This is a genomic window from Chitinimonas koreensis (assembly GCF_014353015.1).
Taxonomy (GTDB): Bacteria; Pseudomonadota; Gammaproteobacteria; order Burkholderiales; family Chitinimonadaceae; genus Chitinimonas; species Chitinimonas koreensis.
Window position 1 is genome coordinate 2170977 of sequence record NZ_CP060704.1, and the last position, 57671, is coordinate 2228647.

Below are 57671 nucleotides of genomic sequence, written 5' to 3' on the forward strand. Positions count from 1 at the left end.
CGACCTGCGCGGGCTGCCGTTGGGCGAGGTCAGGTCGTTCGGCCTCGAATACGATGCGGCGCGCCGGCGCTACCGCTTCCCGGTCGAGATCGCGCTCTACCCCGAGCGGCTGCACGCCCAGGCACGCGGCACGCTGCCCGGCGGCGAGGACGGCGCGGCCTTGCTCGACGACATGGTGGCCAAGGGCCTGCGCGCCCAGTTGCGCAGCGGCAACCTCTTGACCGGCCAGATGCACGTCGCGCTCGACTTCTTTCCCAAGGCGCCGGCCGCCGCGGTCGACCGCTCGGGCACGCCCTGGGTGCTGCCGTCGACGCCGGGCAGCCTGGGCCAGTTGCAGGATTCGGTCGCCAATATCGTCAAGAAGGTCGAGCGCATCCCGTTCGAGGAGCTGGCCGGCGAGCTGCGCCGCGCGCTGGGCGACCTCGACGGCGCGATCAAGGACGCCGGCGGCCTGATCCGCCGGCTCGACCGCGACCTGGCGCCGCCGGCCGCCGCCGCGCTGCAGCAGGCCGAGCGCACGCTGCAGTCGGCCGAGCGGGTGCTGGCGCAGGACGCGCCGCTGCAGCAGGACCTGCGCGGCACGCTGGGCGAGGTGAAGCGCGCCGCCGATTCGCTGCGCAACCTGACCGATTACCTCGAGCGCCATCCCGAATCGCTGCTGCGCGGCAAGCCGGAGGACCCGAAATGAAAGCCGCCGCCCTGGCCGCCTGCGGCCTGGCCCTCGTGCTGGCCGCCTGCGGCACGCCGCCGCGCGAGCGCTTCTACACCTTGATGCCGGACGACGCACCGGTGCCGGCGACGCAGGCGGCCGCGCCGCCGCTTCCCGCCGTGCCGCCGTCCGCCGGCCAGCCCCCGCGCCACGCCGCCCCGCTTTGCAGCCCCCCGCTTTGCAGCGGGTGGCGCTCGGGCCGCTGACGCTGCCCGAATCGCTGCGCCGGCCGCAGCTGGTGATGCGGCTGGGCGAGCGGCTCGAGGTCTACGAGCAGCGGCGCTGGATCCAGCCGCTCGACGCCGAGATCGCCGACGCGCTGGCCGAGCGGCTCGGCCGCCGGCTGGCGGCGCCGGTCGCCACCTTGCGCCAGGCGGCCGCTGCCGGCGCGACGCGGCGCATCGCGCTCGACGTGCGCCGCTTCGAATCGACGCCGGCGATGGCCTCGCTCGACGTGCTGTGGAGCATCGCCGACGGCCTGGGCAAGCGACTCGCCGATGGCCGCACCGAGGCGCGCCAGCCGTGCGCCGATGGCGGCGAGGCGGCGCTGATCGCGGCCCACGGCGCCAATCTCGACCGGCTGGCGGCCGAGCTGGCGCAGGCGCTGGCGACCCTGCCGGCCGAATGAGGTACGGCGTCCGCGCCGTTCCCCAGACCCGCCGAGCGCAGCGGAATCCGCCGGGCGCCGTTGCCGTGCGATCGCGCTTCGCCGCGCCCGACCTGCCCGCCGCGCACGAACCACGACCTTGATCCCGATCAAGGGCGCTCCCCGCCATGACGCGTACAAGGTGGACATCAACCCACCCGGAGGAAGCGATCATGGCTTACAAGAACATCCTGGTGCACGTCGGCAGCGACGCGCGCTCCATCGTCCGCATCGACCACGCCATCGCGCTGGCGCGCCGGTTCGATGCCCACCTGACCGGCCTGTTCGTCGCGCCGCGGCCGGCGCTGCCGTTCGGCCTCGACGGCGTGGCCAGCGTCGACATCTACCCGATGCTGGAGGAACACCTGCAGGGCCTGGCCGAGCGCGCCCGCGCGACGTTCGAGCGCCAGGTGCAGCGCCAGGACGCGGTCCAGTACGAATGGCGCAGCCAGATCGGCGATCCGGTCGACGCGATCAGCCTCAACGCGCGCTACCACGACCTGGTGGTGCTGGGCCAGGACGATCCGTCGCGACCGGTCGACGGCCTGCCGCCCGGCTTCGCCGGCTCGGTCGCGCTCGGCGCCGGCCGGCCGGTGCTGGTGCTGCCGCATTCGGGCGATTTCGCCAGCCTGGGCCAGCGCGTGCTGCTGGCCTGGAACGGCCGGCCCGAGGCGACGCGCGCGCTGACCGACGCGCTGCCGCTGCTGCAGCGCGCCAGCCGGGTGATCGTGCTGGTGGTCAATGCCGACAGCGAGCCGGGCAGCCACGGCCAGGCGCCGGGCTCCGACATCGCGCTCTACCTGGCCCGCCACGGCGTGCACGCCGAGGTGCTGAACCAGACCGTGTTCGGCGTCGACGCCGGCAGCGTGCTGCTGTCGAGCGCGGCCGACCTCGAGGTCGACCTGCTGGTGATGGGCGCCTATGGCCATTCGCGGCTGCTCGAACGCATCCTCGGCGGCACCACCCAGGTGCTGCTCGATTCGATGACGGTGCCGGTGCTGATGTCGCATTGAAATCGGCGGAGCTATTTCGGCAGAGACTTCGGAATCCGCCATAGTCTCTGCTTATACTTCGACAGGCACAGGCTCGGAATAGAGTTCCGGCTTGCTGCACCGGGTGGTAGTTTCCTATCAGGAAGTCGACGATTTGGCAGTGATGCGAGAACCCACTGAAGCTGGCTTAGCGGAACTGACCGAAAAATACTTGCTGGCCGAGATGGCCCAGGCATGGTCGCACTATCGACACCTCGAAGAGACTCGGACTAAATATCTATCCTTCTTCGCCACTGTGGTGCTTACCGCTGCAGGTTTTCTCGTAACTTTGATCAAAGATGCTGGAAGATTTGATCCAACGCATTTTATCGGCGCTACATCGGTTTTTTGTCTTCTGCTCTTTGGGTTTTCTTTCTTCATTTTGGCCAATATCGCCCGGATCGGATTCGTATTGGCGGCTTACGATGCCATTATTGGTGAAGCTAGGCAGTTCATGCTGGGTGCCGATAGCCCTGCCTGCCGCTTGTGGAGCGTGCGAGAGAGAATTCCCCCTTTAGTGAGCACAGGCATCTTCGGCATACAAGCTGCCGCAATCGCTATCGTACAGATAGTTTGCTTACTGCTAGCGGGCGTGGAGGGTTATATGGGCTGGCTGGTGCTATCCGGCCGGGTCAATGCGCCGCGGTGGCAGGGTTGGATCATGGTTGCGCTCGTTCTTGCCGCGCTCCTGCTAATGCTTGCTTTCTCTATGCGCTTGAATCGCGCACGGGCAATCGGGCTCAAAGGCGCGGTTCTACCCGCCTCTGCCGCTTCATCGGTTTCCAATACATCATGAGCCCGCACAAAGTCGACCGCGCCCACCTCGAAAACCTGACCGACCTGCCCAATATCGGTAAAGCCTCGGCCGAGGATTTGCGCCTGCTCGGCGTCGACCGGCCGGCCCAGCTGGCCGGCCGCGATCCGTTCGAACTCTACTGGCAGCTGTGCGACCTGACCGGCCAGCGCCACGACCCCTGCGTGATCGATGTCTTCATGTCGGTGACCTCCTTCATGGACGGCGGGCCGGCGCGGCCGTGGTGGGATTTCACCGACGAGCGCAAGCGGCGGCTGGCCGGCGACGGGCTGCCGTGATGCCCGCCGCTGTTCCGCGGAGCGGGCCTAACGGCGCGCGCCGGCCTGTGGTTAAATCGCCGCCATGAGCACGCTCTTCAAGAAAGTCGCGCTGGTCGCCCGGCGCAACAGCCCGAACATCGGCGATCCGCTGCGCCGCCTGGCTACGCTGCTGCGGGCGCTCGACTGCGCGATCATCCTCGATGCCGACACCGCCGGCGAACATCCGATCGCCGACGTGCAGATCGTGCCGCCCGAGCAGGTCGGCAAGGTCGCCGACCTGGTGATCGTGCTCGGCGGCGACGGCACCATGCTGTCGATCGCGCGGCTGGTGGCGCCGTACCGCATCCCGCTGGTCGGCATCAACCAGGGCCGGCTCGGCTTCATGACCGACATCGCCAACCACGACATCGAGACGGTGATCCCGCGCATCCTCGACGGCGATTTCGTGCCCGAGGAGCGCATGCTGCTGGCGGCCAAGGTGATCCGCGACGAGCGCGAGGTGCACGGCGCGCTGGCCTTCAACGACGTGGTGTTCAGCCGCGGCTCGCTCGGCTCGATGATCGAGTTCGAGATCTTCATCGACGACCAGTTCGTCTACAGCCAGCGCTCGGATGGCCTGATCGTCAGCACCCCGACCGGCTCGACCGCCTACTCGCTGGCCTCGGGCGGGCCGATCCTGCATCCCACCGTGCCGGCCATCGCGCTGGTGCCGATCTGCCCGCAGACCATGAGTGCGCGGCCGATCGCGGTGAACGACGCTTCCACGGTCGAGTTCATGCTCACCCGCGGCTCGGAGGTGAAGGTGCACTTCGACGGCCAGTCGCACTTCGACATCCGCGAGATGGACCGCGTCACCATCAAGCGCTACCGCAATTCGCTGCGCATCCTGCATCCGGTCGGGTACAACTACTACGACATGCTGCGGCACAAGCTCCACTGGGGGGAGCGCCTATTCTGACCTGATTGCCCTGGCGATCGCTCTGCGTTCGGTACAGGCCCCCGGCAAAGCCGGGGGCTTGCGTTTCGAGCGGGCTCGGGCAGCGGCGCCCCTTGATTCATTCCTACTCCCCCGCCGCCACCGGGCCTCGGTGAAGTCGACTTCACCGGGTGGTCCAGAGGGGGCTCGCTGGCGCTCGTCAGCACCCCGTAGGAGCGGCTTCAGCCGCGAATGCTGGATGTGATACGAACGACGATTCGCGGCTGAAGCCGCTCCTACGGGCATCTTTCGCGGTGGCGGATTGCCGACGGACCCGCCGCCATCCCGCACGCGCCATCCGTCATCCGCCGCGAATCCGGTAAAGTGCTGCGCTGATTTTCACCCTCCTTCCCAGGCCATGCTGCTGTCCCTCCACCTGCGCGATTTCGTCATCGTCGACGAGCTCGACCTGAGCTTCGGTCCCGGTTTCACTGTCCTCAGCGGCGAGACCGGCGCCGGCAAGTCCATCCTGATCGATGCGCTGTCGCTGCTGCTCGGCCAGCGGGCCGAGGCCGGCGTGGTGCGGCATGGCGCCGAGCGCACCGAGCTGTCGGCCGAGTTCGCGCTGGCCGGCCGCGACGCGCTGGCGCAGCGGCTGCGGGACTGGGCGCTTGATGGCGACGACGAGGTGCTGCTGCTGCGCCGCACGCTCGATGCCGGCGGCCGCTCGCGCGCCTTCGTCAACGGCCGGCCGGCCACGCTGGCGCAGCTGCGCGAGATCGGCGAGACGCTGGTCGACATCCACGGCCAGCATGCCCACCAGTCGCTGATGCGGGCCGAGGCGCAGCGCGAGCTGCTCGACGCCTACGCCGGCCAGGCCGAGCCGGCGCGGCGGGTCAGGGCGGCCTTCCAGGCCTGGAAGGCCGCCGAGGACAAGCTGGCCCAGGCCAGCCGCCATGCCGGCGAATACGCCGCCGAACGCGAGCGGCTGCAGTGGCAGATCGAGGAGCTGGCCGCGCTGCGGCCGGCGCCGGCCGAATGGGCCGAGCTGCAGAACGAGCACGGCCGGCTCAGCCACGCCGCCAGCCTGATCGAAGGCGGCCGCCAGGCGCTGGCGGCGCTCAGCGACGACGAGCCCAGCGCGCAGTCGGCGCTGGCCGCCGTGCAGTCGCGGCTGGCCGACCTGGCGCGCCACGACACCGGCCTGAACGAGGTGGTCGAACTGCTGGCCGCGGCCGACGCGAACCTGTCCGAAGCGGTGCACGCGCTGCGCCACTACGCCGACCGGGTCGAGCTCGATCCGGCCCGGCTCGGCGAGGTCGAGCGGCGCATGGACGACATCTACCGGCTGGCGCGCAAATACCGCATCGAACCCGATCAGCTGGCCGACAAGCTGGCCGGCTGGCAGGCGCGGCTGGACGAGCTCGGCGGCGACGAGGGCATCGAGTCGCTCGAGGCCGCGGTGAAGTCGGCCGAAGCGAGCTACCGCAAGCTCGCCGGCCAGCTCGGCCGCGCGCGCCGCAAGGCGGCCGAGGCGCTCGGCCGGGCGGTCAGCGGCGAGATGCAGGCGATGGCGATGGCCGGCAGCCGGTTCGAGATCGCGCTGCTGCCGCTCGACGCGCCGGCGGCTTTCGGTCTCGAGCAGGTCGAGTTCCAGGTGGCGCCGCACGCGTCGGCGCCGGCGCGCTCGCTGGCCCGCGTGGCGTCCGGCGGCGAACTGTCGCGCATCAGCCTGGCGCTGCAGGTGGTGACCAGCCAGGTGGCGGCGGTGCCCACGCTGATCTTCGACGAGGTCGACGTCGGCATCGGCGGCCGCGTCGCCGAGATCGTCGGCAAGCTCTTGAAGAAGCTCGGCGAACGCCACCAGGTGCTGTGCGTCACCCACCTGCCGCAGGTGGCGGCCAGCGGCGACCGCCAGTACCAGGTCAGCAAGGTGCAGACCGCCGAACGCATCGTCAGCAGCATCGCCGCGCTCGACGAGGCCGGCCGGGTCGAGGAGATCGCCCGCATGCTCGGCGGCGTCGACATCACCGATACCACGCGCCGCCATGCGCGCGAGATGCTGGGCTACGCATAGCCCTGATGGCGCTAGCCCCAATGGCGCGGCCGGCGCCGCTGCCGTTCAATGGCGGCGGTCCCGGGCCGCTCCCGGCCGGCGCAAGGCCTGGCCGGACCGGTATCGGGGCGCTTCATCATAAGTAACCGCTTATCCGTTTTGCCGTACCGGCGGGCGGGTGCAATATATTCTTGCGTTGGATAAATGCCGTCGGCCCGTCATCATGCGGCGATACGGTCGTGCTTGCGGCCCCGCTGGGAATGTCGCGAAAGCCGCACCGGGACTGGCGTTCAGGCGCCACAGCAGGCGCCGTGCGCTGGCCGGGCACGGGATGCCAATGTAATCTCCGCATAGCGGTCGCGGCCCGGCCGGCGCCTTGGCGCCGCCGATGGACGACCGGTCACGATAACGAGGCGAAGGGAGAAAACCACTATGCAGTGGAATGTGATTCGGCGTTGTATCGCAGTGGTCGCCATGCTGGCATGCGCTATCGGCCTGGCCGAGGCCAAGCCGATCCGGGTCGGCTACCTGCCCGACATCGGTTTTTCGCCGCTCGACGTGGCGCAGGCGCAGGGCTTCTGGAAGGAGCTGGGCATCGAGGTCCAGCTCACCCCGTTCAACGACAGCGCGGCTCAGGCCAAGGCGCTGACCGAGGGCGACATCGACCTGGCCGGCGACCTGACCGGCAATTTCGTCGGCTGGGCGATGGGCGGGGCGTCGATCAAGCTGACCGCCGAGACCCACGCCTCCAACGGCAGCGTCAAGATCGTCAGCCGCGCCGGCGATGTGCAGAAGGGCCAGGCGGTCGGCATCGGCGCCGAGCAAGTCGGCGCGCTGTTCCTGCTGGGCCGCTACCTCAACGCCAAGGGCATGCAGCTGTCCGACGTCAAGCTGCAGGAAGGCCCGGCCGACAAGCAGCTGGCCGGCTTCCGCAAGGGCCAGCCGACCATGGTGGTGCTGTCCGACCCCGCCGCCAACGCGGCGCGGCGCGAGGGCACCGTGGTGGCCGACAGCGCGACCTATCCGGGCATGGTCACGGTCGGCTTCGCCGCCAGCAAGAGCGCGCTGGCCGCCATCCCCGAGGACCAGTGGGTGAAGTTCTACAAGGGCTGGCTCAAGGCGGTGAGCTGGGTGCGCAGCGGCAACTTCAAGTGGGCCGACTACCGCGGCGCGCTCGATCCCAAGATCTACGCCGCCACGCTGGCCGACGGCGACGCGGCGGCGATGGACATGTTCAACAGCGTCAAATTCCCCAGCGTGGCCGAGGGCGTCAAGCGCCACGGCCAGCTCGGCGGGCTCGAGTACCATGTCCGCGCGGTACTGCGCTTCATGCGCGAGAGCGGGCTGGCCAAGGGCGAGCCGGAGGCGCGCACGCTGATCCAGTCGAGCGCCTTCGAGAAGGCGCTGGCCGCTTCGCGGTAGAGCCGGTATGGGCTTGGCCCCATTGCGATGAACGCAGTCCGCAGTTCAGGCACCCGGCAAAGCCGGGCGCTTGCCGACCGCGAAATCTCCGCCACCGGCTCGTCCGATCTCTTCCTGCTTCCCCCGCCCTCGCCGCCGCGAGGGGCCTCGCTGCGCTCGTAAGCGGCGGGCTCGACCATTGCATACAATCACGGCGGCTTCGCGACAGCCCCTGGTGATGAGTTATCTTCCAAACAATTGCACCCCATGTCTGATCACAGCGATTTCATGCGTCTTGCCCTGGCCGAAGCGGCGCGCGCCGGTGCGGCCGGCGAGGTGCCGGTCGGCGCGGTGCTGGTCCGCGAGGGCAGGGTGCTGGCCAGCGGCTTCAACCAGCCGATCGGCCTGTCGGACCCGTCGGCCCATGCCGAGATGCGCGCGCTGCGCGCGGCCGCGGCGGCGCTGGGCAACTACCGGCTGCCGGGCTGCGAGCTGTACGTGACGCTGGAGCCTTGCGCCATGTGCGCCGGCGCGATCCTGCACGCGCGGCTGGCGCGGGTGGTGTACGCCGCCGCCGATCCCAAGACCGGTGCGGCCGGCGGCGTGTTCGACCTGTTCGGCTACGGCCAGCTCAATCACCAGACCGAGGTGGTCGGCGGCGTGCTGGCCGACGAGGCCGGCCAGCTGCTGCGCGATTTCTTCGCCGAACGGCGCCGCGCGGCCAAGGCGGCGCGCGCGGCGGCGGGCGAGGGCGGCACGGTGGACTAGCCACGGCGCTGGCGATCGGCCCGGCCGGTTTCGGCCCGCATGGTTTTCGCAGGCGCGGCTTCGGCCGCGAATCGTCGAGCCGGCCACGATTGTCATTCGCGGCTGAAGCCGCCCCTGCAAAATGCCGTGGCCACGGCGATGGTTAGCCGCCGCCTATGGCGCTGCCGGGCGCGTCGGGGTAAGGTCGCCGGCCTTCCGCCGGGGCCGCCGTTCCCCGACGCTTCCAGGAGCCCGTCATGTCCCGCCGCATCGTCGTCGACCTCGCCAGCCAGACCCTCACCCTGTTCGACGGCGACGCCGTGCTGCAGCGCTGCCGCGTCTCCACCGGCGCGGCCGGCGCCGGCGAGCAGATGGGCAGCTACCGCACGCCGCGCGGCCGCCACGTGATCCGCGCCCGCATCGGCGCCGGCCTCCCGGCCGGCACGGTGCTGGTCGGCCGCCGGCCCAGCCGCGAGACCTGGAGCCCCGAAGCCCATGCGGCAGCGCCGGGCCGCGACTGGATCCTCAGCCGCATCCTCTGGCTGTGCGGCACCCAGCCGTACTACAACCGCTTCGGCGCGGTCGACACCATGCGCCGCTACGTCTACCTGCACGGCACCCATGCGCTGGCCGAGCTGGGCCGGCCGGCTCGCGCGGCTGCATCCGGCTGGCCGATGCCGACCTGCTCGAACTGTTCGACCGGGTCGAGGCCGGCTGCGAGGTCGTCATCGTCGAGGACGCCGCGGCACCGCCCTCGTCCGACGAGCTGGCGATCCGCCGCCTGCCGGCACGGCTGGCCCGCGACGCCTTCGCGCTGCGCGCCGAGGTATTCCAGCGCGAGCTCGGCGTGCCGGCCGAATTCGAGCGCGACGCGGCGGACGCGGATGCGCATCACCTGGTCGGCTGGGATCGCTGGGGCCGGCCGGTGGCGGCGGCGCGGCTCCTGCCGGCCGGCACGCTGGGCCGCGTGGCGGTGCGGTCCGACTGGCGCGGCCGCGGCGCCGGCGCGAAGCTGGTGGCGGCCTGCCTCGCCGAGGCGCGCGCGCTGGGCTGGCACGAGCTGCGGCTGGCGGCCGAGGCCAACGCGGTCGGCTTCTGGCGCAAGCAGGGTTTCCAGCCCGAGGGCGAGCCATTCGTCGAGGCCGGCATCGCCCACCAGCGCATGGCGAAGCGGTTCTCGTAGTCACATCGCTGCGGATTACATCGGGACAGGCTTGTAGAATTACTACACATAACCGGTATCAAGCCGGATACCCAGGCAGCCGAGTCCGCGGCACCGGCCTGCCTTACCCCACCCAAGCCGAGGAGTGCCCCGCCATGCAACGCAGCACCAAGATCGTCGCCACGCTCGGACCCGCCACCAGCGAACCCGAAGTGCTCACGCGGCTCATCGCCGCCGGCGTCAACGTCGTCCGTCTCAACTTCTCCCACGGCAAGGCCGACGACCATATCGGCCGTGCCCAGATGGTGCGCGAGGCGGCGGCCCGCCTCGGCCTGCCGGTCGCCATCATGGTCGACCTGCAGGGCCCCAAGATCCGCGTCGGCAAGTTCGAGAAGAACAAGGTCACGCTCGAGCCGGGCCAGCTGTTCATCCTCGACGCCGCCTGCGAGCTCGGCAACGACGAGCGCGTCGGCCTCGACTACAAGGAACTGCCGCGCGACGTGAACAGCGGCAACGTGCTGCTGCTCGACGACGGCCGCATCGTGCTCGACGTCGAGAGCGTGCAGGGCGCCGAGATCATCACCCGGGTGCGGGTAGGCGGCGTGCTGTCGAACAACAAGGGAATCAACCGCCAGGGCGGCGGCCTGTCGGCGCCGGCACTGACGGCCAAGGACATGGACGACATCAAGGTGGCGGCCAGGCTCGAGGCCGACTACGTGGCGGTCAGCTTCCCCAAGAGCAGCGCCGACATGTACATGGCGCGCACGCTGATCCAGGCGGCCGGCAGCCGTGCCCAGGTGGTGGCCAAGATCGAGCGCACCGAGGCGATCGCCAACCTGGAAGAACTGATCGAATCGTCCGACGTGATCATGGTGGCGCGCGGCGACCTGGCGGTCGAAGTCGGCGACGCGGCGGTGCCGGCCTTGCAGAAGCGGATGATTCGGCTCGCCCGCGAGAAGAACAAGCTGACCATCACCGCTACCCAGATGATGGAATCGATGATCACCAGCCCGGTGCCGACGCGCGCCGAGGTCAGCGACGTCGCCAACGCGGTGCTCGACGGCACCGACGCGGTGATGCTGTCGGCCGAGACCGCGGCCGGCAAATACCCGGTCGAGACGGTCGAGGCGATGGCGCGCGTCTGCCTCGAGGCGGAAAAGTCGTCGGACTACCAGCTCGACCGCGATTTCCTCAACCGCGAATTCACCCGCGTCGACCAGTCGATCGCCATGGCGGCGCTGTTCACCGCCATCCACCTCAAGGTGAAGGCCATCGTGGCGCTGACCCAGACCGGCGCGACCGCGCTGTGGACCAGCCGGATCAACTGCGGCGTGCCGATCTACGCGATGACGCCCGAAGTCGGCGCCTACCGCCGGCTCAGCCTGTTCCGCGACGTCTACCCGATGACGCTGGCGCACGACTGCGACCAGAAATCGCTGCTGGCCTCGGCCGAGCTCAAGCTGCTCGAACAGGGCCTGGTGGTGCCGGGCGACCTGATCGTGGTGACGGTGGGCGATACCGTGGGGAAGATGGGCGGCACCAACACCATGAAGATCATGCGGGTGGCGGCGCAGCGGAACTGAGCGGCGCCCATCGGCGCCCGACGCGCCGGACGTAACGACGACGCCCTCCGTATTCCTGCGGAGGGCGTTGTCTTTTGTCCGGCGGAATCGGTTGGCCGATGCGCCTGTAGGAGCGGCTTCAGCCGCGAATGGTCATGGTTGTCACGGCCGCCATTCGCGGCTGAAGCCGCTCCTACGCGAAACGCCTCATCCTGGCCGCGCCGTTCATACGACGCCGCTGTTGGCCTCGAGCGACACCGCGATGCTGTCCGGCCCCGACAGCCGCGCCTGGGTGAGCGCCGCCAGCGCGGCGGCCAGCAGGCTCTGCGCGCCGTCGATGCGGTTCAGGCCCATGGTCGCCACCCCGAATCGGGTCTGCAGCCGCGCCGCCAGGCCGGCCGGGCGGTGGGCGATGCGGCCGCGCATCACGTCCGCCAGCGTGACCGCGCCCTGGGTCGGCGTATTGGGCAGCAGCACGGCGAAGCGGTTGTCGGCCAACTGCCCCACCGTGTCGGTGCTGCGCAGCGATTGCTGCAGCAACTGGCCGATCCAGGCCAGCAGCGTGTCGTGCCGTGGCGCGGCGTCCGAAGCGGCGAGGTCTTGCATCTCGCCATTCGGGGCCGGGCCGCCGGACGTGGCGGCGCCTGGCGCCGATTCGCATGGCCCGGCGCCGGCCGCGCCGTCGCGGTCGATCTCCAGCACCACCAGCGTGAACGGCATGGCGAAGCGCAGTGCGCGCTGGCATTCGTCCTCGATGCGGGCCAGCGTGCCGGCGCGGCCGGCGCGGCCGGGCAGCTGGCTGCGGCTGTCCTGGCTGCCGGCGCGTTCGCGTGCCTGCAACGCCACTTCGAGCTCGCGCCGCCGCCGGCGCCATTCGGCCAGCGCCGAGGCCTGCCGGCCGAGCTGCTGCAGCCAGTCGCGCTGCTCGTCCCCGAGCAGCCGGCTGCGCGTATCGAGCACGCTCAGCACGCCGATCGGCTGGCCGTCCAGCGCCTGGATCGGCACCGCGGCATACATGCGGAAGCCGCAGCCGCCGAGCGTGGGCGGCCGCCGCGCGGTACGCGGGTCGGCCTGCAGGTCGGCGACGTTGACCAGCGCGTTGTGCTGCAGCACCAGCTCGCACAGCGCGCCGTGGCGCGGCATCTGGCGGAACGGCAGCCAGTCGGCGCTCGACTTGATCCACACCGTATCGCGATCGACGAAGGCGACGAAGGCCTGCGGCGCATCGCACAGCCGCGCGGCCGCGCGTGCGACCAGGTCGAAATCGCCATGCTCGTGATCGTCGAGCGAACCGCTCTGGTATAGCGCGCGCAGGCGCTGCTCTTCCTGCTGCGCATGGATATCCGCCTTCATGGGTCTCTTCCTTCCCTTGACGGGCCGGCCTCTTCGCTGCCGGGCGGCCTCATTGCTCTGGATAATATATAGGGCGATTAAATCAAGGCCGGCCGGGGCCATTGGGCGGATGCGACACATCCGGCAGGTAAATGGGAAGTAAACCGGACCAGGGCCAAACCCGATTTGCGGCAGGGATATTGAATCGGCGCGCTGTCGGGAATAAATCCCGACCTACGACAATACGCATAGCGTCGAAGTAGGTGCGACGAGCGTCAGCGAGGCTCCCTCGCGGCGGCGAGGGCGGGGGAGTAGGGGTGATCAGGGAGGCGTCCAGCGGTTCAGGGCCGCAAAAGGCAAGCGCCCGGCTTGGCCGGGCGCCTGATCTGCACGCAGTGAAGCGCCGAGGCCGATTACATCAAAGCCGAAATTTCGCGAACATCGCCCGAATCCCGCTGGCCAACTGGTCGAGCCCGCCCAGCGTCGCCGTCATCGACTGCAGCGCCTCGTCGCTCTGGTGGATCTGCGCGGTGACCCGCTCGGCGTTCTGCGCCATCAGCGTGGCGGCCTGGCGCTGCTCGTGGGTCGAGTGGGCGATCTCGCGCATATTGGTGACCACCTCGGCCATGCGCTGCTGGATCTGGGCGATGTTGACCGAGGTCTCGCGCGTCAGCGTCGCGCCGGCTTCGACCGAATCGAGCGTGCGCCGCATATTGCCGGCCGCGCCCTGGGTCGCCTCGCGCATTGCGCCGATCATGCCGGAGATCTCCTGCGTCGCCTGGCCGGTGCGCTCGGCCAGCTTGCGCACCTCGTCGGCCACCACCGCGAAGCCGCGGCCCTGCTCGCCGGCGCGCGCCGCCTCGATCGCGGCGTTGAGCGCCAGCAGGTTGGTCTGGTCGGCGATCTCCTTGATCACCTGGACGATGCCGCCGATGTCGTCGGCGCGGCGGCCGACCTCGCCGAACAGCGAAGACAGTTCGCGCACCGCGCCGGCCGAGTTGTCGATCTCGCCCGACACGCGCTCGATGCTGGCGCTGCCCTCGGCCGACAGCTGGCCGGTGCTGTCGACCAGCTTGTTGGCGTCGCCGGCGTAGTCGGCGATATGCGAGATGCTGACGGTGAGCTCCTCGATGGTGGCGGCGTTGGCCGCGCCGTGATCCGACAACTGGCGCGAATCCTCGGCCATGCGGCGGGTCAGGCCGGCGATGGCGTTGACGCCGTCGGTCAGCTTGCCGGCCTCGCCCTGCAGCTCGACGAACATCTGCCGCAGCTGCTCCTGGAACTGGTTGAAGGCCTGCGCCGTCTGGGCGATCTCGTCGTTGCCGGTGACCGTGATGCGGCGGGTCAGGTCGCCGCCACCGGAGGCGATCGCGCGCATGGCGTCCTTGATGCGCACCAGGCCGGCCAGCATGCGGTTGATGGTGACGGCGGCGAGCGGAACGATGATCACCAGCATCAGCACCAGGCCGCCGATCGAGAAGGCCAAGAGCTTGCCCAGCGCGGCCAGCGCGTCGGACTTGTCGATCACCACTGCCAGGTACCAGCCGGTGCTCGGGATGACGCGCACCTGGATGAACTTGGCCACGCCGCCGATCTCGACCTCGCCCATGCGGCCGCTGTCGGCCAGCGCCTTGAGCCGGTCGGCGCCGAGCGTCGGCGACAGCTCGCTGGCCGGCTTCATGCGGCGCGCCTCGTCGGCATGGATCAGCACCACGCCGCGGGCGTCGCTGGCGAAGGCATAGCCCTGGTGGGCGAGCTTGACGCCGAGCACGCCGGCCACCAGCGCGTCCATGAACACGTCGCCGGCCACCACGGCGCTGACGCTGCCGCCGTCCTTGACCGGGGTGGCCATGGTGATGACCAGCTTCTTGGTGGCGGCGTCGACATAGGGCTCGGTGATCACCGGCTTGCCGGCCTGGGCCGCCTGCTGGTACCACGGCCGCGCGGTAGGGTCGTAGCCCTCGGGCAGTTGCTGCGGGGTCGAGAACACCACGCGCTTGTCGGCGTAGCCGACGTAGGTGGTGTCGAAGCTGCCGGCGTTCTTGATCAGCTGCAGCGAAGGCACCACGTCGACCTGCGAGGCGATGGCGGTCAGCGCGCTGACCGAGGCCGACTTGCTGGTCAGCCAGTCGTCGGCCGACTTGGCGGCGGCGCCGGCGGCTTCGCCCGACTGCGATTCGAGCGCGTCGACGAGCTCGCCGCGCATGCGCTGGTAGGAGGCGCCGGTGAGCAGGATGGCGACCAGCGCCACCAGCAGGGCCATGGCCAGGGTCAGCTTGGTACGGAGAGATTGCATGGGTACTCCTGTGATGCTGTGAAACGTGAAAGGTGAAACGTGTAAGGTGGGGTGCCGCTGCGCGGCGGCCGGCGGCATCGCCGCGATGGGTGCGGCGACGCCGCATGGGCCTTGCTACCCGGCCTGCGGCGAGCGGTGCTTCAGATATGTTGTATATGCGAAATGCGAAAGGTGAAACATGAAGCGTGTTTCAAGGCACCGCCGCACCGGCTCGATGCGGCGTTTGCCCCACGTTTCACGTTCACGATGCCGCGTAGCGGCGAGTCACGTTTCGCGGCCGCGCCCTCGGCCACTCACAGCCGGAAACGCGCCACCGAGCCGCGCAGGTGCTCGGCCAGCGTCTCCAGCTGCTCGACCGTCTCGGCGCTGCGGCCGATCGCCAGGTTGGTCTGTTCGGTCATGCGCGCGATCGATTCGACGTGCTGGGCGATGCTCTGGCTGGCGCTGGCCTGCTCGCGGTAGATGCCGTCGAGCTCGAGCAGCTCGCTGCGCGAATGGTCGGCGCCTTCCTTCAGTTCGTTCAGCGAGGGCACCAGCGCGCGGATCACGTGCACGCCATTGTCGATCTGGCCGGCGCTGCCGCGCATGGCGCCGATCACTTCGGCCGTCTCGGTCTTGATCGAGCCGAGCGCGGCCATGATGTCGCTGGTGGCGGCGCCGGTCTTCTCGGCCAGCTTGCGCACCTCGTCGGCCACCACCGCGAAGCCGCGGCCGGCCTCGCCGGCGCGGGCCGCCTCGATGGCGGCGTTGAGCGCCAGCAGGTTGGTCTGGTCGGCGATTTCCTTGATGGTGGCGGCGATGCCCGAGATGCGCACCGAGTGCTCCTCCAGCCGTCCCATGGTCTGGGCCGCGCTGTTGACCGAGGCGGCGATGCGCTCGACCTCGCCGCTGGCGACGCCGACCTGGCGCGCGCCGTGCTCGCTCAGCCGGTGGGCGGTCTCGGCCTGCGCCAGCGCATTGCCGGCGCGGCTCGCCAGGTGGTCGAAGCCGACGCTCATCTGTTCGACCGCCGCGGCGATCGAGCTCGAGGCGTCGCTCTGCTGGATCGAGCCGTCGCGGATGCCGGTGTAGGCGCCGTGGATCTGGTGGGCGGCCTGGCTCAGGTCGGCGCTGGAGGCGCCGATGCCGCCGATCATTTCGCGCAGCTGGGCCTGCATGGTCGCCAGCGCGGCCAGCAACTGGCCGGTCTCGTCGCGGCTGCCGGCGCGGATGGCGGTGGTCAGGTCGCCGGCGGCGATCTTCTCGGCCAGCTTCACCGACTGCCGCAGCGGCGTGGTGATCGAGCGGATGATCCAGAACGACAGCGCAGCGGCGGTGAGCAGGCCGAACAGCGCGACCGCCATGCCGGCGCCGGACAGCTTGCCGACCAGCCGGTCGGCCTCCTCGTACTCGACGCTGGTCGACTCGGCCTGGCGCTTGAGCAGCGCGGTCACCGCGTCGGCGGCCGTCTCGAAGGCCGGCGTCAGGTTGGTGCGGAACTCGGTCAGCGCCTGGGCGCGGTCGCCGTCGTTGTAGAGCTTGACGATGGTGTCGCGGAACTTGAGGTAGTCGGCCCAGTTGGTCTTGAACTGCGCGACCTGCTGCTTGCCGGCCTCGTCGACGGCCAGCGCGAAGGCCGGCTCGAGGTGCTTCATCGCCGACTGGTCGAAGGTCGCCATCTTGCGGAAATTCTCTTCGGCGTTCTTCTGGTTGTAGGCCTCGAGCGCCAGCACGACCAGCATGCGGCTGCGGTGCAGGTCGTCGAGGCCCTGGCCCAGTTCGGCCATCGGCACCGCGTGCTGGTGGTAGACCGAGGCCAGCCGGCTGGTGGCGGTGCTGCCGGCGATGCGGCCGAGGATCAGCACCACGACCACCAGGCCGAGCAGCAACAGGCTGAGCGCGGTCAGCCGCGCCGAAATCTTCAGGTTCTGGAACATCGCGATTCACTCCGTCTAACGGTGGTTGATTGCCCGCTGAGCGGGTCTGGGATTGCTGGCTTTGCGACTTCCAATCTGGCGGCGGCTTCCAGCCGAGCGGTGGCTTGCTTGGTGGCCGGTCCGCATGCCGCGGCGTCCCGGTCGGACGGCGCGGCGCTTCGCTGCGGGGTGCTTCGAACAGGCTGCGGTTGACGATTCGATCGCCACGAGGCCGGCGATCGGCGGGTTTGCAAGCGACGACGCCGGCCGGCCGCGTCAACGACCGGCCGGCGTCGGCGCCGGTCGCTGCAGGCTACTTCTTGCGCTGCGGCGGCAGGTCGGTACAGCTGCCGTGCGCCACCTCGGCGGCCAGGCCAATCGATTCGCCGAGCGTCGGGTGGGCGTGGATGGTCTTGCCGATGTCGACCGCGTCGGCGCCCATCTCGATGGCGAGGCAGATCTCGCCGAGCATGTCGCCGGCGTGGGTGCCGACCAGCGCGCCGCCGATGATGCGATGCGTCTCGGCGTCGAAGATCAGCTTGGTGAAGCCCTCGTCGCGGCCGTTGGCGATCGCGCGGCCCGAGGCGGCCCAGGGGAACACGCCCTTCTCGATCTTGATGCCCTGCTTCTTGGCCTCGTCCTCGGTCATGCCGACCCACGCCACTTCAGGATCGGTATAGGCCACGCCGGGGATCACGCGCGCATCGAAGTAGGCCTTGTGGCCGGCGGCGTTCTCGGCCGCCACGTGGCCCTCGTGCACCGCCTTGTGGGCCAGCATCGGCTGGCCGACGATGTCGCCGATGGCGAAGATGTGCGGGACGTTGGTGCGCTGCTGCTTGTCGACCTCGATGAAGCCGCGGTCGGTCACCGCCACGCCGGCGTTCTCGGCGCCGATCAGCTTGCCGTTCGGTGCGCGGCCGGCGGCCACCAGCACCATGTCGTAGCGCTGCGGCTCTTTCGGCGCCGCCTCGCCCTCGAAGGTCACCCAGATGCCGTCCGGCTTGGCCTCGACCGCGGTGGTGCGGGTCTTGAGCATGATGTTGTCGAAGCGGTGGGCGTTCATCTTCTGCCACACCTTCACCAGGTCGCGGTCGGCGCCCTGCATCAGGCCGTCGAGCATCTCGACCACGTCGAGCCGCGCGCCCAGCGTCGAATACACCGTGCCCATCTCCAGGCCGATGATGCCGCCGCCGATGATCAGCAGCTTCTTGGGCACTTCGCGCAGTTCCAGCGCGCCGGTCGAGTCGACGATGCGCGGATCCTCGGGGATGAAGGGCAGCTTCACCACGCGCGAGCCGGCGGCGATGATGGCGTGCTTGAACTTGAGCACCTTCTTCTCGCCGGTCTTGTCCTGGCCGTCGCCCGAGGTCAGCTCGACCTCGACGTGGTACGGGTCGACGAAGCGGCCCAGGCCGCGCACGACCTCGACCTTGCGTGCCTTGGCCATGCCGGCGAGGCCGCCGGTGAGCTTGCCGATGACCTTTTCCTTGTAGCCGCGCAGCGCGGCCAGGTCGATCTCGGGCTCGGGGTACTTGATGCCGTTGGCGGCGAGGTGGCGCACCTCGTCGATCACCGCGGCGTTGTGCAGCAGCGCCTTGGACGGGATGCAGCCGACGTTGAGGCAGACGCCGCCGAGCGTGGCGTAGCGCTCGACCAGCACGACCTTCAGGCCGAGGTCGGCGGCGCGGAAGGCGGCCGAGTAGCCGCCGGGGCCGGCGCCGAGCACCAGCACGTCGTATTCGGCGTCGCTGGCGCCGGAGAAGCTGGCCGGCGCGGGAAGGGGGGAGGGGGAAGAGGGAAGGGTAGGCGCGGCGGCAGGCTGGGCGGGCGCATCACCCTTCCCGCTTCCCCTTCTCCCTTCTCTGCCGCAGGCGAGGCCTCGACGAGGGCGATGATGGTGCCTTCGCTGATCTTGTCGCCGGTCTTGACGCGCAGCTCCTTGATGGTGCCGCCGTGCGAGGCCGGCACTTCCATGGTGGCCTTGTCGGTCTCCAGCGTCAGCAGCGAGTCTTCCTTGGCGACGACGTCGCCGACCTTGACGAAGACCTCGATGACGTCGACGTCCTTGTAGTCGCCGATGTCGGGGACTTTGAGTTCAATGGTGCTCATGTCTGGTTCCATGTGAGGGGTGAGGAGTGAGGGGTGAGGTGTGCATCCCTCGACCGGTCGTGAGATGCGCGGCGCGGGGTTGCCCCTCGCGCCTCACACCTCACGCCTCACAACATCAATCGCCGAATATCGCCCAGCACCTGCGCCAGATAGGTCGTGAAGCGCGCCGCCGAGGCGCCGTCGATCACGCGGTGGTCGTAGCTCAGCGACAGCGGCAGGATCAGCCGCGGGGCGAATTCCTTGCCGTTCCAGACCGGCTTGATGCTCGACTTGGAGACGCCGAGGATGGCCACCTCGGGCGCGTTGACGATCGGCGTGAAGGCCGTGCCGCCGACGCCGCCGAGCGAGGAGATCGAGAAGCAGCCGCCCTGCATCTCGGCCGGCAGGAGCTTGCCGTCGCGTGCCTTGGCGGCCAGCGCGCCGGTCTCGGTGGCGATCTCGACCAGGGTCTTCTTGTCGGCGTCGCGGATCACCGGCACCACCAGGCCATTCGGCGTATCGGCGGCGAAGCCGATGTGGAAGTACTGCTTGAGCACCAGGTTGTCGCCGTCGAGCGAGCTGTTGAACTCGGGGAATTTCTTCAGCGCGGCGACCACCGCCTTGATGATGAAGGCCAGCGGGGTCAGCTTGAGGTTCTGCTTCTTCAGCTCCTCGCCCATCTCCTTGCGGAAGGCTTCCATGTCGGTGATGTCGGCGTCGTCGAACTGGGTGACGTGCGGAATCATCACCCAATTGCGCGCGAGGTTGGCGCCCGAGATCTTCTTGATGCGGCTGAGCGGCTTCTGCTCGACGGGGCCGTACTTGGCGAAGTCGACCTTGGGCCAGGGCAGCAGGTCGAGGCCGGAACCGTTGGACGGCACCGCGGCTGCGGCGGCCGGCGCGGCGGCCGCGCCGCTCATCACCGACTTGACGAAGCCCTGCACGTCGCTGGCGACGATGCGGCCCTTGGGACCGGAGCCCTTGACTCGGCCGAGGTCGACGCCGAGCTCGCGGGCGAACTTGCGCACCGAGGGGCTGGCGTGGGCAGCCTTGAAGCCGGCCTCGTCGACGGCGGTGGCCGGGGCCGCGGCCGGAGCCGGCTTGGCGGGCGCGGCTGCGGCGGGCGCTGGGCTCGGCGCGGGGGCAACTGCCGCTGCGGGCGCCGGTGCCGGGGCGCTGGCGGCGGGCGCCGCGCCGGCTGCGGCCAGCGTCAGGATCAGCGTGCCTTCGGACACCTTGTCGCCGACCTTGACGGCGATGCTCTGCACCACGCCGCCGGCCGGCGAGGGGACTTCCATGCTGGCCTTGTCGGTCTCGAGCGTGATCAGCGAGTCGTCCTGCTTCACGGTATCGCCGACCTTGACGAAGACCTCGATCACGTCGACGTCGCGGGCGTCGCCGATGTCGGGCACCTTGACCTCGACCGTGCTGCTGCCGCCGGTGGCGGAAGCGGGCGCGGCGGCGGGCGCCGGCGCCGGAGCGGGCGCGGCAGCCGCAGGGGCGGGCGCCGGTGCGGCCGCCGGGGCCGGAGCGGCCGCCGCGGCGGCATCGCTGGCTTCGATCACGGCGACGACGGTGCCTTCGCTGGCCTTGTCGCCGACCTTGAGCCGCAGCTCCTTGACCACGCCGGAGGCGTTGGCCGGCACTTCCATGGTGGCCTTGTCGGTTTCCAGGGTGATCAGCGAGTCGTCCTTCTTCACGGTGTCGCCGACTTTCACGAACACCTCGATCACGTCGACGTCCTTGTAGTCGCCGATGTCGGGTACTTTGAGTTCGATCAGATTGCTCATGGGAATTCCTGTGAGGGGTGAGGTGTCAGGGGTGAGGGGCAAAACCCGCACCCGGTCAGGCTGCGCGGAGTGGGTGAAGGGGCGCTCCCCTCACACCTCACTCCTCACGCCTCACTTGCTTACACCGTCCAGGGCGCCGGCTTGGCGCCATCGATGCCGTACTTGGCCAGCGCCTCGGCCACCTTGGCGCGCGGCAGCTTGCCGTCGTCGGCCAGGGCCTTGAGCGCCGCCACGGCGACGTAGTGGCGGTTCACCTCGAAGAAGCCGCGCAGTTGCTCGCGGGTGTCCGAGCGGCCGAAACCGTCGGTGCCGAGCACCACGTAGCGCTGCGGCACGAAGGCGCGGATCTGCTCGGCGTAGAGGCGCATGTAGTCGGTCGCCACCACCACCGGGCCCTGGGCCGAGGCCAGCTGCTGCGTGACGTAGGGCACGCGCGGCTCGTCGGCCGGGTTGAGCAGGTTGTGGCGCTCCGCCGCCATGCCGTCGCGCGCCAGTTCGGTGAAGCTCGGGCAGCTCCACAGGTCGGCCTCGACGCCCCAGTCGTCCTTCAGGAGCTTCGCCGCGGCGATCACCTCGTTGAAGATGGTGCCCGAGCCGAGCAGCTGGACGCGCAGCTCGCCCTCGCCGCCGGCGCGCAGCTTGTACATGCCCTTGACGATGCCGGCCTCGGCGCCCTCGGGCATGGCCGGATGCTCGTAGTTCTCGTTCATCAGCGTCAGGTAGTAGTACACGTCCTGCTGCTCGGCATACATGCGGCGCATGCCGTCCTGCACGATCACCGCCACTTCGAAGCCGAAGGTCGGGTCGTAGGAGATGCAGTTGGGGATGGTGGCCGACATCAGGTGCGAGTGGCCGTCCTCGTGCTGCAGGCCTTCGCCGTTCAGCGTGGTGCGGCCGGCGGTGCCGCCGAGCAGGAAGCCGCGGGTGCGCATGTCGGCGGCGGCCCAGGCCAGGTCGCCCACGCGCTGGAAGCCGAACATCGAGTAGTAGATGTAGAACGGGATCATCGGCACGCCGTGCGTGCTGTAGGCGGTGCCGGCGGCGATCCAGTCGCACATGGCGCCCGCCTCGTTGATGCCCTCCTGCAGGATCTGGCCTTCCTTCGACTCCTTGTAGAACATCAGCTGGTCGGCATCCTGCGGCACGTACTTCTGGCCTTCCTGGTTCCAGATGCCGACCTGGCGGAACAGGCCTTCCATGCCGAAGGTGCGCGATTCGTCCGGCACGATCGGCACGATGTGGCGGCCGATCTGCTTGTCCTTCAGGAGCTGCGTGAGCATCCGCACGAAGGCCATGGTGGTCGAGTATTCGCGGCCTTCGCCCGAGCCCTTGAGCAGCGCGTCGAAGCTCGACAGCGGCGGGATCTCGAGCGCGTAGGCCTTCTGCCGGCGCTGCGGCAGGTAGCCGCCCAGCGCCTGGCGGTGGCCGCGCATGTATTCGAGCTCGGGCGAGCCTTCCTCGAACTTCACGAACGGCACCTTCTCGAGCTGGTCGTCGGCCACCGGGATGCCGAAGCGGTCGCGGAACTGCTTGATCGAATCGATATCGAGCTTCTTCTGCTGGTGGGTGATGTTCATCGCCTCGCCGGCCGAGCCCATGCCGTAGCCCTTGACCGTCTTGGCCAGGATCACCGTCGGCTTGCCCTTCGACTCGCTGGCCGCCTTGAAGGCCGCGTAGATCTTGGCCGGGTCGTGGCCGCCGCGGTTCAGGTCCCAGATGTCCTTGTCGGACCAGTCCTGCACCAGGGCCTTCAGCTCGGGCGTGTTGAAGAAGTGCTCGCGCACGTAGGCGCCGTCCTTGGCCTTCATGGTCTGGTATTCGCCGTCGACCACTTCCATCATGCGGCGGGCCAGGATGCCCTTCTTGTCGCGGGCGAACAGCGCGTCCCACTTGGTGCCCCACACCAGCTTGACCACGTTCCAGCCCGAGCCGCGGAATTCGCCCTCGAGCTCCTGGATGATCTTGCCGTTGCCGCGCACCGGGCCGTCGAGCCGCTGCAGGTTGCAGTTGATGACGAACACCAGATTGTCCAGCCGCTCGCGGCCGGCCATGCCGATCGCGCCGAGCGATTCGGGCTCGTCCATCTCGCCGTCGCCGCAGAAGGCCCAGACCTTGCGGTTGTCGGTCTTGGCGAAGCCGCGGTCCTGCAGGTACTTCATGAAGCGGGCCTGGTAGATCGCCATCAAGGGGCCGAGGCCCATCGACACGGTCGGGAACTGCCAGAAGTCCGGCATCAGCCAGGGGTGCGGATAGCTCGACAGACCCTTGCCGTCGACTTCCTGGCGGAAGTTGTCCATCTGCTCTTCGCTGATGCGGCCGAGCAGGTAGGCGCGCGAATAGACGCCGGTGGCGACGTGGCCCTGCACGAACACCAGATCGCCGCCGTGGCCTTCGCTCGGCGCGTGCCAGAAGTGGTTGAAGCCGACGTCGTACAGCGTGGCGGCCGAGGCGAACGAGGCGATGTGGCCGCCGACGTTGGTGTGCTTGTTGGCGCGCACCACCATGGCCATGGCGTTCCAGCGGGTGAAGGCGCGGATCTTGTGCTCGATCGTGGTGTCGCCCGGGAAGGGCGGCTCGGCTTCGACCGGGATGGTGTTGATGTACTGGGTGGTCGCGCTGTACGGGATGTTGGCGCCGCGCTCGCTCGCCTCCTCGATCAGCTTCTCGATGATGAAGTGCGCGCGCTGCGGTCCTTCGGCTTCGATCACGCCGTCCAGCGCGTCGAGCCACTCTTTCGTTTCCTGCGGATCGAGGTCGTCGAATTGCTCAGCCATCTTGGGTACCTTGTGGGTGTGTCGTTATATGAATGCGGACAGGCCCCCGGGCGCCGGTGCGCGGCAAGGGCGCGGCGGCGTTCGGGATACGCGGGGGCGGGGATGCGCGCACGGTCCGGCCGGGACCATGCGGTACAGGGATGGGGGGCCGGCCCGATGCTGGCGCCGGCGAAGCGTGAGATATGCGCTTCAATGTTGTCTCTACTGCTTGGGTTGATGTCGGCGGGGAGCCGGCACTGCGGGCCTTCGGCCTCTGCTGCTCGGGGTCTGTGCCCCTGTCGCGCCGCGTTTCACGGCGCGGCCGCCGGTGAAGGCGGCCGCCGGATTGCTTAGAAGTCCTTCAAGAGCTGGGCGCGCTTGGCGCGGTATTCGTCTTCGGTGATCAGGCCGGAGTCGAACATGCGCTTGAGCAGCACCAGCTTCTCTTCGATCTTGCTGGCCGGCGCCGAGGGCAGCACGGCCGGGGCCGCCGCGGCGGGCGCGGCAACCGGTGCCGCGCTGGCCGGCGCTGCGGCCGGCGCCGGCGCGGCGGGCTGCGTCGCCGGCTGGAAGGTGGTCGCCGGCTTGGCCGCGGGCTGGAAGGTGGTGGCGGGCGCGCTGCCCTCGGCCGGCTGGAAGGCGCCGGGCGGCTTGGCGGCCAGCGCCTGCGGGATGTCGAGGCTGAGCCAGTCGGGCCGGTTGTTGACGCGCACCGTGCCGTTGCCGGCCAGCAACTGGCAGCCCATGCCGTTGACCGGCTTGATGCGGCTGCCGTGGTTCAGCGGTCGGCCCTTGGCGCCGCCGTACTGGTAGCTCAGGTCGGGCTGGTCGCCGCACATGCCGGCCAGCAGGTTGAGGCGGCCGCCTTCGACGAACAGCCGGCCGGCGTTGAGCACGCGCGGCATGAAGAACATGCCGCCGGGGCGGTAGGAGGTGCCGAACAGCACGTCGTCGCCGGCCTGGGCACGGCCGAAGTAGGGGACCAGATCGGTGGAGAGCCGCTTGATCTCGTCGTCGCTGAAATAGGGTTCGGGCTGCTTGCCGGGCGCCTGCTTGTAGAAGCGGGCCAGCAGGTTCTGCAACTGGTCGGTGGAGAAGGTGACCGGGTGCGCGTTGCCGGCGTTGACCGCATCGAGCTTCACGTAGTCGTCGGTCTCGGACCAGGGCTTGCTCGAATCGGCCTGGGCGCCGGCCATCAGCAACAGGCCCAGCGCGAAGCGGCCGAAGTGCGACGAAAGAGCGTGCTGCATGCGTATCTCCATTGATCTTATTGGGGAGGCAAGAGCGCCTTTATAACCCGAATCCCCCGATTCGCGCATCGTGGCCGACCGCGGTACGGCCGGCCTTGTGCGCCATTTCCTATCGTTTCAAAGCCTTGCGCGCGTACTCGATCAGCCGGTTGGTCGAGGCGTCGTGCCGCGTCACCGGCGCGTCGCCGCGCAATTCGGCTTCGATGGTGCGGGCGAGCTGCTTGCCGAGCTCGACGCCCCATTGGTCGTAGCTGTTGACGCCCCACACCGCGCCCTGCACGAACACCTTGTGTTCGTACAGCGCGATCAGGCTGCCCAGCGTGGCCGGGTCGAGCGCGTCGAGCAGCAGGGTGTTGGTCGGCCGGTTGCCGTCGAACACCTTGTGCGGCACCAGCGCTTCGAGCGCCTCGCCTTTGATGCCCTGGCCGGCCAGCTCGGCGCGAACCTCGGCCTCGTTCTTGCCGCGCATCAGCGCCTCGGTCTGGGCCAGGAAGTTGGCCAGCAGGATGGTGTGGTGCTCGGCCGGGCTCCTGGGGTTGCCCAGCGCGGCGATGAAGTCGATCGGCACCAGCTCGGTGCCCTGGTGCAGCAGCTGGTAGTAGGCGTGCTGGCCGTTGATGCCGGGCTCGCCCCAGATCACCGGGCCGGTGTGGTAGTCGCAGCGCGCGCCGTCGAGCCGCACCGACTTGCCGTTCGATTCCATGTCGAGCTGCTGCAGGTAGGCCGGCAGCCGGTGCAGCGGCTGGTTGTAGGGCGAGATCAGCTGGGTGGCGGCGCCCATGCCGTTGATGTACCAGATGCCCAGCAGCGCCAGGATCACCGGCAGGTTCCGTTCCAGCGGCGCCTCGGCGAAGTGGCGGTCCATGGCGCGGGCGCCGGCCTGCAGCGCGCGGAAGTGATCGGGGCCGATGTAGAGCAGGATCGGCAGGCCGATGGCCGACCACAGCGAGTAGCGGCCGCCGACCCAGTTCCAGAAGCCGAACATGTTGGCGAGGTCGATGCCGAAGGCCGACACCGCCTCGGCATTGGTCGAGACGGCGACGAAGTGGCGGGCGACGGCCGCCTCGCTGCCGGCGGCGGCGACCAGCCAGGCGCGCGCGGCGCGGGCGTTGGTCAGCGTCTCCTGGGTGGTGAAGGTCTTGGAGGCGACGATGAACAGCGTGGTGGCCGGGTCGAGCCGTTCGAGCACGCTGGCCAGCTGCCAGCCGTCGACGGTGGAGACGAAATGCATGCGCAGGTTCGATGCACCGTAGTCGCGCAGCGCTTCGCAGGCCATGAAGGGACCGAGGTCGGAGCCGCCGATGCCGATGTTGACCACGTCGGTGATGGCGCGGCCGTCGTGGCCCTTCCATCCGCCGCTGCGCACGCCGTCGGCGAAGGCCGCCATGCGGTCGAGCACGGCGTGCACCTCGGGCACCACGTTTTCGCCGTCGACCTCCACCACCGCGGAGCGCTCGGCGCGCAGCGCGGTGTGCAGCACGGCGCGGCCCTCGGTCGCGTTGATCTTCTCGCCGCCCAGCAGCGCCGCGCGGCGCGCCTCGACGCCGGTGGCGCGGGCCAGCGCGAACAGGCTGGCGAGGCCTGCGTCGTCGATGCGGTTCTTCGAGTAGTCGAGCAGCATGCCGCAGGCCGCGAGGCTGTAGCGCTCGGCGCGGGCCGGATCGGCGGCGAAGGCGGCGCGCAGGTCGATGGACTTGAGGCGGCCGGCTTGGGCCAGCATGTCTTGCCAGGCGGGGAGGGCGGTCAGGGCGGTCATGTAGGGCGTGAGATGAGAGGGTTTTGGAGGGAGGCGTGAGGCGCTATGTGTGAGGTGCGAGGCGTGAGGTGCGAGGGGTAACCCCATCCCCACCCCAGCCCTCCCCTTGAAGGGGAGGGAGCCGCATGGCGACACGTTTGACGATCACTGGCGATCGAATCTTGTGCGCCCCGCTCCTCCCCCTTCAAGGGGAGGCTGGGAGGGGGATGGGGTTACGCCTCACGCCTTACACCTCACCCCTCACTGGTCTTTCACTCCTCACTTGTCTTCGTATCCGCGCACCCGGCGTTCCTTCAGGTTGCGCTTGATCTTCTCGAGCTGGTCGATCAGCTCCGGGCCGCGCCGCAGCGCCACGCCGACCGCCAGGATGTCGATGATCACCAGGTGCACGATGCGGGTGATCATCGGCGAATACAGGTCCGGGTCCTCCGGCGTGTCGGCGAACAGCGTGACGTTGCAGCGCTTGGACAGCGGCGAATTCGAGTGGCTGATGCCGATCACCTGGGCGCCGGCTTCGCGCGCCAGTTCGACCGAGCGGATCAGGTCGATGGTGCGGCCCGAGTTGGAGATCGCCACCACCGCGTCGCCGGGCCGCAGCAGCGAGGCCGACATGCCGTGGATGTGCGGATCGGAATACGAGATGCACGGCACGCCGAGGCGGAAGAACTTGTGCTGCGCGTCCTGCGCCATGATCCCGCTGTTGCCCAGGCCGTAGAACTCGATCTTGCGGGCCTTGGCGAGGATGTCGATGGCCTGCTCGATGGCGTCCGGATTGAGCTCGTTGCGCGTGCGCATCAGGCTCGAGATGGTGTTGTCGAACAGCTTGGCGGCGAGGTCGTGGGCGGTGTCGCTCATCTCGACCGCGCTGTGCACGTAGGGCACGCCCGACACCAGGCTGCGGGTGAGACGCAGCTTGAAATCCTGCAGGCCGGTGCAGTCGACCGAGCGGCAGAAGCGGATCACCGTCGGCTGCGACACGTTGGCCATCTCGGCGATCTGGGCGATCGGCGCATGGGCCACGAAATTGGGCTGGGCCAGCACCAGTTCGGCCACCTTGCGCTCGGACTTGGACAGCTCGTGCAGCAGCGATTTGATCTTTTCCAGCATGTTGTGGTCGTCTCCCCGCTGGTTGGTATGGGCCTTACAGGCCGCGCCGTACGGCCAGGGCGTCCAGCGCGGCAGCGGTTCCGCGCAGGGCCGGGTTGTTGGCGACGATGACGAAGCTCGGCACCGCGGCGAGGTAGTTGCTGAAGCGGCCCTTCTGCTCGAAGCGGCGACGGAACGGCGAGGTCGCGAAGTAGTCGCCGAGCTTGGGGACGATGCCGCCGCCGATGTAGAGGCCGCCGCGCGCGCCGAGCGTGATGGCGAGGTTGGCGGCGGCGGTGCCGAGCATGCCGCAGAAGGTGTCGACCACCTCGCGGCACAGCGGATCGCCGTCCACCCCGCGGCGGGTGATCTCGGCGGCGCTCAGCGCATCGAGCGGCCGGCCGTCGAGCTCGGCCAGCGCCTGGTGCAGCTTGACCACGCCGGGGCCGGACAGCAGCCGCTCGGCCGATACATGGCCGAATTCGCGCCGCAGGATGCGCAGGATTTCGTCTTCGCGGTCGTTGAAAGGCGAGAAGGATACATGACCGCCTTCGCCCTGCAGCGGCACCCAGCGCTGCGGCTCGCCCGGCAGGTGGGCGGGGATCAGACCCGACACGCCGAGGCCGGTGCCGGCGCCGAGCAGCGCGATCGGCAGGTCGGGGTTGCGCTCGCCGCCGCCGATCTTGACCAGTTCGGCGTCGGTCAGGAGCGGCAGGCTCAGCGCCAGCGCGGTGAAGTCGTTGATGACCGCCAGCTCGTCGAGGCCCAGCTGGGCCTTCAATTCGGCCTGGGAGAAGGCCCAGTGGTTGTTGGTCATCTTGATCGCATCGCCGGCGATGGCGGTGGCGATGCCGATGGCGGCCCAGCGCGGCGCGGCGCCGAGCGGGTCGAGATAGGCGCGGGCGGCTTCGTAGAGGCCGGGGAAGTCGGCGCAGGCCAGGTTGCGTTCTTCGCCGATCGCGGCGCCGGGCGCGCGGATCAGCGCGAAGCGGACATTGGTGCCGCCGACATCGGCGAGCAGGCGGGGATAGCTGAGTTCGAGCGACATGGGATGCGGCCTCATTCGGCCCAGTAGACGTGTTTGACGCCGTCCGCGGCATCGAGCACGCGGGCGATCGGCAGGCGCGGGCCTTGGCTGGCCAGGGCCGCCTGGTAGATCTCGCGTTTCTTGCTGCCGGTCAGGTGCACGAACAGCCGGCGCGCCCGGGCGATCGCCGGCAGCGTGAGGCTGATGCGCGCGTACGGCGCGGTGGTCGGGTTGACGGCGGCGACCAGCCGCGGGTTGTCGAGCGCGGCAGCGGCCTCGAGCTCGCTCGAGCAGGGGAACAGGCTGGCGGTGTGGCCGTCCTCGCCCATGCCCAGGATCAGCGCGTCGAACGGCTGCGGGATGGCGGCCAGCCGGGTTTCGACGGCGGCGAGGCCGGCCTCGGGCGTCGCTGCGCCGGCCTCGACCAGGCCGGCGAAATGGGCGGCTTCGACCTGGTACTTGAGCAGGTGCTCGCGCACCAGCCGCTCGTTGCTGTCGGCGTGGTCGGCCGGCAGCCAGCGGTCGTCGACCAGGGTGATCCAGACCCGGTCCCAGGCGAGCCGCATCTGGCGCAGCTGCTGGAACATGCCGACCGGCGTGCGGCCGCCGGAGACGGCCAGGCTGGCCGCGCCGCGCTCGGCGATCGCGGTCTCGAGCGTGGCGGCGATCTCGCGCGCCAGGCAGATGTCGAGATCGACGCGCGAATCGAATTCGTGGAAGGACGGTTCGGTCATGATGTCTCTTCTCTTGTAGGCGGTCCCGTATCCCGGGCCTGAAATACCGAGTGCCGGGCGGTCGGGCCCGGCGCTCTCACTCCTGATCGATGCACCGTCGCACAAGCGGCGGTCAGCCTTCCTCGTGCCAGCAGAAGCCGTCGCGCGACAGCAGGGCCGAGCTGGCGGCCGGGCCCCAGGTGCCGGCGGTGTAGGACTTCGGCGGCTCGTCGTTCTGCTCCCAGGCGTCGAGGATCGGCTCGACCCACTTCCAGGCCTCGTCGAGCTCGTCGCGGCGCATGAACAGCGTCAGCCGGCCGCGGATCACGTCGGTCAGCAGCCGCTCGTAGGCGTCGGGGCTGCGCACCTTGAACGACTCCTTGAAGTCGAGGTCGAGGTGCACCTGCTTGAGCTTCATCTGGTCGCCCGGCTGCTTGGCCAGCAGGTACATCTCGACGCTTTCCTCGGGCTGCAGGCGGATCACCAGGCGGTTGCTGGTCGAGTTGGTCGGCAGCTGGAAGATCGAATGCGGCACCTGGCGGAAATTGATCACGATCTCGGCCAGGCGCTCCTGCATGCGCTTGCCGGTGCGCAGGTAGAAGGGCACGCCGGCCCAGCGCCAGGTGTCGATCTCGGCCTTGAGCGCGACGAAGGTCTCGGTCTTGCTCGACGGCGTGATGCCGGCCTCGTCCTGGTAGCCGATCGCCGGCCTGCCGTTGCTGGCGCCGGCCTTGTACTGGCCGCGCACGCTCTTCTGGGCCACTTCCTGCGGGCCGAAGCGGCGCAGGGCGCGCAGCACCTTGAGCTTCTCGTCGCGCACCGCATCGGGGTCGACGCTGGCCGGCGGTTCCATGGCGATGAAGCACAGGAGCTGGACCAGGTGGTTCTGCACCATGTCGCGCAGCGCGCCGGCCTTGTCGTAGAAATCGCCGCGGCCTTCGACGCCGACCTGCTCGGTGACGGTGATCTGCACGTCGCTGATCCACTCGCGCCGCCACAGCGGTTCGAAGAAGGTATTGCTGAAGCGCAGCGCCAGCAGGTTCTGCACCGCCTCTTTGCCGAGGTAGTGGTCGATCCGGTAGATCTGGCTTTCCTTGAAGAACTTGCCGACCTGGGCGTTGATCGCCTGGCTCGAGGCGAGGTCGTGGCCCAGCGGTTTTTCGAGCACCACCCGGGCGCCGCCCTTGTTGAGGCCGACCGAGGCGAGGTTCTCGCAGATGCCGGCGAACAGGTTGGGCGCGGTGGCGAGGTAGAACACCCGCACGTGCTCGGGCGCCTCGTTGAGCTTGTCGGCCAACGCGGCGTAGGCGGCGCGGTCGCCGGCGTCGAGCTTGAGGTAGTGCAGCCGGCCGGCGAAGGTCGCCCAGTCCTGCTCGTTGAAATAGTCGCCGAGGTATTGGCGGGCGGCCTTCTCGGCCGTGGCGAGGTAGGCGGCGTGGTCGGGCTGGCTGCGTCCCAGGCAGAGGATGCGTCCCTGTTCGGGCAGGTTGCCGTCTTGGTGTTGGTGGTAGAGCGCCGGGAGCAGCTTGCGCATCACCAGGTCGCCCGTGCCGCCGAACAGCACCATGTCGAAGGGTTGAATCGCACTCATCCCTGTTGTTCCTCTGTCTCTGTCTAATCTATTAAGGGCTGAATCAGTCGAGCGGTTGACCGGGGCCGGCCGTAGGCCGGGGTGATCGGTCTGTTGAAACAATACTACCATACGACCCCTGTCGCAATGTAGTTTTGTTAGATGTATTAAAGTGTCATTATCTTGCTGCAATGCAACATGATGGTGCACGGACTTTCCCGGATTGTTGTGATGATTCCTGCGCTTGCACTGGCTTGGTGCGGCTTTCTTACAACAGCTTGACGGTTCTGGTGTAAAAGTTCCAGCGGTTTGCTTGTCTTTTGACTGTAGTAAAACTACTATCCGCGGAAATGACGGCACCTGTGAGAGCGCGATCGATCGCCGTTTTCACTTTCGAACGGGTGCCGCGAACCCAATCCAAGCCAAGCCAGCGACGCCTGTCGGGGTGTTGCAGGGAGTGTTGATGAGTCTGCATCCGCGCCTGGTCGAAGTGACCGAGCGAATCCGCCAGAAGAGCCAGCCGAGCCGCGATGCCTATCTCGGCCGCGTGGCTGCATGGGCCGCCAAGGAGCCCGTGCGCAAGGGCCTGTCCTGCACCAACCTGGCCCATGCCTACGCCGCCGCGCCGGCCGGCGACAAGATCATGCTGCGCGAGCAGCGCCAGCCCAATATCGCCATCGTTTCGGCCTACAACGAGATGCTGTCGGCCCACCAGCCGCTCGAGCACTATCCCGAGGTCATCCGCCGCGCCGCGCGCGAAGCCGGCGCCACCGCGCAGTTCGCCGGCGGCGTGCCGGCCATGTGCGACGGCGTGACGCAGGGCCAGGCCGGCATGGAGCTGAGCCTGTTCTCGCGCGACGTGATCGCCATGAGCACCGCGATCGCGCTGAGCCACCAGATGTTCGACGCCACGCTGTGCCTCGGCGTGTGCGACAAGATCGTGCCGGGCCTGCTGATCGGCGCGCTGCAGTTCGGCCACCTGCCGACGATCTTCGTGCCGGCCGGCCCGATGACCTCGGGCATGGAGAACAAGGAGAAGGCGCGCATCCGCCAGCTCTACGCCGAGGGCAAGATCGACCGTCAGGGCCTGCTCGAAGCCGAGGAGAAGTCCTACCACGGCCCCGGTACCTGCACCTTCTACGGCACCGCCAATTCCAACCAGATGCTCATGGAGATCATGGGCCTGCACCTGCCCGGCACCGCCTTCGTCAATCCGGGCACGCCGCTGCGCGAGGCGCTGACGGCCGAGTCGGCCCGCCGCGCCGCCGCCATCACCGCGCTGGGCCGCGACTACATCCCGCTGGCGCAGGTGATCGACGAGCGCGCCATCGTCAACGGCCTGGTCGGCCTGATGGCGACCGGCGGCTCGACCAACCACGCCATCCACCTGATCGCCATCGCCCGCGCCGCCGGCATCGTGATCGACTGGACCGACTTCGACGACCTGTCGGCCATCGTGCCGCTGCTGGCCAAGGTCTACCCCAACGGCGGCGCCGACGTGAACCACTTCCATGCCGCCGGCGGCATGGGCTACCTGATCGCCCGGCTGATCGAGGCCGGTCTGGTGCACGAGGACGTGCAGACGGTGATGGGGCAGGGTCTGTCCCGCTACGCGCAGGAGCCGTGGCTCGATGAGGGCCGGCTGGCCTGGCGCGCCTCGCCGGCGCAGAGCCAGGACCCGAAGGTGCTGGCCACGGTCGAGGCGCCGTTTCAGCCCGACGGCGGCCTGCGCCTCTTGGCCGGCAACCTCGGCCGCGCCGTCATCAAGGTCTCGGCGGTGCAGCACGAGCACCGCGTGGTCGAGGCGCCGGCCGTGGTGTTCGACTCGCAGGACGCGCTGATCGCGGCCTTCAAGCGCGGCGAGCTGGAGAAGGACTTCGTCGCGGTGATCCGCTTCCAGGGCCCGCGCGCCAACGGCATGCCGGAACTGCACAAGCTGACGCCCTCGCTGGGCGTGCTGCAGGACCGCGGCTTCAAGGTCGCGCTGGTCACCGACGGCCGCATGTCGGGCGCCTCGGGCAAGGTGCCGGCGGCGATCCACGTCACCCCCGAAGTGCTGGCCGGCGGCCCGCTCGGCCGGGTGCGCGACGGCGACCTGATCCGCCTCGACGCCGAGGCCGGCGTGCTCGAAGCGCTGGTGCCGGCCGAGCTGTGGGCCGCGCGCGAGCAACCGACCGCCGACCTCGGCGGCAACGAGCACGGCTACGGCCGCGAGCTGTTCGCCGCCTTCCGCCATGTCGCCACCGGCGCCGAGGAAGGCGCCATGAGCTTCATGCTGCCGCAATGAACGATTGAACGCCCGGCTCCCGGTGGGGCAGGGCTGGAGAAGCAAGCGATGTCGAAGATCCGAGAAATCATGCGCGCCTCGCCGGTCATGCCGGTGATCGTGATCGACCGCGTCGAGGACGCCGTGCCGCTGGCGCAGGCGCTGGTCGCCGGCGGCATCCGGGTGCTCGAGGTGACGCTGCGCACCGCCGCCGCGCTCGATTCGATCCGCGCCATCGCCGCCGCGGTGCCCGAAGCCATCGTCGGCGTCGGCACGGTGACGCGGCCGGCGCAGTTCGCCGAGGTGAAGGCGGCCGGTGCGGTGTTCGCCGTCACGCCGGGGCTGACCGAGGAACTGGCCGCTGCCGCGCGCGCCGCCGACATGCCGCTGCTGCCGGGCGTGATGACGCCGTCCGAGGTGATCGCCGCGCTGGGTTGGGGCTTCGACGCGATGAAGCTGTTCCCGGCCGAGCAGGCCGGCGGTATCGGCATGCTCAAGGCGCTCGGCGGCCCGCTGGCCGAGGTGCTGTTCTGTCCGACCGGCGGCGTCTCGCTCGAAAGCGCGCCCAAGTTCCTGGCGCTGCCCAACGTCGGCTGCGTCGGCGGATCGTGGCTGGTGCCGAAGGACCGCGTGGCGGCCGGCGACTGGGCCGCGATCACCACCCTGGCCCGCGAGGCCGCCGCGCTGCGCGGCTGATCGACCGAATCCCGCGCCGTTCCGGCCCAACCCGGGGCGGCGCAAAGAAGTACCCGAGCAGTAGAAGCAATCACGACGCTTCCGTCTAGAGAAGCGCAGGTATCACCCGGCGGCGGCCTCGAAGCCGCAGCCGGGATAGGCGTAGCGAAGCGACCCACCTCTCCGTCAGGGTACGCAGAGCACGCCCCCGTCCTCGTGCGGGGCAATGGTGTGCAACACCAGGTCGGAAAGCCCTCTGGCGATCCGATTTCTATCCAACCAAACGGAGAGGAGTGATCCGATGACTCGCAAGAGCAAGCTGTTTGCTGCCCTGGTGGCGGCGTTCGCGGCGCAGGCCGGCATGGCTGCATCTGTTGACTATCATGGCTACATCCGAAGCGGTTCGGGCGGCAATTCCGAAGGCGGCAAGGAAGCCTGCTTCCGCATCAACGCACCGGCCATGGCCGGCGTGGTCGGTGGTGCCGGCCGCCTGGGCAACGAGTGCGACACCTACGGCGAGCTGGCCTTCGACGCCGCCATGGGCGAAGCCGGCGGCGTGAACTTCAAGCTGCACACCATGCTGGCCTTCGGTACCCAGCAGACCGGCGACTGGGAGCAGAACACCCCGTCCTGGCGCCAGGCATGGATCGAAGCCGGCAACGTCGGCCGCGGCGCGCTCGAGAACGCCACGATCTGGGCCGGTAAGCGCTACTACCGCCGCGCCGACGTGCACATCGTCGACTTCTTCACCTCGGAAGTGACCGGCCCCGGCGCCGGTATCGAGAACATCGACGTCGGCTTCGCCAAGCTGTCCTACGCGCTGTTCCGCAACAACTCGCAGGACTGGAGCGACAAGCCGATCGGCGGCTACAACCCGCAAGTCGGCGACAACGGCAAGAAGTCGTTCTCCGACCACGACATCCGCCTGGAAGGCATCAACGTCGGCTTCGGCTCGCTGGGCTTCCAGACCAACTTCGTGCAGAAGAACCTCGACGACGACGAAGCGAGCATCCAGGGCAAGAACGGCTGGGCCTTCGACGTGAACCACTTCGTCAGCGACCCGGTCGGCCTCGGCGGCTTCAACCGCCTGGACTTCCAGATCGCCCGCGACGGCGCCAACCTCAACGGCACCGCCAAGAACTGGACCAGCAACTCGGACAAGTACCGCGCCTGGCGCCTGGTCGAACACATGGTGTTCGAGCCCAAGAACAGCGCCTGGAACGGTGCCGTGTTCGTCGGCTACGGCCAGGAAGCCTACGGCGACGCCGACTACAGCAAGTCGTTCAGCCTGGTCGCCCGTCCGATCTTCCACTTCAACGACGCCTACAGCATCGCCTTCGAGGCCGGCACCACGCGTGTCAAGCCCGCCACCGGCGATCGCTACTACCTGAACAAGTTCACCGTCGCCCCGCAGATCTCGATGGGCAAGGGCTTCTGGGCCCGTCCGGTGATCCGTGCCTACTACACCTACGCCAACTGGAACGACGCCGCCGGCAACCCGGTCTGCACCGGTCGTGACTGCGGCGTGCCGATGACGGGCTTCGCCGGCAAGACCAACGGCTCGTCCTACGGCGTGCAGATGGAAACCTGGTGGTAAATCGGTCGGGCTATCGCCCAACCGTGTGAAAAGTGAAACGTGAATGGTGAAGCGTGGCGCACTGCCACGCTTCGCTGCCGCCCTGCGCGGCATCGCGTTTCATGAGATCGAGCGATCGGAGGTGAAGCGTGGAAGGTGGCCGTGCGCCACGTTTCACGTTTCACCGCCGCGCAGCGGCATCACGTTTCACTGGCTTTTCATTCCATGACCTCCAAAAAGCACTCCCCCGATTCCGAATGGTGGCGCGGTGGCGTCATCTATCAGATCTATCCGCGCAGCTTCGCCGACAGCAACGGCGACGGCGTAGGCGACATTCCCGGCATCATCGAGCGGCTGCCCTACGTGGCCAGCCTCGGCGTCGACGCGATCTGGATCTCGCCCTTCTTCAAGTCGCCGATGAAGGACTTCGGCTACGACGTGTCGGACTACTGCGACGTCGATCCGCTGTTCGGCGACCTGGCCGCCTTCGACAAGCTGGTGGCGCGCGCCCATGAGCTCGGTCTCAAGGTGATGATCGACCAGGTGCTGAGCCACTGCTCGGATCAGCACGCCTGGTTCAAGGAAAGCCGGCAGAGCCGCGACAATCCCAAGGCCGACTGGTTCGTCTGGGCCGATCCGCAGCCGGACGGCACGCCGCCCAACAACTGGCTGTCGGTGTTCGGCGGTTCGGCCTGGCAATGGGAGTCGCGCCGCAAGCAGTATTTCCTGCACAACTTCCTGGCCTCGCAGCCGGACCTGAATTTCCACAATCCTGCGGTGCAGGACGCCATGCTCGCCTCGATCCGCTTCTGGCTCGAGCGCGGCGTCGACGGCTTCCGCTTCGACGCCTGCAACTTCCATTTCCACGACCGCAAGCTGCGTGCCAATCCGCCGGCCGCCGCGCGCGATTCGAAGACCGTCAGCGCCGACAATCCCTACGGCCTGCAGTCGCACAAGTACGACAAGACCCAGCCCGAGAACCTGGCCTTCCTGCAGCGCGTGCGCGTGCTGCTCGACCAGTACGGCGCGGCCTCGGTCGGCGAGGTCGGCGACGACGATTCGCTCAAGACCATGGCGCAGTACACCTCGGGCGGCGACAAGCTGCACATGGCCTACAGCTTCAACCTGCTGACGCCCGACGGCTCGGCCGGCTATATCCGCCGCCAGGTCGAGGAGCTCGAGCAGCGGCTGAAGAAGACCGGCAGGAAGATGGGCGCCGAGGGCTGGGGCTGCTGGAGCATCGGCAACCACGACGTGCAGCGCGTGCTGACGCGCTGGCGCAAAGAGGCCGAGCCGGCCGACGACCTGCGCCGCGCCAAGCTCCTCCTGGCCATGTCGGCCAGCCTCAAGGGCAGCCTGTGCATCTACCAGGGCGAGGAACTGGCGCTGACCGAGGCCGACATCCCGTTCGAACAGCTGCAGGACCCGTACGGCATCGCCTTCTGGCCCGAATTCAAGGGCCGCGACGGTTGCCGCACGCCGATGCCGTGGCAGGCCAAGGCCAGGCACGGCGGCTTCTCGACCGGCAAGCCCTGGCTGCCGCTGCCCAAGGAGCACCTGGCGCGCGCGGCCGACCAGCAGGAGAACGACGCGGCCTCGCCGCTGAACTTCTACCGCCGCTTCCTCAGCTGGCGCAGCCGCCAGGCCGTGCTCAAGGTCGGCGACATCGACTTCGTCAAGGCCGACGAGCCGCTGCTGGTGTTCACCCGCACGCACGGCAAGGAAACCTGGCTGTGCGCCTTCAACCTCGGCGCCGCGGCGGTCGAACTGAAGCTGCCCAAGGCGCTGCGTTCGGCGCGGCCGTTCGAAGGCCACGGCCTCGAAGGCGGCCGCATCGACGAGCAGGGCCGGCTGCACCTGGCCGGCTACGGCGGGCTGTTCGCACGAGTCTGATCGACCCGATGCCGTTGCGGTAAGGTATGCGACCAGCATTCCTTGCCTCGACGGCATCCAGTACCCGCCCCGGCGAGGGCGGGACGCAACCAACACGGAGCAGAGCAAACATGGCCGAAGTCGTCCTGCGCGGCATCCGCAAATCGTTCGGCGAGATCGAGACCCTGCACGGCATCGATCTCGATATCAAGGACGGCGAATTCGTCGTCTTCGTCGGTCCCTCGGGCTGCGGCAAGTCCACCTTGCTGCGCACCATCGCCGGCCTGGAGGACATCACCTCGGGCGAGCTCACCATCGGCGGCGAGCGCTGCAACGACACGCCGCCGTCCAAGCGCGGCGTCGCCATGGTGTTCCAGAGCTACGCGCTCTACCCGCACATGACGGTGGCCGAGAACATGGCCTTCGGCCTGAAGCTGGCCGGCGTCGACAAGAAAGAGATGAAGACCGCGGTCGACCGCGCCGCCAAGATCCTGCAGATCGAGCACCTGCTCGAGCGCAAGCCCAAGGCCCTGTCCGGCGGCCAGCGCCAGCGCGTGGCGATCGGCCGCGCCATCGTGCGCAAGCCCAACGTGTTCCTGTTCGACGAGCCGCTGTCCAACCTCGACGCCGCGCTGCGCGTGCAGATGCGCATCGAGATCACCAAGCTGCACCGCGAGCTGAAGACCACCATGGTCTACGTCACCCACGACCAGGTCGAGGCGATGACGCTGGCCGACCGCATCGTGGTGCTCAACGCCGGCAACGTCGAGCAGGTCGGCTCGCCGCTGGAGCTCTACCACCATCCGCGCAACCTGTTCGTGGCCGGCTTCATCGGCTCGCCCAAGATGAACTTCATCGAGGGCAAGCTGACCGCCGCGGGCGAGGGCCAGGCCACGGTGCAACTGGCCGACGGCTCGAGCGTGACGGTGGCGGTCGACGCGCGCGACGGCCAGGTCGGCGGCAAGGTCACGCTCGGCATCCGGCCCGAGCATGTCGCCTTCGACGGCACCGTCAGCTCGGTCGGCGGCCAGGTGATCGCGGTCGAGCACCTCGGCGAAGCCACCATCTTCTACCTGCAGGTGGCCGGCGCGGCCGAGCCGCTGGTGGTGCGCGCCGACGCCGAGCACGACGCCAAGCCGGGCGAGACCCTGCAGATCGGCCTGCCGCCGGGCCGCTGCTATCTGTTTAACGAAGCTGGAATCGCCTTCCAGCGGGTTAAAGCGTAGTCACCGGCGGGCCTCGCACCCTGCCGGGACTGCTGTACCACCAAACCACAATACGAATGGAGTGATCATGACCCTGAGCAAAACCCTGATTGCCGCCGCGCTGGCATCCGGCTTCGGCGTGGCCCACGCGGCCGACGCCGGCAAGCTGCTGCTGTGGATCAACGGCGACAAAGGCTACAACGGCGTGCAGAAGGTCGGCGACGAGTACGCCAAGAAGTCCGGCGTCAGCCTGACCGTCGAACACCCGGAAGACGCCCCGAACAAGTTCCAGCAGGCCGCCGCGGCCGGCAAGGGCCCGGACATCTGGTGCTGGCCGCACGACCGCGCCGGCGAGTGGGTCGGTGCCGGCCTGCTGCAACCGGTGACGCCGTCCAAGAAGGTGCGCGACGAGATCGATCCGCTGGCCTGGAAGGCCTTCACCATCGGCGGCAAGACCTGGGGCTACCCGATCTCGATCGAGGCCGTGGCGCTGGTCTACAACAAGGATCTGGTGCCGAACCCGCCCAAGACCTTCGAAGAGATCGCCGCGCTGGACAAGAAGCTGTCGGCCCAGGGCAAGAAGGCCATCCTGTGGGACTACAACAACACCTACTTCACCTGGCCGCTGCTGGCCGCCGGCGGCGGCTACGCCTTCAAGCTCAAGGCTGACGGCAACTACGACCCGACCGACACCGGCGTCAACAACGCCGGCGCGCTCAAGGGCGTCGAGACGCTGCGCGCGCTGATCGACGGCGGCGTGATGCCCAAGGGCTCGGGCTACGCCGAGATGGAAGCCGGCATGGCCAAGGGCAACGTGGCGATGATGATCAACGGCCCGTGGTCGTGGGACAACCTCAAGACCGCCAAGATCAACTTCGGCGTGGCGCCGATCCCGAGCGTGGGCGGCAAGAAGGCCGCGCCCTTCGTCGGCGTGCTCGGCTGCATGATCAACCGCGCCTCGGCGAACAAGGAAGTGGCGGTCGACTTCATCGAGAACTACCTGCTGAGCGTGAACGGCCTGAAGACCATCAACGCCGACGTGCCGCTGGGCACCCCGGCCAACAAGGCCTTCTTCAAGGAGCTGGCCGGCGACGCCAACATCAAGGCCACCATGGCTTCGGCCCAGGCCGGTGCGCCGATGCCGAACAACCCGGAAATGGGCCGCTTCTGGTCGTCGATGGCTGCCGCGCTGCAGAACATCACCGGCGGCCGCCAGTCGCCGAAGGAAGGCCTCGACGCCGCCGCCAAGCGGATCAAGGGTCAGTAAGCAGTCAGCAGTCGCAGCAAGGCCGCCGTCCCGCAGGGGAGGGCGGCCGGCCTTCCGCGAGGGAGGCCTTTTCCGAGCGGGTTGACCGGCCCGGCACATGCCGCCGCAGTAAGTCGGGTTCGTAGGCCCGTGGCCCCGGCCGCCGCCAGGCCAGCCCGCTCGGAAAAGCCACACATATAAAAACGCAACGAGACCGAGACCAAAGCAATGACGCGCAAGCTGGAACACTGGGTATTGCTCGCGCTGGCGGGCATCCTCCTGCTGGCAGGGCTCTACCTGACCTTCAAGATGTACGCCGCCGGGCAGCCGGTGCTGGCGGTGATCTGCCTCGGCATCCTCGGCTTCGCCGTGTTCGTCTACAGCTCCGGCCGGGCCTACGCCTACCGCTACCTGTTCCCGGGGCTCTTGGCGGCCATCGTGTTCGTGCTGTTCCCGCTGATCTACACCTTCGCCATCGGCTTCACCAACTACAGCTCGAAGAACCTGCTGAGCTACGAGCGGGCGCGCCAGTACTTCCTCGACGAGACCTTCACCGTCGAGGGCGAGCGCTACGCCTTCACGCTGCATGCCGACGGCGAGGCTTACCGCATCCGGCTCGAGAACGACAACGGCGACGTGTTCGTCACGCCTTCGCTGGCGCTCAAGCAGGCCGCGCCGCTGACGGTGACCGCCAAGCGCGTCGAGCCGAGCGACGCGCCCTTGGGCGAGCCGGCCGAGATCAAGACGCTGATCCAGAACCTCAAGGTGCTCAAGCTGGTGAAGGTGAAGCTGCCGAGCGGGCTGGAGGCCAGCGCGGCCGGCCTGCGCGAGTTCGCGCCGGTGCAGAAGCTCTATGTCGCCAATGCCGACGGCTCGTTCACCAACAAGCAGGACGGCACGGTGCTCAAGCCCAACTTCACCACCGGCTTCTTCGAATCGGCCGGCGAAGCGGTGCAGCCGGGCTTCAAGGTCGGCGTCGGCGTCGACAACTTCAAGCGCATCTTCAGCGAGCGCTCGTTCAGCGAGCCTTTCCTGCGCATCTTCGGCTGGACCGTGGTGTTCGCCGGCCTGACCGTGGTGTTCACCTTCGCCGTCGGCGTGGTGCTGGCGGTGGTGCTGAACTGGGAAGCGCTGCGCTTCCGCGCCGTCTACCGCGTGTTCCTGTTCCTGCCCTACGCGGTGCCGGGCTTCATCTCGATCCTGGTGTTCAAGGGCCTGTTCAGCGAGAACTCGGGCGAGATCAACCTGATCCTGAGCCAGTTGCTGGGCATCAAGCCGAACTGGTTCACCGATCCGTTCCTGGCCAAGGTGATGATCCTGATCGTCAATACCTGGCTCGGCTACCCGTACATGATGGTGCTGTGCATGGGCCTGATCAAAGCGATCCCGGCCGACCTGTACGAGGCCTCGGCGATCGCCGGCGCGGGGCCGCTGACCAACTTCTTCAAGATCACGCTGCCCTTGATCGCGCGGCCGATCACGCCGCTGCTGATTTCCGCGTTCGCCTTCAATTTCAACAACTTCGTGCTGATCGCGCTGCTGACCAACGGCCGGCCCGACTTCCTCGACACCACGGTGCCGGCGGGGACCACCGACCTCCTGGTGTCCTACACCTACCGCATCGCCTTCCAGGATTCGGGCCAGAACTTCGGCCTCGCGGCCGCCATCTCGACGGTGATCTTCGTGATGGTCGCCATCCTCTCGCTCGTCAATCTGCGGCTCACCAAAGTGAACGCGGAAAGCCGCTGAGCCATGCATCGGATATCAATCTGCAGGGCAGGCACCCGGCAAAGCCGGGCGCTCGAAGGAAGAGTCAGCTCTACCGCTGGCTTGCTCATCCAATCCGACTCCCCCCGCCCTCGCCGCCCTGGGGTCCCTGCAAAGTCACAGACTTTGCGGGGTGGGCAAGAGGGAGCCTCGCTGCGCTCGAGCGTGGCTGCCTCGACCGTCGCATAAGGAAATCGCCATGGCCGTCGTCCTCGACAAATCGCACCGCTGGCGCGTGATCGCCGCCCATCTCGGACTGATCAGCTTCATCTCGCTGATCATGTTCCCCTTTCTGATGATCCTGCTGATCAGCCTTCGGCCCGGCAACTTCGCCACCGGCGACCTGATCCCGTCGCAGATCAGCCTGGAGCACTGGAAGCTGGCACTCGGCATGTCCTACCAGGGGCCAGACGGCCAGCTGGTCACGCCGGAATTCCCGGTGCTCCTGTGGCTGTGGAACTCGATCAAGATCGCCGCCATCTCGGGCTTCATCGGCCTGGTGCTGTCGACCACCTGCGCCTACGCCTTCGCCCGCATGCGCTTCGTGTTCAAGGCGCAGCTGATCAACAGCCTGCTGCTGATGCAGATGTTCCCGACCGTGCTGGCGCTGGTGGCGATCTACGCGATCTTCGACCAGATCGGCAACTACGTGCCCTGGCTCGGCATCGACACCCACGGCGGCCTGATCCTGGCCTACACCGGCGGCATCGCGCTGCATATCTGGACCATCAAGGGCTACTTCGACACGATCCCGGTCGAGATCGAGGAGGCCGCCAAGGTCGACGGCGCGACGCCGTTCCAGGCCTTCCGCCACGTGCTGCTGCCGATGGCGGTGCCGATCCTGATGGTGGTGTTCCTGCTGGCCTTCATCCAGGGAATCATCGAGTACCCGATCGCCTCGGTGCTGCTCAAGGAGCAGAACCAGCTGACGCTGGCGGTCGGCTCCAAGATGTTCCTCTACGAGCAGAAATACCTGTGGGGCGACTTCGCCGCGGCGGCCATCCTGTCGGGCCTGCCGATCACCGTGGTGTTCCTCCTGGCGCAGAAATGGATGATCTCGGGCCTGACCGCCGGCGGCGTGAAAGGCTGACCCGGCGCGGCTGGCCGGAAGCACCGTAGGAGCGGCTTCAGCCGCGAATGCTTCCGATCCACCCTGGCCATTCGCGGCTGAAGCCGCTCCTACGGGGCGGGTCACGGCGCCATCCGGCCGAAGTTCGAAAACGGATGCTTAAACCAACAACGGAGTGATGACCATGACGAGCAAGCGTTCCTTCCTCAAGACCCTGCTGGCCGCCGTGCTGCTGGCCGCCGTGCCGGCCTTCGCCGCGCCGCCCGAGGGCTTCGTCGACCTGCATTACCACCGCCCCGACGGCAAGTACGACAAGTGGGGCCTGCACGCCTGGAAGCGCGCGCCGGGCGCCAGCGACCAGCCGCTCGACGGCGTGAGTTGGTTCTCGCCGCTCAAGCCCGACGGCCAGGACGACTTCGGCGTCTACTGGCGGCTGGCGATCAAGGATTTCGGTAGTACGGCGACGGTGAACTACATCATCCACAAGGGCGATACCAAGGATCAGAAGGGCAAGGACCAGGCCTTCGACACCAAGGAGATCAAGGAAGCCTGGGTGGTGTCGGGCGACGCCAACATCTACAAGAGCAAGGAAGAAGCGCTGGCTGCCGCGAAGTAGTCCGGCCGCCGCTCCGGGGTGGGCTCGGCCCACCCTTTTTATCGCCTCGAGATGCCCATGAAACCGACCCTGCTCGCTGCTTCCTGCCTGTCCGTCCTGCTGCTGGCCGCCTGCGCCGGCACGCCGCAATCGGCCTCACCCGACGCACCGGCGGCCGCTGCCCAGGTCGCGACCGCCGCGCCCAGGAACGACTTCGCCGCCAATCCGATCGTCTACTTCGCGATCACCGACCGCTTCCTCAACGGCAATCCGGCCAACGACGGCAGCTACGGCCGGCAGAAGGACGGCGCGCAGGAGATCGGCACCTTCCACGGCGGCGACCTGGCCGGCCTGACCGCCAAGCTCAAGGAAGGCTACTTCAAGCAGCTCGGCGTCAACGCGATCTGGATCACCGCGCCCTACGAGCAGATCCACGGCTGGGTGCAGGGCGGCAAGGCCGAGTTCAAGCACTACGCCTACCACGGCTATTTCGCGCTCGACTACACCGTGCTCGACCGCAATATGGGCACGCCGGACGAGCTGCGTGAATTCGTCGACACCGCCCACGCCCAGGGCGTGCGCGTGCTGTTCGACATCGTGATGAACCACCCGGGCTACCTCGACGTCGAGACCGCCCACCAGCTGAACATCCCGGTGCTGTGGAAAGGTGCGCACGAGCAGTACACGCTGAAGGACTACCACGGCTGGATCGACTACAACGCCGAGCGCGACAAGTGGGCCGAGTGGTGGGGCGGCGACTGGGTGCGCGCCGGCCTCAACGGCTACACCGCCGGCGGCAGCGACGACCTGACCATGCAGCTGGCCTTCCTGCCCGATTTCAAGACCAGTTCGACCAAGGCGGTCGGCCTGCCGGCCTTCCTCAAGAAGAAGACGGATACCCGCGCGACCGAGCTGCCCAACGCCACGGTGCGCGACTACCTGGTCAAGTGGCTGACCGACTGGGTGCGCGACTACGGTATCGACGGCTTCCGCTGCGATACCGCCAAGCACGTCGAACTGGCCTCCTGGGCCGCGCTCAAGGCCGGCGGCAACGCCGCGCTGGCCGACTGGAAGGCGGCCAACCCGGCCAAGAAGATCGACGACGCGCCGTTCTGGATGGTCGGCGAGGTGTTCCCGCACGGGGTCGAGCGCGATGCCTATTTCGACAACGGCTTCGACAGCCTGCTCAACTTCGACCTGCAGGACCGCAAGCTCGACGACGCGGCCGCGCTCGACGACATGTACGCCGGCTACGCCCGCAACCTGGCCGCCGGCCGCAGCGGCGGCGCCTCGTTCGACGTGCTGTCCTACATCTCCTCGCACGATACCCGGCTGTACCGGCGCGACCGCCTGATCGAGGCCGGCAGCGCGCTGCTGCTGGCGCCGGGCGGGGTGCAGATCTACTACGGCGACGAGAGCGCGCGGCCCGACGGCCCGGCCAGCGCCGGCGATCCGCAGCAGTCGACCCGCTCGGACATGAACTGGGCCAGCCTCGACGCGCGCGTGCTGGCGCACTGGCAGAAGCTCGGCCAGTTCCGTGCCCGCCACGTCGCGCTGGCGCGCGGCAAGCACCAGAAGCTCGGCGACGCGCCCTACGTGTTCTCGCGCGTGGCCGGCGCCGACCGCGTGGTGGCGGCGCCGTTCGCCCGCGGCGCGGTCAGCCTGCCGGTCGGCGGCGCGTTCCGCGACGGCGAGACGGTGCGCGACGCTTACAGCGGCGTGACCGCCAAGGTGGCCGGCGGCGTGGTCGAGCTGGAGGCGGCCGGCACGGTGCTGCTCGAATCCGCCCAGCCCTAGCCGGGAAGCGCGGCCGGCCGAAACGGATGCGCCTGTAGGAGCGGCTTCAGCCGCGAATGGCCGGCGCATCACGGATCGCCATTCGCGGCTGAAGCCGCTCCTACGGTGACGTAACCCACAGCCGCGGCGCGCACCGATTCGAATCACGATGGAAAACGGAACATGGACCTGAATTTCTCGCGCCTGATCATGGGCATGTGGCGCATCGGCGACTGGGGCCTGAGCCCGGCCGGCGTGGCCGACCTGATCGAGGCCTGCCTCGAGCTCGGCATCGACACCTTCGACCTGGCCGACATCTACACCGGCTACCAGTGCGAGGCGATGTTCGGCGCCGCGCTGGCGGCCCGGCCGGCGCTCAGGCCGCGCCTCAAGCTGATCTCCAAGTGCGGCATCGCGCTGGTGTCGGCGGCGCGGCCGGCCCACCGGGTCAAGCACTACAACACCGGCCGCGCCCACATCGTGGCCTCGGTCGAGCATTCGCTGGCCGCTACCGGCGCCGAACGGCTCGACCTGTTGCTGATCCACCGGCCCGATCCGCTGATGGACGCCGACGAGATCGCCGAGGCGTTCGGTGCGCTGCAGCGCAGCGGCAAGGTGGCGGCCTTCGGCGTGTCCAACTTCCTGCCGCACCAGCTCGACCTGCTGCAGAGCCGCCTGGAGTCGCCGCTGGCGGCCAACCAGATTGAAGTCTCGCTCTTGCACACTACATCGCTGTTCGACGGTACGCTCGACCAGTGCCAGCGTCTGCGCGCCATGCCGCAGGCCTGGTCGCCGCTCGGCGGCGGCCGGCTGGCGGCCGAGCCGGTCGATACGCCGCTGGGCCGGGTGCTGGCGCGGCTGGGCGAAGAGCTCGGCGCGACGCGCGAACAGCTGGCCATCGCCTGGCTGCTGCGCCATCCGGCGCGCATCCACCCGGTGCTCGGCAGCGGCAAGGCCGAGCGCATCCGCCAACTGGTCGAGGCCCGGCGCATCGAACTCGACCGGCAGCAGTGGTTCGAACTGCTGGAAGCGGCCATGGGCCGGGAAATGCCCTGAAGCCGGCCGGCGCCGCGGCGCCGGCCGGGTTCGCAGGATTTCGGAGTGAAGCGGCCCGCAGAGGCCAAGACGAATACAAGCAGAGCGCCCATACGGCGCCGCAACTCAATCCAGGCACCATTAGGAGCAAGCCATGACCATCCGCATCGCCATCAACGGCTACGGCCGCATCGGCCGCAACGTGTTGCGCGGCCTCTACGAGAACAACCGGCGCGACGAGTTCGAGATCGTCGCCATCAACAACCTCGGCGAGATCGAGGTGAACGCCCACCTGACCGAGTACGACACCGTGCACGGCAAGTTCCGCGCCGACGTCGGCTACGAAGGCGAGCACCTGCTGGTCAACGGCGACCGCATCCGCTACCTCAGCGTGCGCGACCCGGCCCAGCTGCCGTGGGCCGACCTCGGCGTCGACGTGGTGTTCGAGTGCACCGGCCTCTTTACCAGCAAGGCCAAGGCCTCGGCCCACCTGGCGGCCGGCGCCAGGAAGGTGATCATCTCGGCGCCCGGCGGCGACGACGTCGATGCCACCGTGGTGTTCGGCGTCAACGAGGGCAGCCTCAAGGCCGAGCACACCGTGATCTCCAACGCCAGCTGCACCACCAACTGCCTGGCCCCGCTGGTCGCCCCGCTGCACGCCGCGCTCGGCGTCGAGATGGGCCTGATGACCACGGTGCACAGCTATACCAACGACCAGGTGCTGACCGACCTCTACCATAGCGACCTGCGCCGCGCGCGCTCGGCCACCATGTCGATGATCCCGACCAAGACCGGCGCCGCCGCCGCGATCGGCCTGGTGATCCCCGAACTGGCCGGCAAGCTCGACGGCCTGGCGGTGCGCGTGCCGACCATCAACGTCTCGCTGGTCGACCTGGTGTTCACCGCCGGCCGCGACACCAGCGTGGCCGAGGTGAACGAGATCGTGAAGGCGGCCGCGGCCCAGTCGCGCGGCGGCGTGCTGACCTACAACACCAAGCCGCTGGTGTCGGTCGACTTCAATCACAACCCGGCCTCGTCGAACTTCGACGCCACCCAGACCAAGGTCAGCAACAAGCGCCTGGTCAAGGTGATGGCGTGGTACGACAACGAGTGGGGTTTCTCCAACCGCATGCTCGATACCTGCAAGGCGCTCGTGAACGCGCGCTAGGCCAGGTCGCCCCGACCACGACCGCGCGGGCCACGGCCCGCGCGGCGTGCAGGTGCCAATCCCGGCACCGAGGCGCCGCAGAGCGCCGATTCCCCGACAACGGAGTGAAGACCGATGAAGATCCGCATGCAGGACGCGGAGGGCACTGCTTTGCCCGCCGCCAGCGCAACCCTGCCCCTCGAGCCGCGCCGGCGGCTGCTTTCCGCCACCCTCATGACCCTCGCCGCCGGCCTGCTGCTCGGCGCACCGGTGTTTGCCGCCGGCAAGACGATCACCGTCTGGATCAACGGCGACAAAGGCTGGCAGGGCATCCAGAAGGTCGGCGACGACTATGCCCGCCGCACCGGCATCGCCGTCAAGGTCGAGCATCCCGACGACGCGCCGAACAAGTTCCAGCAGGCCGCGCTGGCCGGCAACGGGCCCGACGTCTGGATCTGGCCGCACGACCGCATCGGCGAGTGGATCAAGCTCGGCCTGATCGCGCCGATCACGCCGACCGAGGAAGCGCGCCGCAACATCGTCTCGGTGGCCTGGGACGCCTTCACCGTGAACGGCCAGGTGTGGGGCTACCCGCTGTCGGTCGAGGCGGTCGGGCTGATCTACAACAAGGCCCTGGTCAAGACGCCGCCACGCAGCTTCGAGGAGCTGCCGGCGCTCGACGCCCAGTTGCAGAAGCGCGGCGCCCACGCCATCCTGTGGGACTACAACAATACCTACTTCACCTGGCCGCTCCTGGCGGCCAACGGCGGCTACCCGTTCTTCCGCGACGGCCGCGGCAACTACGATCCGACCGACACCGGCGTGGCCAAGGCCGGCGCGGTGGCCGGGCTGGAGACGCTGGCCATGCTGATCGAGCGCGGCGTGATGCCCAAGGGCGCCAACTACGGCCAGATGGAAGAGCAGATGCACGCCGGCAAGCTGGCGATGATGATCAGCGGGCCGTGGGCCTGGGAAGGGCTGAAGAACGCCAAGATCGACTTCGGCGTGGCACCGTTGCCGACCGTCCGCGGCAAGCCGTCGCGGCCCTTCGTCGGCGTGCTCGGCGCGATGATCAACGCCAAGAGCCGCAACCGGAAGGAGGCGCTGGCCTTCCTCGAGCAGGGCCTCCTCAAGGTCGAGGGCCTCAAGGCGATGAACGCCGACGTGCCGCTCGGCGTGCCGGCCGACATCACGCTGTTCTGGCAGCTGTACAACGACGAAAATATCCGCAACTCGATGGACAACATCCACCTGGGCAAGCCGATGCCGTCCAATCCCGAGATGGGCAAGTTCTGGGCCGCGATGGCCAGTGCGCTGCCGCAGGTGACCGAGGGCACGGCCAAGCCGAAGGATGCGCTGCAGGCCGCCGCCGCGCAGATCGGCGGCAAGAAGTAGGGCTGGGCCGCATGCCGGCAAGGGCCGACCCGCGGGTCGGCCTTTTTATTGCCGCCGCCGGCCGGCAAAGCTTGCCGCCGGCCCCGCCTGCCGCTTGCCCTGAGCCGCCAAGTGCTTGAATCGACGGGGATCGGGCAGCTGGCACGCAGCGTGCTTTGATCGCTCCGACAGAAATGAACCGACGGTGCGCGAGATTGCCATGTTGTCCAGCCTGAACAATTACTTCGCCTTCAACGAAGCCGCCCTGAAGCTGAGGGGCACCCGCCAGGAAGTGATCGCCAGCAATATCGCCAACGCCGATACGCCGGGCTACAAGGCGCGCGACTTCGACTTCGGCCAGACGCTGAGCAACGCGATGGCGGCCCAGCGCGGCGCCTCGAACGAAATGGGCCTGGCCCGCACCGACGGCCGCCACCTGGCCGGCAAGCCGCACAGCACGCTGGAGGTCGACCTGATGTACCGCAACGACGTCCAGCCCTCGATCGACGGCAACACCGTCGACATGAACACCGAGATGCGCAACTTCACCGACAACGCGGTGCGCTACCAGGCCAGCCTCACCTTCCTGCAGCAGCGCATCAGTGGCATGCGCACCGCGCTGCAGTCGCAATAAGGAACGCCGCCATGTCCCTGTTCCGCGTCTTCGACATCGCCGGCTCGGCCATGACCGCCCAGTCGGTCCGGCTCAACGCCACCGCCAGCAACCTCGCCAACGCCGAGAGCGCGACCAGCTCCAGCGGCCAGCCCTACCGCGCCAAGCAGGTGGTGTTCGCCGCCACCCCGCTGACGGCCTCGCAGCCGCAGGCGGTCGGCGTGCAGGTGGCGACGGTGTCGGAAGACCCGAGCCCGGCGCGCATGGTCTACGACCCGAAGAATCCGCTGGCCGACGGCAACGGCTACATCGCGATGCCCAATGTGAACGTGGTGGAAGAGATGACCAACATGATCTCGGCCTCGCGCTCCTACCAGACCAACGCCGACATGATGAACACCGCCAAGGTCCTGCTGCAGCGCACCCTGCAGCTCGGCCAGGCCTGAACCGGGTAGACCGCCATGAGCACCATCAACGGCACCAGCAACACCAGCAACGTGTTCGAGAACCTGAACAAGGCGCGCGACAACAAGAGCGATGCCGAGGAAACGCAGGACCGTTTCCTCAAGCTCCTGATGACGCAGCTGCAGAACCAGGACCCGATGAACCCGATGGACAGCGCCCAGAGCACCAGCCAGATGGCGCAGATCAACATGGTCACCGGCATCGACAACCTCAACGCCAGCATCACCAGCATGATGTCGACCTTCAACGCCGGCCAGTCCTTCCAGGCGGCCGGGCTGATCGGCAAGCAGGTGCTGGTGTCGGGCGACACCATGCGCTACAGCGGCTCGGGCGCGGTGCAGTCCGAGATCGAGGTGCCCGAGGGCGGCGGCCTGATCACCGTGTCGATCTACAACGACAGCGGGCAGAAGATCGACGAGATCGCGCTGGGCCAGCAGAAGGCCGGCCGGCAGGCGGTCGAGTGGGACGGCAAGAACAGCGCCGGCAACGCCATGCCGGCCGGCAAGTATTACCTCGACGCCTCGATGAACCTGCCCGACGGCGGCACCAAGCAGATCTCGAGCTTCACCTTCGTCGACGTCGACAGCGTCGCGATCGCCAACGGCGGGGTCAACGTCAAGCTGGTCGACGGCCGTTCGGTGGCGTTCTCCGACGTCACCCAGATCAAGTAAGTCATTCCAGGTAGACGCCGGCCCCGCAGCGGGGCAGCGGGCAACATTCGGCAAGCGGGGCGCCGGCAGGCGCGCACAGAAAAGTCAGCAGGAGAAACACCATGGGCTTCCAGCAAGGATTGAGCGGCGTCAACGCCGCCTCCAAGTTCCTCGACGTGGTCGGCAACAACGTCGCCAATGCCAACACCGTCGGCTACAAGGGCTCGCGCGCCGAATTCGCCGATATCTTCGCCAACACGCTGGGCGGCACCAGCACCCAGACCGGCATCGGCGGCCGTACCGCCTCGGTGGCGCAGCAGTTCTCGCAGGGCAACCTGAGCACCACCAACAATGCGCTCGACGTCGCCATCCAGGGCAACGGCTTCTTCCGCCTGATCGATACCGCCGGCGGCTTCAGCTACTCGCGCAACGGCCAGTTCCAGCTCGACCGCCAGGGCTACATCACCAACGGCACCAACAAGCTGGCCGGCTACCTGGCGAACGCCGACGGCCAATTGATCACCGGCACCACGCCGCAGGCGATCCAGATCCGTACCGCCAACATCGGCGCCCAGGCCACCGGCGCCTCGGGCGCGGCCAATGCCGGCCTCACGCTGGCGATGAACTTCGACGCGCGCAGCAACGTGGTCGGGCGCGGCACCAGCACCGTCTCGATCAACGGCCTGCAGCTGGACAACGCCGCGGCGGCCGGCACCCAGGTCAACTACCAGACCCGCGTGACCGACTCGACCGGCCAGTTCCACGATCTCGACGTGCAGCTGACCAAGCTCGCCGGCGGCGGCTGGAACATCGCCACCGACCTCGACAACAGCGGCACCTTCACCAATTCCGCCAATCCGCTGGTCTTCAATGCGCTGGGCCAGATCCAGTCGGGCTCGCCGGCCGCCGTCAGCTATGCGCTGGCCTCGCCGACGCCGGCCTACGGCAACACCCCGCTCAATTTCAACATCAACTTTTCCGGCGCCACCGAGATCACCGGCGGCACCGTGCCCGGCGCGATCAACGTCAACGACACCGCCGCGCAGAACATGAGCGTGATGGTGGCCAATTCCAACCTGCCCAACGGCGACGCGGTCGGCGCGGTGCACACCTTCAGCGGCAGCTACCGCGACGCCAACGGCGACAGCCACTCGCTCGACGTGACGCTGACCAAGGCGGCCGCCAATACCTGGACCCCGTCGGTCACCATCGACGGCGCGCCGTTCACCATCACCCCGACGCCCTCGCCGGTCACCTTCAACGAGGCCGGCCTCTTGAGCGGCGGCTCGCCGATCGCCATCACCGGCGCGGCCGGCGGCGCCGACTTCAAGATCAACCTGCAGGGCCTGACCCAGAACGCCGCGACCTTCACTTCGTCGCCGCTCGAGGTGCGCAGTACGCCGCCGGTGGTGCCGACCGATCCGTCGACCTACACCCACTCGACCTCGGCCACGGTGTACGACTCGCAGGGCGTCGAGCACACGCTGACCTACTACTTCACCAAGGTCGGCGTGAACGCCTGGGAAGTGCAGAGCAGCTTCGACGGCGGTACGCCGGTCACCCATCCGGGCTACATCACCTTCGACCAGGTCGGCAATCTCAACGGTGGCACGAGCCTTGCTTATAGTTCCCCGATCCCGTCGCCGAGCGGTGCGCTGTCGCCCCTGGCGTTCAACACCAGCTTCGCCGGGACCTCGCAGTTCGGCAGCCAGTTCGGTGTCAGCGAGCTGACCCAGGACGGCTACGCCGACGGCAACATCACCGGCCTGTCGATCGGCAAGGACGGGGTGATCATCGGCCGCTACTCGAACGGTCAGAACCGCACGGTCGGCCAGATCACGCTGTACAACTTCGCCAACCCGCAAGGGCTGCAACCCTTGGGCGACAACCGCTGGGCCGAGACCTTCGCCTCGAACCAGGCACGGCTCGGCGTACCGGGGAGCGGCGATTTCGGCAGCTTGCAGTCGGGGCGGTCGAGGATTCGAACATCGACCTGACCAAGGAATTGGTCGACATGATCACCGCGCAGCGGTCCTACCAGGCCAATGCGCAGACGATCCGCACGCAGGACCAGGTGCTCCAGACCCTGATCAACCTGCGATAAGCGGCAAGGCGCCTGAGCGCCGCCGACCTGCGGATCGCCGGATACACGGCAAGCTTTACCGGGCGACCGGCGAAGCTTGCCGCACAGGGAGAGACGCATGGATCGGCTTATCTACGTCGCGATGACCGGCGCCAAGCAGGCGAGCCTGCAGCAGGCCACGGTCGCCAACAACCTCGCCAACGCATCGACCCCCGGCTTCAAGCAGGAGCTGTCGGCCTTCCGCGCCGTCCAGGCGGTCGGCGGCACCGGCTACCAGAGCCGTTCCTTCGTGCTCGAGCAGAGCACCGGCTCCGACTTCACCCCAGGCACCCTGCAGACCACCGGCCGCGATCTCGACATTGCGCTGACCACCGAGGGCATGTTCGCGGTGCAGACCGGCAACGGCGAAGCCTATACCCGCAACGGCAGCCTCGAGATCGACGCCACCGGCCTCTTGAAGACGCGCGAGGGCAACCCGGTGCTCGGCGACGGCGGCCCGATCGTGATCCCCGAGAACAGCGTGCTGACCTTCGGCCGCGACGGCACCATCAGCGCCGCGCCGGTCAACGATCCTTCCCAATCGAACGAAGTCGGCCGCATCAAGCTGGTCCGGCCCGACGAGCGCCAGCTCGACCGCGGCAACGACGGCCTGTTCCGCCTGCGCGACGGCCAGCCGGCCCAGGCCGATGCCGCCGTGCAGCTGACCAGCGGCGCGCTCGAGGCCAGCAACGTCAACGCGGTCGATCAGCTGGTGAAGATGATCGATTACCAGCGCAGCTACGACCTCCAGGTACGGATGTTGCAAACAGCCGACCAGAACGCCCGTTCAGCCGCCCAGATCATGAGTCTGAGCTGAACGAAGCGGCAAGAAACGACAAAACGACAGGCCCGAACAGGAAAGGATTGCCGCCATGATGCGCTCGCTATGGATCGCCAAGACCGGCATGGACGCGATGCAGATGAACATCGACGTCATCTCGAACAACCTCGCCAACGTCAACACCAACGGCTTCAAGCGGACCCGGCCGATCTTCGAGGATCTGCTGTACCAGACCATCCGCCAGCCCGGCGGCGCCACCAGCCAGCAGACCCAGCTGCCCAGCGGCCTACAGCTCGGCACCGGCGTCAAGCCGGTCGCCACCGAGCGCATCCACACCCAGGGCAACCTGCAGCTGACCGACAACCCGTTCGACCTCGCCATCAACGGCCGCGGCTTCTTCCAGGTCGAGATGCCCGACGGCACCATCGGCTACACCCGCGACGGCGCCTTCCAGGTCAACAGCCAGGGCGTGATCGTCACCGCCGAGGGCTACCCGCTGCAGGGCAACATCACGGTGCCCGAGGGCACCACCCAGTTCACCGTGAGCCGCGACGGCATCGTCACTGCCCTGCAGGCGGGCCAGACCCAGGCCACCCAGATCGGCACCATCCAGCTCGCCAGCTTCATCAATCCGGCCGGTCTGCAGAGCCAGGGCGAGAACCTCTACCTCGAGACCGCCGCCTCGGGCGCGCCGCAGGTCACCACGCCCGGCCTCAACGGCACCGGCGTGCTCAACCAGAGCTACGTGGAAACCTCCAACGTCAACATCACCGAAGAGCTGATCAACATGATCCAGGCCCAGCGCGCCTACGAGATCAACTCGCGCTCGATCCAGACTTCGGACCAGATGCTGCAGCGGCTGACGCAGCTGTAAGCCGCCGCTCCCGGGTTCCTACGGGTCGCAGATCCGCTTCCGCATCCATGGCACACACCACACAAGACAGGAGCCTCGCCATGATCCGCCGCCTTCTTCTCGCCGTGCCCGTCCTGCTGCTCGCCGCCTGCGCCAGCCAGGTGCCGTCGACCATCGTGACCCAGCCGACCAGCGTGCGCCCCGGCTACGCCAGCAGACCGCGCCGCTGGCCAACGGCAGCATCTACCAGGCCGCCAGCAACCGCACGCTGTTCGAGGACCGCACCGCACGCTACGTCGGCGACAACATCACGGTGCAGCTCGAGGAACAGGTCAGCGCCTCCAGCAGTTCGGCCAACAAGGCCGAGCGCAGCAGCGAGAACTCGACCGCGATCGCGGCCGGCGCCAACTCGCGCTTCTTCGACGGCGTGCTCGGCGGCCTCAACCTCGGCACCGAGTCGAGCAACAAGCACGACGGCAAGGGCAGCACTAGCGCCAACAACACCTTCCGCGGCCTGATCACCGCCCAGGTGGTCGAGCTGCTGCCCAACGGCAACCTCGTGATCGGCGGCGAAAAGCAGGTCAATATCCGCGGCGAAATCAGCTACTTGCGCGTCTCGGGCATCGTCAACCCCAGCGATATCAAGGCTGGCAATGTGGTATCCTCCACCAAGATCGCCGAGGCCCGGATCGAGGAAATGGGCAGCGGCACGGTGGCCTCCGCCGATCGCGCGGGCTGGCTGCAACGATTCTTCTTCAGTTTCCTGCCCTTCTGACCCATGCCCCTGAACCGCACCGCCGTCCGACTGATTGCAGCGCTTTTCCTGATCGTCGGCGGCAGCGCGGTTGAGGCCCAGCGGCTCAAGGAGCTCGCCAGCGTCGGCGGGGTGCGGCCCAACCAGCTGATCGGCTATGGCCTGGTGGTCGGCCTCGACGGCAGCGGCGACCAGACCACCCAGACGCCGTTCACGGTGCAGAGCGTGATCACCATGCTCACCCAGCTCGGCGTGCAATTGCCGGTCGGCACCAATCTCCAGCTCAAGAACGTGGCCGCCGTCACCGTGACGGCGACGCTGCCGGCCTATGCGCGCCAGGGCCAGTCGATCGACGTGACGGTGTCCTCGATCGGCAACGCCAAGAGCCTGCGCGGCGGCACGCTGCTGATGAGCCCGCTCAAGGGCGTCGACGGCCAGGTCTACGGCATCGCGCAGGGCAACGTGGTGGTAGCCGGTGCCGGTGCCGCGGCGGCCGGGTCGAGCACCCAGGTGAACCAGCTGGCGGTCGGCCGCATTCCCAACGGCGCCACCGTCGAACGCGAAGTGCCGGGCGGGGTGGGGCAGGGCGATACCGTCACGCTGGCGCTCAACGAGGCCGATTTCGGCACCGCGGCCAAGGTCACCCAGGCGATCAACGCGGCCTTCGGCGGCGGCGTGGCGCGTGCGCAGGACGCGCGGACCATCCAGGTGCATGCGCCGCAGGATCCGGATGCGCGGGTGACCTTCATGGCGCGGCTGGAGAACATCAACGTGGTGCCGTCCGACACCGCCGCCAAGGTGATCATCAACGCCCGCACGGGCTCGGTGGTGATGAACCGCTCGGTGACGCTCGAGCCGTGCGCGATCTCGCACGGCAACCTGACGGTGACCATCTCGGCCAAGAACGAGGTGAGCCAGCCCAAGCCGCTGTCGGGCGGCGAGACGGCGCCGGTGCAGAACGCCACGGTCGAGGTGAAGGCCGAGAAGGGCGGCGTGACCGCCGTGCCGAAGAGCGCCTCGCTCAACGAGGTGGTCCGGGCGCTGAACCAGATCGGCGCGACCCCGCAGGACCTGTTGGCGATCCTGCAGGCGATGAAGTCGGCCGGCGCGCTCAAGGCCGATCTCGAAGTGATCTAGCGCCGCGTTCGCGGCGCCCGTTGCACGGCGCGTGAAATGTGAAACGTGAGGCCCGCTGCGCGGTGCCTGTGAAACGTGGTGCGGCGCCGCCGCACCTAATGCTCGACGACCAGTCTGAACCTGAGCCGCAAAGCGGCGAACCATCTTTCACATTTCACGTTTCACCTTTCACGGGATCAAACATGGACAACCCGTTCCAGCAGATTCCGCCCGCCGTGCTCGAAGCCGCGCTCGCGCGCTGCGCCAGCGAGCTGGCCGGCATGGCGGTGGCGGCCAGCCTGCACGAGGTCGAGCTGATCGAGTCCGACCGCGAGCTCGGCGGGGCCGGCGTCACGCTGCGGGTGTCCTTCCACCTGCCGCTGCGGCTCGACCAGGACGTGCTCGGCGCATCCGACGCCGCCGCTGCCTGAGTCTTACGATCTCGCCGCGGTCGCGTTGCAGGTCGTCGGGCTTGACGCCCGACAGCGGCATCGGCCGCAGCGCTGTCGGGATGGCGCCCGACCTACGTTCCGTCGCTTTCCTCGGCGCGCCTCCGTGTCCTTCGGGGTGCCGATCCGCGCGCGCAATCGCTGCGCGCCCACCCGGCCGACCGATCTTGCCGGCCAGCCGGCGGCAATTGCCGGTCTCGCCCTCTGTCCTGCTTCATTCCTCCTTTTGAATCAATGTCTTGATTGATTGGCATGGTCCCTGCTTTATCGGTTCCGATCCCGAAGTCAGCCACCGGTAAAACGCCATGCAACTGTTCTCGACCACCACCGCCGCCGACGCCTCGCTGAACAGCCGGCTCGCCATCGACGCCCAGGCCGTCGGCGATCTGCGCGCCAAGGTGGCCCGCGATCCCAAGGGGGCTGCGCGCGAGGTGGCCGGCCAGTTCGAGAAGATGTTCCTCGACATGGTGATGAAGTCGATGCGCGAGGCCACGCCCAAGTTCGACGAGCTCGAGAGCGATACCGTCGGCACCTTCCGCTCGATGTACGACCAGCAGCTGAGCCAGAACCTGACCAGCGGCCGCGGCCTCGGCCTGGCCGACGTGATCGCCGGCCAGATCGAGCGCATGAGCAACCCCGATTACGCCAACACCCCGCTCAAGCGGCCCGCGGTCTACGCCTTCGGCCCGCGCCTGTCCGAGCTTGCCGCTGGTGCGGCAAAGCCTGCCGCCGCCGCCCAGCCGGCCGGCACCGGCGGCAATGCCGAGAGCTTCGTCGAAACGGTCGGCCGCGAGGCGATCGGCGCCGCCCAGGCGCTCGGCCTGTCGCCGCACCTGATGCTGGCCCACGCCGCGCTCGAAAGCGGCTGGGGCAAGAAGCCGATCACCGACGCCCAGGGCAACAACAGCCACAACCTGTTCGGCATCAAGGCCGGCCGCGACTGGCAGGGCAAGACCGCCGAGATCGTCACCACCGAATTCGTCGACGGCGTGGCGCAGAAGCGCGTCGAGAAATTCCGCGCCTACGACAGCTACGCCGATGCCTTCGCCGACTACGGCCGCCTGCTGGCCAAGCGCTACGGCGAAGCGACCCAGGCCGGCAGCGACGCCAAGACCTTCGCGACCGAGCTGCAGCAAGGCGGCTACGCGACCGACCCGGCCTATGCCAAGAAGCTGGCCCGCGTGGCCGAACATCCCGCCCTGCGCGCCTACCGCGCCGTGGCCTAAGGAGGACTGAATCATGGCCAGCAGCATCTACGGCATCGCAGTATCGGGTCTCAACGCCGCCCAGGTCGGCATGAGCGTCACCGGCCACAACATCGCCAACGCCTCGACCGCCGGCTACAACCGCCAGACCATCACCCAGAGCGCATTCGAGCCGGAACCGACCGGCAGCGGCTTCGTCG

The 57671-nt window shown here is 68.4% G+C and carries 48 protein-coding genes and 2 pseudogenes (2 of these 50 cut by a window edge); 38 read left to right on the forward strand and 12 right to left on the reverse strand.

All coding sequences use genetic code 11. The features are described 5' to 3' along the window. From H9L41_RS24520 to pyk, 13 genes and pseudogenes are all read left to right on the forward strand, one after another. Positions 1 to 688, forward strand: partial view of an MlaD family protein gene (locus H9L41_RS24520; protein WP_265584031.1) — the 3' portion only. It extends 83 nt beyond the left edge of the window; the window shows 688 of its 771 coding nt (coding positions 84-771); its start codon lies beyond the left edge, outside the window; the stop codon is at positions 686 to 688. Further along, complete coding sequence (locus H9L41_RS09460) at positions 685 to 915, forward strand: hypothetical protein (protein WP_187523776.1); 231 nt, start codon at positions 685 to 687, stop codon at positions 913 to 915. The genes H9L41_RS24520 and H9L41_RS09460 overlap by 4 nt, the downstream gene beginning before the upstream one ends. Then, entirely contained in the window at positions 873 to 1337 is a 465-nt protein-coding gene (locus tag H9L41_RS09465) for a PqiC family protein (protein ID WP_187523777.1), read from the forward strand. Before H9L41_RS09460 ends, H9L41_RS09465 begins: the two co-directional genes overlap by 43 nt. A gap of 191 nt (positions 1338 to 1528) precedes the next feature. Then, complete coding sequence (locus H9L41_RS09470) at positions 1529 to 2368, forward strand: universal stress protein (protein ID WP_028446710.1); 840 nt, start codon at positions 1529 to 1531, stop codon at positions 2366 to 2368. A 91-nt stretch (positions 2369 to 2459) separates the two neighbouring features. Next, positions 2460 to 3182: a hypothetical protein gene (locus tag H9L41_RS09475; RefSeq protein WP_157462013.1), complete on the forward strand. Its 723-nt coding sequence runs from the start codon at positions 2460 to 2462 to the stop codon at positions 3180 to 3182. Continuing rightward, the gene (locus tag H9L41_RS09480; RefSeq protein ID WP_028446711.1) at positions 3179 to 3478 is read left to right on the forward strand and encodes a helix-hairpin-helix domain-containing protein; all 300 of its coding nucleotides are present in this window, start codon (positions 3179 to 3181) and stop codon (positions 3476 to 3478) included. Before H9L41_RS09475 ends, H9L41_RS09480 begins: the two co-directional genes overlap by 4 nt. 64 nt (positions 3479 to 3542) lie before the next feature. Further along, positions 3543 to 4418 carry an NAD kinase gene (locus H9L41_RS09485; protein WP_028446712.1) on the forward strand — a complete coding sequence of 292 codons (876 nt, stop codon included), beginning with the start codon at positions 3543 to 3545 and terminating at the stop codon, positions 4416 to 4418. A gap of 376 nt (positions 4419 to 4794) precedes the next feature. Further along, positions 4795 to 6453, forward strand: coding sequence for a DNA repair protein RecN (gene recN / locus H9L41_RS09490; protein ID WP_028446713.1), 1659 nt, complete (start codon positions 4795 to 4797; stop codon positions 6451 to 6453). A 453-nt stretch (positions 6454 to 6906) separates the two neighbouring features. Beyond that, positions 6907 to 7854 (forward strand): ABC transporter substrate-binding protein, encoded by a 948-nt coding sequence (locus H9L41_RS09495; RefSeq protein ID WP_028446714.1) that lies wholly within the window; start codon positions 6907 to 6909, stop codon positions 7852 to 7854. Positions 7855 to 8100: 246 nt separating this feature from the next. Continuing rightward, positions 8101 to 8601 carry a tRNA adenosine(34) deaminase TadA gene (tadA, locus tag H9L41_RS09500; protein WP_028446715.1) on the forward strand — a complete coding sequence of 167 codons (501 nt, stop codon included), beginning with the start codon at positions 8101 to 8103 and terminating at the stop codon, positions 8599 to 8601. A 236-nt stretch (positions 8602 to 8837) separates the two neighbouring features. After that, positions 8838 to 9146: pseudogene (locus H9L41_RS09505) on the forward strand (L,D-transpeptidase family protein); the annotation flags it as partial. Continuing rightward, entirely contained in the window at positions 9125 to 9763 is a 639-nt protein-coding gene (locus H9L41_RS26115) for a GNAT family N-acetyltransferase (protein ID WP_373282104.1), read from the forward strand. The pseudogene H9L41_RS09505 and the gene H9L41_RS26115, both read left to right, overlap by 22 nt. 134 nt (positions 9764 to 9897) lie before the next feature. Further along, positions 9898 to 11325 carry a pyruvate kinase gene (gene pyk, locus H9L41_RS09515; protein WP_028446716.1) on the forward strand — a complete coding sequence of 476 codons (1428 nt, stop codon included), beginning with the start codon at positions 9898 to 9900 and terminating at the stop codon, positions 11323 to 11325. Positions 11326 to 11529: 204 nt separating this feature from the next. Here the strand turns inward: pyk and H9L41_RS09520 are convergent, their stop codons facing one another. The 12 genes and pseudogenes from H9L41_RS09520 to zwf all read right to left on the reverse strand — a co-directional run bounded on the left by H9L41_RS09520 (position 11530) and on the right by zwf (position 30881). After that, positions 11530 to 12657 (reverse strand): sensor domain-containing diguanylate cyclase, encoded by a 1128-nt coding sequence (locus H9L41_RS09520; protein WP_028446717.1) that lies wholly within the window; start codon positions 12655 to 12657, stop codon positions 11530 to 11532. Positions 12658 to 13054: 397 nt separating this feature from the next. Continuing rightward, on the reverse strand, positions 13055 to 14932 hold the full coding sequence (locus H9L41_RS09525) for a methyl-accepting chemotaxis protein (protein ID WP_028446718.1): 1878 nt from the start codon (positions 14930 to 14932) through the stop codon (positions 13055 to 13057). 293 nt (positions 14933 to 15225) lie between these two features. Next, entirely contained in the window at positions 15226 to 16848 is a 1623-nt protein-coding gene (locus H9L41_RS09530; RefSeq protein ID WP_051319110.1) for a methyl-accepting chemotaxis protein, read from the reverse strand. Positions 16849 to 17140: 292 nt separating this feature from the next. Further along, a pseudogene (lpdA, locus tag H9L41_RS09535) lies at positions 17141 to 18936 on the reverse strand (dihydrolipoyl dehydrogenase). A gap of 107 nt (positions 18937 to 19043) precedes the next feature. Then, positions 19044 to 20705 (reverse strand): dihydrolipoyllysine-residue acetyltransferase, encoded by a 1662-nt coding sequence (gene aceF, locus H9L41_RS09540; protein ID WP_028446720.1) that lies wholly within the window; start codon positions 20703 to 20705, stop codon positions 19044 to 19046. 119 nt (positions 20706 to 20824) lie between these two features. Continuing rightward, a complete protein-coding gene (aceE, locus tag H9L41_RS09545; protein ID WP_028446721.1) occupies positions 20825 to 23479 on the reverse strand; it encodes a pyruvate dehydrogenase (acetyl-transferring), homodimeric type in 2655 nt (884 codons plus the stop codon). A gap of 329 nt (positions 23480 to 23808) precedes the next feature. Next, the gene (locus H9L41_RS09550) at positions 23809 to 24708 is read right to left on the reverse strand and encodes an SHOCT domain-containing protein (RefSeq protein WP_028446722.1); all 900 of its coding nucleotides are present in this window, start codon (positions 24706 to 24708) and stop codon (positions 23809 to 23811) included. Between the two features lie 109 nt (positions 24709 to 24817). Then, positions 24818 to 26464, reverse strand: coding sequence for a glucose-6-phosphate isomerase (gene pgi / locus H9L41_RS09555; RefSeq protein WP_028446723.1), 1647 nt, complete (start codon positions 26462 to 26464; stop codon positions 24818 to 24820). 258 nt (positions 26465 to 26722) lie between these two features. After that, complete coding sequence (gene hexR, locus H9L41_RS09560; RefSeq protein ID WP_028446724.1) at positions 26723 to 27571, reverse strand: transcriptional regulator HexR; 849 nt, start codon at positions 27569 to 27571, stop codon at positions 26723 to 26725. 34 nt (positions 27572 to 27605) lie between these two features. After that, a complete protein-coding gene (locus H9L41_RS09565; protein WP_028446725.1) occupies positions 27606 to 28598 on the reverse strand; it encodes a glucokinase in 993 nt (330 codons plus the stop codon). A gap of 11 nt (positions 28599 to 28609) precedes the next feature. Continuing rightward, positions 28610 to 29311, reverse strand: coding sequence for a 6-phosphogluconolactonase (gene pgl, locus H9L41_RS09570; RefSeq protein ID WP_034607144.1), 702 nt, complete (start codon positions 29309 to 29311; stop codon positions 28610 to 28612). A gap of 112 nt (positions 29312 to 29423) precedes the next feature. Further along, entirely contained in the window at positions 29424 to 30881 is a 1458-nt protein-coding gene (gene zwf / locus H9L41_RS09575) for a glucose-6-phosphate dehydrogenase (protein ID WP_028446727.1), read from the reverse strand. Positions 30882 to 31323: 442 nt separating this feature from the next. Between zwf and edd the strand changes: the two genes are divergently transcribed. The 25 genes from edd to flgK form a co-directional block, all read left to right on the forward strand. Then, a complete protein-coding gene (gene edd / locus H9L41_RS09580) occupies positions 31324 to 33147 on the forward strand; it encodes a phosphogluconate dehydratase (protein ID WP_028446728.1) in 1824 nt (607 codons plus the stop codon). Positions 33148 to 33195: 48 nt separating this feature from the next. Continuing rightward, positions 33196 to 33822: a bifunctional 4-hydroxy-2-oxoglutarate aldolase/2-dehydro-3-deoxy-phosphogluconate aldolase gene (locus tag H9L41_RS09585; RefSeq protein WP_028446729.1), complete on the forward strand. Its 627-nt coding sequence runs from the start codon at positions 33196 to 33198 to the stop codon at positions 33820 to 33822. 280 nt (positions 33823 to 34102) lie between these two features. Further along, positions 34103 to 35398, forward strand: coding sequence for a maltoporin (locus H9L41_RS09590; RefSeq protein WP_028446730.1), 1296 nt, complete (start codon positions 34103 to 34105; stop codon positions 35396 to 35398). A 204-nt stretch (positions 35399 to 35602) separates the two neighbouring features. Further along, a complete protein-coding gene (locus H9L41_RS09595; RefSeq protein WP_028446731.1) occupies positions 35603 to 37270 on the forward strand; it encodes an alpha-glucosidase family protein in 1668 nt (555 codons plus the stop codon). Between the two features lie 110 nt (positions 37271 to 37380). Beyond that, the gene (locus H9L41_RS09600) at positions 37381 to 38475 is read left to right on the forward strand and encodes an ABC transporter ATP-binding protein (protein ID WP_028446732.1); all 1095 of its coding nucleotides are present in this window, start codon (positions 37381 to 37383) and stop codon (positions 38473 to 38475) included. A 67-nt stretch (positions 38476 to 38542) separates the two neighbouring features. Then, positions 38543 to 39721, forward strand: coding sequence for a maltose/maltodextrin ABC transporter substrate-binding protein MalE (gene malE, locus H9L41_RS09605; RefSeq protein ID WP_028446733.1), 1179 nt, complete (start codon positions 38543 to 38545; stop codon positions 39719 to 39721). 207 nt (positions 39722 to 39928) lie between these two features. Then, complete coding sequence (malF, locus tag H9L41_RS09610) at positions 39929 to 41449, forward strand: maltose ABC transporter permease MalF (RefSeq protein ID WP_051319111.1); 1521 nt, start codon at positions 39929 to 39931, stop codon at positions 41447 to 41449. A gap of 217 nt (positions 41450 to 41666) precedes the next feature. Then, positions 41667 to 42557, forward strand: coding sequence for a maltose ABC transporter permease MalG (malG, locus tag H9L41_RS09615; RefSeq protein WP_028446735.1), 891 nt, complete (start codon positions 41667 to 41669; stop codon positions 42555 to 42557). A gap of 163 nt (positions 42558 to 42720) precedes the next feature. Beyond that, positions 42721 to 43152 (forward strand): pullulanase-associated domain-containing protein, encoded by a 432-nt coding sequence (locus H9L41_RS09620; protein WP_034607326.1) that lies wholly within the window; start codon positions 42721 to 42723, stop codon positions 43150 to 43152. Positions 43153 to 43209: 57 nt separating this feature from the next. Beyond that, complete coding sequence (locus tag H9L41_RS09625; protein ID WP_028446737.1) at positions 43210 to 44928, forward strand: alpha-amylase family glycosyl hydrolase; 1719 nt, start codon at positions 43210 to 43212, stop codon at positions 44926 to 44928. A 162-nt stretch (positions 44929 to 45090) separates the two neighbouring features. Beyond that, positions 45091 to 45963, forward strand: coding sequence for an aldo/keto reductase (locus H9L41_RS09630; protein WP_028446738.1), 873 nt, complete (start codon positions 45091 to 45093; stop codon positions 45961 to 45963). A 133-nt stretch (positions 45964 to 46096) separates the two neighbouring features. After that, the gene (gene gap / locus H9L41_RS09635; protein WP_028446739.1) at positions 46097 to 47110 is read left to right on the forward strand and encodes a type I glyceraldehyde-3-phosphate dehydrogenase; all 1014 of its coding nucleotides are present in this window, start codon (positions 46097 to 46099) and stop codon (positions 47108 to 47110) included. 213 nt (positions 47111 to 47323) lie between these two features. Beyond that, a complete protein-coding gene (malE, locus tag H9L41_RS09640) occupies positions 47324 to 48484 on the forward strand; it encodes a maltose/maltodextrin ABC transporter substrate-binding protein MalE (protein ID WP_034607328.1) in 1161 nt (386 codons plus the stop codon). A 199-nt stretch (positions 48485 to 48683) separates the two neighbouring features. Beyond that, positions 48684 to 49097, forward strand: coding sequence for a flagellar basal body rod protein FlgB (gene flgB / locus H9L41_RS09645; protein ID WP_028446741.1), 414 nt, complete (start codon positions 48684 to 48686; stop codon positions 49095 to 49097). Between the two features lie 11 nt (positions 49098 to 49108). Further along, the gene (gene flgC / locus H9L41_RS09650; protein WP_028446742.1) at positions 49109 to 49522 is read left to right on the forward strand and encodes a flagellar basal body rod protein FlgC; all 414 of its coding nucleotides are present in this window, start codon (positions 49109 to 49111) and stop codon (positions 49520 to 49522) included. 15 nt (positions 49523 to 49537) lie between these two features. Further along, entirely contained in the window at positions 49538 to 50212 is a 675-nt protein-coding gene (locus H9L41_RS09655) for a flagellar hook assembly protein FlgD (protein ID WP_028446743.1), read from the forward strand. A gap of 101 nt (positions 50213 to 50313) precedes the next feature. Next, complete coding sequence (locus H9L41_RS09660) at positions 50314 to 52188, forward strand: flagellar hook protein FlgE (RefSeq protein WP_187523778.1); 1875 nt, start codon at positions 50314 to 50316, stop codon at positions 52186 to 52188. 17 nt (positions 52189 to 52205) lie between these two features. Further along, on the forward strand, positions 52206 to 52295 hold the full coding sequence (locus H9L41_RS24525) for a flagellar basal body rod C-terminal domain-containing protein (protein WP_373282105.1): 90 nt from the start codon (positions 52206 to 52208) through the stop codon (positions 52293 to 52295). Positions 52296 to 52392: 97 nt separating this feature from the next. After that, positions 52393 to 53130, forward strand: coding sequence for a flagellar basal-body rod protein FlgF (flgF, locus tag H9L41_RS09670; protein WP_028446745.1), 738 nt, complete (start codon positions 52393 to 52395; stop codon positions 53128 to 53130). Positions 53131 to 53185: 55 nt separating this feature from the next. Continuing rightward, on the forward strand, positions 53186 to 53968 hold the full coding sequence (gene flgG / locus H9L41_RS09675) for a flagellar basal-body rod protein FlgG (RefSeq protein ID WP_028446746.1): 783 nt from the start codon (positions 53186 to 53188) through the stop codon (positions 53966 to 53968). Between the two features lie 247 nt (positions 53969 to 54215). Next, a complete protein-coding gene (locus tag H9L41_RS09680) occupies positions 54216 to 54722 on the forward strand; it encodes a flagellar basal body L-ring protein FlgH (RefSeq protein ID WP_265584033.1) in 507 nt (168 codons plus the stop codon). Positions 54723 to 54725: 3 nt separating this feature from the next. Then, complete coding sequence (locus H9L41_RS09685) at positions 54726 to 55838, forward strand: flagellar basal body P-ring protein FlgI (RefSeq protein ID WP_028446748.1); 1113 nt, start codon at positions 54726 to 54728, stop codon at positions 55836 to 55838. Between the two features lie 182 nt (positions 55839 to 56020). Further along, entirely contained in the window at positions 56021 to 56248 is a 228-nt protein-coding gene (locus H9L41_RS09690) for a hypothetical protein (RefSeq protein ID WP_028446749.1), read from the forward strand. A gap of 323 nt (positions 56249 to 56571) precedes the next feature. Further along, positions 56572 to 57492 carry a flagellar assembly peptidoglycan hydrolase FlgJ gene (flgJ, locus tag H9L41_RS09695; RefSeq protein ID WP_034607150.1) on the forward strand — a complete coding sequence of 307 codons (921 nt, stop codon included), beginning with the start codon at positions 56572 to 56574 and terminating at the stop codon, positions 57490 to 57492. 13 nt (positions 57493 to 57505) lie between these two features. Further along, on the forward strand, positions 57506 to 57671 hold the 5' end (the start) of the coding sequence (gene flgK, locus H9L41_RS09700; protein ID WP_028446750.1) for a flagellar hook-associated protein FlgK. 2294 nt of this gene lie beyond the right edge of the window; the window shows 166 of its 2460 coding nt (coding positions 1-166); the start codon lies at positions 57506 to 57508; its stop codon lies off the right edge, out of view.

Bases quoted from the DNA above. Each gene is read 5' to 3' on its own strand.
- malG (WP_028446735.1), top strand. From the start codon at position 41,667: ATGGCCGTCGTCCTCGACAAATCGCACCGCTGGCGCGTGATCGCCGCC.
- gap (WP_028446739.1), top strand. From the start codon at position 46,097: ATGACCATCCGCATCGCCATCAACGGCTACGGCCGCATCGGCCGCAAC.
- flgB (WP_028446741.1), top strand. From the start codon at position 48,684: ATGTTGTCCAGCCTGAACAATTACTTCGCCTTCAACGAAGCCGCCCTG.
- H9L41_RS09660 (WP_187523778.1), top strand. From the start codon at position 50,314: ATGGGCTTCCAGCAAGGATTGAGCGGCGTCAACGCCGCCTCCAAGTTC.
- H9L41_RS09630 (WP_028446738.1), top strand. From the start codon at position 45,091: ATGGACCTGAATTTCTCGCGCCTGATCATGGGCATGTGGCGCATCGGC.
- H9L41_RS09595 (WP_028446731.1), top strand. From the start codon at position 35,603: ATGACCTCCAAAAAGCACTCCCCCGATTCCGAATGGTGGCGCGGTGGC.
- H9L41_RS09530 (WP_051319110.1), bottom strand. From the start codon at position 16,848: ATGTTCCAGAACCTGAAGATTTCGGCGCGGCTGACCGCGCTCAGCCTG.
- H9L41_RS09685 (WP_028446748.1), top strand. From the start codon at position 54,726: ATGCCCCTGAACCGCACCGCCGTCCGACTGATTGCAGCGCTTTTCCTG.
- flgC (WP_028446742.1), top strand. From the start codon at position 49,109: ATGTCCCTGTTCCGCGTCTTCGACATCGCCGGCTCGGCCATGACCGCC.
- hexR (WP_028446724.1), bottom strand. From the start codon at position 27,571: ATGCTGGAAAAGATCAAATCGCTGCTGCACGAGCTGTCCAAGTCCGAG.
- malE (WP_034607328.1), top strand. From the start codon at position 47,324: ATGACCCTCGCCGCCGGCCTGCTGCTCGGCGCACCGGTGTTTGCCGCC.
- H9L41_RS09460 (WP_187523776.1), top strand. From the start codon at position 685: ATGAAAGCCGCCGCCCTGGCCGCCTGCGGCCTGGCCCTCGTGCTGGCC.
- flgJ (WP_034607150.1), top strand. From the start codon at position 56,572: ATGCAACTGTTCTCGACCACCACCGCCGCCGACGCCTCGCTGAACAGC.
- malE (WP_028446733.1), top strand. From the start codon at position 38,543: ATGACCCTGAGCAAAACCCTGATTGCCGCCGCGCTGGCATCCGGCTTC.
- H9L41_RS09550 (WP_028446722.1), bottom strand. From the start codon at position 24,708: ATGCAGCACGCTCTTTCGTCGCACTTCGGCCGCTTCGCGCTGGGCCTG.
- H9L41_RS09620 (WP_034607326.1), top strand. From the start codon at position 42,721: ATGACGAGCAAGCGTTCCTTCCTCAAGACCCTGCTGGCCGCCGTGCTG.
- pgi (WP_028446723.1), bottom strand. From the start codon at position 26,464: ATGACCGCCCTGACCGCCCTCCCCGCCTGGCAAGACATGCTGGCCCAA.
- H9L41_RS24525 (WP_373282105.1), top strand. From the start codon at position 52,206: ATGATCACCGCGCAGCGGTCCTACCAGGCCAATGCGCAGACGATCCGC.
- edd (WP_028446728.1), top strand. From the start codon at position 31,324: ATGAGTCTGCATCCGCGCCTGGTCGAAGTGACCGAGCGAATCCGCCAG.
- H9L41_RS09690 (WP_028446749.1), top strand. From the start codon at position 56,021: ATGGACAACCCGTTCCAGCAGATTCCGCCCGCCGTGCTCGAAGCCGCG.
- malF (WP_051319111.1), top strand. From the start codon at position 39,929: ATGACGCGCAAGCTGGAACACTGGGTATTGCTCGCGCTGGCGGGCATC.
- H9L41_RS09485 (WP_028446712.1), top strand. From the start codon at position 3,543: ATGAGCACGCTCTTCAAGAAAGTCGCGCTGGTCGCCCGGCGCAACAGC.
- H9L41_RS09655 (WP_028446743.1), top strand. From the start codon at position 49,538: ATGAGCACCATCAACGGCACCAGCAACACCAGCAACGTGTTCGAGAAC.
- H9L41_RS09525 (WP_028446718.1), bottom strand. From the start codon at position 14,932: ATGCAATCTCTCCGTACCAAGCTGACCCTGGCCATGGCCCTGCTGGTG.
- flgG (WP_028446746.1), top strand. From the start codon at position 53,186: ATGATGCGCTCGCTATGGATCGCCAAGACCGGCATGGACGCGATGCAG.
- H9L41_RS09600 (WP_028446732.1), top strand. From the start codon at position 37,381: ATGGCCGAAGTCGTCCTGCGCGGCATCCGCAAATCGTTCGGCGAGATC.
- flgF (WP_028446745.1), top strand. From the start codon at position 52,393: ATGGATCGGCTTATCTACGTCGCGATGACCGGCGCCAAGCAGGCGAGC.
- H9L41_RS09590 (WP_028446730.1), top strand. From the start codon at position 34,103: ATGACTCGCAAGAGCAAGCTGTTTGCTGCCCTGGTGGCGGCGTTCGCG.
- H9L41_RS09470 (WP_028446710.1), top strand. From the start codon at position 1,529: ATGGCTTACAAGAACATCCTGGTGCACGTCGGCAGCGACGCGCGCTCC.
- H9L41_RS09585 (WP_028446729.1), top strand. From the start codon at position 33,196: ATGTCGAAGATCCGAGAAATCATGCGCGCCTCGCCGGTCATGCCGGTG.
- aceF (WP_028446720.1), bottom strand. From the start codon at position 20,705: ATGAGCAATCTGATCGAACTCAAAGTACCCGACATCGGCGACTACAAG.
- pgl (WP_034607144.1), bottom strand. From the start codon at position 29,311: ATGACCGAACCGTCCTTCCACGAATTCGATTCGCGCGTCGATCTCGAC.
- H9L41_RS09495 (WP_028446714.1), top strand. From the start codon at position 6,907: ATGCTGGCATGCGCTATCGGCCTGGCCGAGGCCAAGCCGATCCGGGTC.
- tadA (WP_028446715.1), top strand. From the start codon at position 8,101: ATGTCTGATCACAGCGATTTCATGCGTCTTGCCCTGGCCGAAGCGGCG.
- zwf (WP_028446727.1), bottom strand. From the start codon at position 30,881: ATGAGTGCGATTCAACCCTTCGACATGGTGCTGTTCGGCGGCACGGGC.
- recN (WP_028446713.1), top strand. From the start codon at position 4,795: ATGCTGCTGTCCCTCCACCTGCGCGATTTCGTCATCGTCGACGAGCTC.
- H9L41_RS09480 (WP_028446711.1), top strand. From the start codon at position 3,179: ATGAGCCCGCACAAAGTCGACCGCGCCCACCTCGAAAACCTGACCGAC.
- pyk (WP_028446716.1), top strand. From the start codon at position 9,898: ATGCAACGCAGCACCAAGATCGTCGCCACGCTCGGACCCGCCACCAGC.
- aceE (WP_028446721.1), bottom strand. From the start codon at position 23,479: ATGGCTGAGCAATTCGACGACCTCGATCCGCAGGAAACGAAAGAGTGG.
- H9L41_RS09520 (WP_028446717.1), bottom strand. From the start codon at position 12,657: ATGAAGGCGGATATCCATGCGCAGCAGGAAGAGCAGCGCCTGCGCGCG.
- H9L41_RS09625 (WP_028446737.1), top strand. From the start codon at position 43,210: ATGAAACCGACCCTGCTCGCTGCTTCCTGCCTGTCCGTCCTGCTGCTG.
- H9L41_RS09565 (WP_028446725.1), bottom strand. From the start codon at position 28,598: ATGTCGCTCGAACTCAGCTATCCCCGCCTGCTCGCCGATGTCGGCGGC.